General features: G+C 73.5%; 48 protein-coding genes and 2 tRNA genes (2 of these 50 cut by a window edge). 18 read left to right on the top strand and 32 right to left on the bottom strand.

What is annotated here, in order from left to right:
- From CRV15_RS14650 to CRV15_RS14620, 7 genes are all read right to left on the bottom strand, one after another.
- On the bottom strand, positions 1-931 hold the 5' portion of the coding sequence (locus CRV15_RS14650; RefSeq protein WP_003956845.1) for an ATP-grasp domain-containing protein. The gene continues 326 nt to the left of window position 1, outside the view; only the first 931 of its 1,257 coding nucleotides appear in the window; the start codon lies at positions 929-931; the stop codon falls past the left edge of the window.
- The gene (locus CRV15_RS14645; RefSeq protein ID WP_003961032.1) at positions 928-2,061 is read right to left on the bottom strand and encodes a pyridoxal-phosphate dependent enzyme; all 1,134 of its coding nucleotides are present in this window, start codon (positions 2,059-2,061) and stop codon (positions 928-930) included. The genes CRV15_RS14650 and CRV15_RS14645 overlap by 4 nt, the downstream gene beginning before the upstream one ends.
- 128 nt (positions 2,062-2,189) lie before the next feature.
- A complete protein-coding gene (locus tag CRV15_RS14640; RefSeq protein WP_003956843.1) occupies positions 2,190-2,906 on the bottom strand; it encodes a class I SAM-dependent methyltransferase in 717 nt (238 codons plus the stop codon).
- Between the two features lie 415 nt (positions 2,907-3,321).
- Positions 3,322-3,621, bottom strand: a complete 300-nt coding sequence (locus CRV15_RS14635) for a hypothetical protein (protein WP_009996743.1) — start codon at positions 3,619-3,621, stop codon at positions 3,322-3,324.
- 451 nt (positions 3,622-4,072) lie between these two features.
- Positions 4,073-6,070 (bottom strand): amidohydrolase, encoded by a 1,998-nt coding sequence (locus CRV15_RS14630; protein ID WP_003961035.1) that lies wholly within the window; start codon positions 6,068-6,070, stop codon positions 4,073-4,075.
- A 160-nt stretch (positions 6,071-6,230) separates the two neighbouring features.
- A complete protein-coding gene (locus CRV15_RS14625; protein ID WP_003961036.1) occupies positions 6,231-6,704 on the bottom strand; it encodes a recombinase family protein in 474 nt (157 codons plus the stop codon).
- Positions 6,705-7,287: 583 nt separating this feature from the next.
- Positions 7,288-8,511 carry a helix-turn-helix domain-containing protein gene (locus CRV15_RS14620; protein ID WP_009996744.1) on the bottom strand — a complete coding sequence of 408 codons (1,224 nt, stop codon included), beginning with the start codon at positions 8,509-8,511 and terminating at the stop codon, positions 7,288-7,290.
- Between the two features lie 211 nt (positions 8,512-8,722).
- Between CRV15_RS14620 and CRV15_RS14615 the strand changes: the two genes are divergently transcribed.
- Both CRV15_RS14615 and CRV15_RS14610 read left to right on the top strand, forming a co-directional pair.
- Entirely contained in the window at positions 8,723-9,259 is a 537-nt protein-coding gene (locus CRV15_RS14615; protein ID WP_009996746.1) for a GNAT family N-acetyltransferase, read from the top strand.
- A 1,153-nt stretch (positions 9,260-10,412) separates the two neighbouring features.
- Positions 10,413-11,285 (top strand): NAD(P)-dependent oxidoreductase, encoded by an 873-nt coding sequence (locus tag CRV15_RS14610; protein WP_003961038.1) that lies wholly within the window; start codon positions 10,413-10,415, stop codon positions 11,283-11,285.
- 14 nt (positions 11,286-11,299) lie between these two features.
- On the opposite strand, the gene CRV15_RS14605 is transcribed toward CRV15_RS14610, so the two are convergent.
- The 3 genes from CRV15_RS14605 to CRV15_RS14595 all read right to left on the bottom strand — a co-directional run bounded on the left by CRV15_RS14605 (position 11,300) and on the right by CRV15_RS14595 (position 15,187).
- On the bottom strand, positions 11,300-12,889 hold the full coding sequence (locus CRV15_RS14605; protein WP_009996749.1) for an alpha/beta hydrolase: 1,590 nt from the start codon (positions 12,887-12,889) through the stop codon (positions 11,300-11,302).
- 210 nt (positions 12,890-13,099) lie between these two features.
- Positions 13,100-13,573, bottom strand: a complete 474-nt coding sequence (locus CRV15_RS14600) for a DUF7144 family membrane protein (RefSeq protein WP_003956302.1) — start codon at positions 13,571-13,573, stop codon at positions 13,100-13,102.
- Between the two features lie 57 nt (positions 13,574-13,630).
- Positions 13,631-15,187, bottom strand: coding sequence for a hypothetical protein (locus CRV15_RS14595; RefSeq protein ID WP_003961040.1), 1,557 nt, complete (start codon positions 15,185-15,187; stop codon positions 13,631-13,633).
- Positions 15,188-15,354: 167 nt separating this feature from the next.
- Between CRV15_RS14595 and CRV15_RS14590 the strand changes: the two genes are divergently transcribed.
- Both CRV15_RS14590 and CRV15_RS14585 read left to right on the top strand, forming a co-directional pair.
- Positions 15,355-16,845, top strand: a complete 1,491-nt coding sequence (locus CRV15_RS14590) for a chloride channel protein (RefSeq protein ID WP_003961041.1) — start codon at positions 15,355-15,357, stop codon at positions 16,843-16,845.
- Between the two features lie 74 nt (positions 16,846-16,919).
- Positions 16,920-17,708 (top strand): phosphotransferase enzyme family protein, encoded by a 789-nt coding sequence (locus tag CRV15_RS14585; protein WP_003956299.1) that lies wholly within the window; start codon positions 16,920-16,922, stop codon positions 17,706-17,708.
- Between the two features lie 88 nt (positions 17,709-17,796).
- On the opposite strand, the gene CRV15_RS14580 is transcribed toward CRV15_RS14585, so the two are convergent.
- A complete protein-coding gene (locus CRV15_RS14580; RefSeq protein ID WP_003961042.1) occupies positions 17,797-18,330 on the bottom strand; it encodes an N-acetyltransferase in 534 nt (177 codons plus the stop codon).
- The gene (locus tag CRV15_RS14575; protein ID WP_003956296.1) at positions 18,327-19,757 is read right to left on the bottom strand and encodes an NsdA family TPR-like regulatory protein; all 1,431 of its coding nucleotides are present in this window, start codon (positions 19,755-19,757) and stop codon (positions 18,327-18,329) included. Before CRV15_RS14575 ends, CRV15_RS14580 begins: the two co-directional genes overlap by 4 nt.
- Here CRV15_RS14575 and CRV15_RS14570 point away from each other — a divergent pair.
- Positions 19,710-19,994 carry a DUF7848 domain-containing protein gene (locus tag CRV15_RS14570; protein ID WP_003956297.1) on the top strand — a complete coding sequence of 95 codons (285 nt, stop codon included), beginning with the start codon at positions 19,710-19,712 and terminating at the stop codon, positions 19,992-19,994. The genes CRV15_RS14575 and CRV15_RS14570 overlap by 48 nt on opposite strands.
- Before the next feature lie 371 nt (positions 19,995-20,365).
- Positions 20,366-20,503 carry a hypothetical protein gene (locus CRV15_RS35930; RefSeq protein WP_003956294.1) on the top strand — a complete coding sequence of 46 codons (138 nt, stop codon included), beginning with the start codon at positions 20,366-20,368 and terminating at the stop codon, positions 20,501-20,503.
- Positions 20,504-20,522: 19 nt separating this feature from the next.
- On the opposite strand, the gene CRV15_RS14565 is transcribed toward CRV15_RS35930, so the two are convergent.
- Positions 20,523-20,999, bottom strand: a complete 477-nt coding sequence (locus CRV15_RS14565) for an NUDIX hydrolase (protein ID WP_003956293.1) — start codon at positions 20,997-20,999, stop codon at positions 20,523-20,525.
- Positions 21,000-21,064: 65 nt separating this feature from the next.
- Positions 21,065-22,297: an NsdA family TPR-like regulatory protein gene (locus CRV15_RS14560; RefSeq protein ID WP_003961044.1), complete on the bottom strand. Its 1,233-nt coding sequence runs from the start codon at positions 22,295-22,297 to the stop codon at positions 21,065-21,067.
- Between the two features lie 824 nt (positions 22,298-23,121).
- On the opposite strand from CRV15_RS14560, the gene CRV15_RS14555 reads away from it, so the two are divergent.
- Positions 23,122-25,245, top strand: coding sequence for an NPCBM/NEW2 domain-containing protein (locus CRV15_RS14555; protein ID WP_009996758.1), 2,124 nt, complete (start codon positions 23,122-23,124; stop codon positions 25,243-25,245).
- A gap of 232 nt (positions 25,246-25,477) precedes the next feature.
- On the top strand, positions 25,478-26,605 hold the full coding sequence (locus tag CRV15_RS14550) for a magnesium and cobalt transport protein CorA (RefSeq protein ID WP_003961046.1): 1,128 nt from the start codon (positions 25,478-25,480) through the stop codon (positions 26,603-26,605).
- A gap of 20 nt (positions 26,606-26,625) precedes the next feature.
- Here the strand turns inward: CRV15_RS14550 and CRV15_RS14545 are convergent, their stop codons facing one another.
- A complete protein-coding gene (locus CRV15_RS14545) occupies positions 26,626-26,859 on the bottom strand; it encodes a hypothetical protein (protein ID WP_003956287.1) in 234 nt (77 codons plus the stop codon).
- A gap of 230 nt (positions 26,860-27,089) precedes the next feature.
- Here CRV15_RS14545 and CRV15_RS14540 point away from each other — a divergent pair, with 230 nt between their 5' ends.
- Positions 27,090-27,335 carry a hypothetical protein gene (locus tag CRV15_RS14540; protein WP_003956285.1) on the top strand — a complete coding sequence of 82 codons (246 nt, stop codon included), beginning with the start codon at positions 27,090-27,092 and terminating at the stop codon, positions 27,333-27,335.
- A 563-nt stretch (positions 27,336-27,898) separates the two neighbouring features.
- Here CRV15_RS14540 and CRV15_RS35925 read toward each other — a convergent pair.
- Entirely contained in the window at positions 27,899-28,300 is a 402-nt protein-coding gene (locus CRV15_RS35925) for a hypothetical protein (RefSeq protein ID WP_157849174.1), read from the bottom strand.
- 4 nt (positions 28,301-28,304) lie between these two features.
- On the opposite strand from CRV15_RS35925, the gene CRV15_RS37430 reads away from it, so the two are divergent.
- From CRV15_RS37430 to CRV15_RS14515, 5 genes are all read left to right on the top strand, one after another.
- Positions 28,305-28,433 carry a hypothetical protein gene (locus CRV15_RS37430; protein WP_257785469.1) on the top strand — a complete coding sequence of 43 codons (129 nt, stop codon included), beginning with the start codon at positions 28,305-28,307 and terminating at the stop codon, positions 28,431-28,433.
- A 59-nt stretch (positions 28,434-28,492) separates the two neighbouring features.
- Positions 28,493-29,284, top strand: coding sequence for a bestrophin-like domain (locus CRV15_RS14530; RefSeq protein ID WP_003961049.1), 792 nt, complete (start codon positions 28,493-28,495; stop codon positions 29,282-29,284).
- 203 nt (positions 29,285-29,487) lie between these two features.
- Complete coding sequence (locus tag CRV15_RS14525) at positions 29,488-30,660, top strand: LLM class flavin-dependent oxidoreductase (protein ID WP_003961050.1); 1,173 nt, start codon at positions 29,488-29,490, stop codon at positions 30,658-30,660.
- Between the two features lie 2 nt (positions 30,661-30,662).
- Complete coding sequence (locus CRV15_RS14520; RefSeq protein ID WP_009996760.1) at positions 30,663-31,340, top strand: FMN reductase; 678 nt, start codon at positions 30,663-30,665, stop codon at positions 31,338-31,340.
- A 246-nt stretch (positions 31,341-31,586) separates the two neighbouring features.
- Positions 31,587-34,880 (top strand): ATP-binding protein, encoded by a 3,294-nt coding sequence (locus tag CRV15_RS14515; protein WP_003961052.1) that lies wholly within the window; start codon positions 31,587-31,589, stop codon positions 34,878-34,880.
- Between the two features lie 86 nt (positions 34,881-34,966).
- On the opposite strand, the gene CRV15_RS14510 is transcribed toward CRV15_RS14515, so the two are convergent.
- Complete coding sequence (locus CRV15_RS14510) at positions 34,967-36,172, bottom strand: helix-turn-helix domain-containing protein (RefSeq protein ID WP_003956280.1); 1,206 nt, start codon at positions 36,170-36,172, stop codon at positions 34,967-34,969.
- Between the two features lie 406 nt (positions 36,173-36,578).
- Here CRV15_RS14510 and CRV15_RS37425 point away from each other — a divergent pair, with 406 nt between their 5' ends.
- Positions 36,579-36,710 carry a hypothetical protein gene (locus tag CRV15_RS37425; RefSeq protein ID WP_257785468.1) on the top strand — a complete coding sequence of 44 codons (132 nt, stop codon included), beginning with the start codon at positions 36,579-36,581 and terminating at the stop codon, positions 36,708-36,710.
- A 164-nt stretch (positions 36,711-36,874) separates the two neighbouring features.
- Here CRV15_RS37425 and CRV15_RS14500 read toward each other — a convergent pair whose 3' ends face one another.
- From CRV15_RS14500 to CRV15_RS14480, 5 genes are all read right to left on the bottom strand, one after another.
- Positions 36,875-37,975 carry a MerR family transcriptional regulator gene (locus tag CRV15_RS14500; protein ID WP_003956277.1) on the bottom strand — a complete coding sequence of 367 codons (1,101 nt, stop codon included), beginning with the start codon at positions 37,973-37,975 and terminating at the stop codon, positions 36,875-36,877.
- Between the two features lie 202 nt (positions 37,976-38,177).
- Positions 38,178-39,047, bottom strand: a complete 870-nt coding sequence (locus CRV15_RS14495; RefSeq protein ID WP_003956276.1) for an ABC transporter permease — start codon at positions 39,045-39,047, stop codon at positions 38,178-38,180.
- Positions 39,044-40,072 (bottom strand): daunorubicin resistance protein DrrA family ABC transporter ATP-binding protein, encoded by a 1,029-nt coding sequence (locus CRV15_RS14490; protein WP_003961054.1) that lies wholly within the window; start codon positions 40,070-40,072, stop codon positions 39,044-39,046. Before CRV15_RS14490 ends, CRV15_RS14495 begins: the two co-directional genes overlap by 4 nt.
- A 176-nt stretch (positions 40,073-40,248) precedes the next feature.
- Positions 40,249-40,818 (bottom strand): NADPH-dependent FMN reductase, encoded by a 570-nt coding sequence (locus tag CRV15_RS14485; RefSeq protein WP_003956274.1) that lies wholly within the window; start codon positions 40,816-40,818, stop codon positions 40,249-40,251.
- A gap of 382 nt (positions 40,819-41,200) precedes the next feature.
- On the bottom strand, positions 41,201-41,590 hold the full coding sequence (locus CRV15_RS14480; protein ID WP_003956273.1) for a hypothetical protein: 390 nt from the start codon (positions 41,588-41,590) through the stop codon (positions 41,201-41,203).
- Positions 41,591-41,874: 284 nt separating this feature from the next.
- Here CRV15_RS14480 and CRV15_RS14475 point away from each other — a divergent pair, with 284 nt between their 5' ends.
- Entirely contained in the window at positions 41,875-42,765 is an 891-nt protein-coding gene (locus CRV15_RS14475; protein ID WP_003956272.1) for a hypothetical protein, read from the top strand.
- On the opposite strand, the gene CRV15_RS14470 is transcribed toward CRV15_RS14475, so the two are convergent.
- From CRV15_RS14470 to CRV15_RS14440, 7 genes are all read right to left on the bottom strand, one after another.
- Entirely contained in the window at positions 42,711-43,559 is an 849-nt protein-coding gene (locus tag CRV15_RS14470; protein ID WP_003956271.1) for a TetR/AcrR family transcriptional regulator, read from the bottom strand. The genes CRV15_RS14475 and CRV15_RS14470 overlap by 55 nt on opposite strands.
- A gap of 115 nt (positions 43,560-43,674) precedes the next feature.
- Complete coding sequence (locus CRV15_RS14465) at positions 43,675-45,189, bottom strand: MFS transporter (protein WP_003956270.1); 1,515 nt, start codon at positions 45,187-45,189, stop codon at positions 43,675-43,677.
- 287 nt (positions 45,190-45,476) lie between these two features.
- Entirely contained in the window at positions 45,477-46,217 is a 741-nt protein-coding gene (locus CRV15_RS14460; RefSeq protein ID WP_029182973.1) for a response regulator transcription factor, read from the bottom strand.
- A 95-nt stretch (positions 46,218-46,312) separates the two neighbouring features.
- Positions 46,313-46,660, bottom strand: a complete 348-nt coding sequence (locus CRV15_RS14455; protein ID WP_003961056.1) for an antibiotic biosynthesis monooxygenase family protein — start codon at positions 46,658-46,660, stop codon at positions 46,313-46,315.
- 107 nt (positions 46,661-46,767) lie between these two features.
- On the bottom strand, positions 46,768-47,646 hold the full coding sequence (locus tag CRV15_RS14450) for a DUF2797 domain-containing protein (protein WP_003961057.1): 879 nt from the start codon (positions 47,644-47,646) through the stop codon (positions 46,768-46,770).
- 342 nt (positions 47,647-47,988) lie between these two features.
- Positions 47,989-48,061: transfer RNA gene (locus CRV15_RS14445), tRNA-Arg, on the bottom strand.
- A 282-nt stretch (positions 48,062-48,343) separates the two neighbouring features.
- Positions 48,344-48,437, bottom strand: a tRNA-Ser gene (locus CRV15_RS14440).
- Between the two features lie 293 nt (positions 48,438-48,730).
- Between CRV15_RS14440 and CRV15_RS14435 the strand changes: the two genes are divergently transcribed.
- Both CRV15_RS14435 and CRV15_RS14430 read left to right on the top strand, forming a co-directional pair.
- Positions 48,731-49,201 (top strand): SSI family serine proteinase inhibitor, encoded by a 471-nt coding sequence (locus CRV15_RS14435; RefSeq protein ID WP_003956263.1) that lies wholly within the window; start codon positions 48,731-48,733, stop codon positions 49,199-49,201.
- Positions 49,202-49,469: 268 nt separating this feature from the next.
- Positions 49,470-54,110 (top strand): PAS domain-containing protein, encoded by a 4,641-nt coding sequence (locus tag CRV15_RS14430; protein ID WP_063646030.1) that lies wholly within the window; start codon positions 49,470-49,472, stop codon positions 54,108-54,110.
- Positions 54,111-54,303: 193 nt separating this feature from the next.
- On the opposite strand, the gene CRV15_RS14425 is transcribed toward CRV15_RS14430, so the two are convergent.
- From CRV15_RS14425 to CRV15_RS14415, 3 genes are all read right to left on the bottom strand, one after another.
- On the bottom strand, positions 54,304-55,950 hold the full coding sequence (locus CRV15_RS14425) for a long-chain fatty acid--CoA ligase (protein ID WP_003956261.1): 1,647 nt from the start codon (positions 55,948-55,950) through the stop codon (positions 54,304-54,306).
- Between the two features lie 156 nt (positions 55,951-56,106).
- Positions 56,107-56,691, bottom strand: coding sequence for a SigE family RNA polymerase sigma factor (locus CRV15_RS14420; RefSeq protein WP_003961060.1), 585 nt, complete (start codon positions 56,689-56,691; stop codon positions 56,107-56,109).
- Between the two features lie 180 nt (positions 56,692-56,871).
- Positions 56,872-57,435 carry the 3' portion of a DUF1906 domain-containing protein gene (locus CRV15_RS14415; protein ID WP_003961061.1) on the bottom strand. The gene runs 363 nt beyond the window's last position, so only the last 564 of its 927 coding nucleotides appear in the window; its start codon lies beyond the right edge, outside the window — the gene reads right to left on this strand; its stop codon occupies positions 56,872-56,874.

Genomic DNA, 57,435 nt, shown 5'->3' with positions numbered 1-57,435 from the left:
GGCGGCCCAGGGTGATGTCCACCAGGGCCTCGTACACATTGACCCGCAGCGCGCGGCAGAGCGCCTCGCCGATCAGGGCGCCGCCGATGCGGCGGTTGATCTCGACCAGTTCGGGGCCCTCGGCGGTGAGCACGAACTCCACATGGGCGAAGCCCTGGTCGTGCCCGGCGGCGGCGAGGACGCGGCGGACCCACTGTTCGAGGCCGTCCCGGTCGGCGGGCGGCAGGGCGACGGGGAAGGCCGCGCCCTCCTCGCGTACGGCGGGGGAACGGGAGGTCAGCCGACTCGCGACGCCCAGCAGCCGGGTCTCGCCCTGCCAGCTCAGGGTCTCGGCGCTGTAGAGGGGGCCGGAGAGGAAGGGCTCGGCGAGGAGCCGCCCCTTCAGCGTCGCGCGGGCGGCCTCGTTCAGGGCGGGGCGCAGCGCCTCGGGGGTGCGGACGATCCACACGCCCCGGGAGGAGGTCCCGGCGGAGTCCTTGAGGACGGCGGGCAGCCCGATCGACGCCGTGATCCGCTCGGCGGCCTCCTCGGGGCTGCGGGGGTCCACGACGACGGCGGTGCGCGCGCTGACTCCCGCCCGGTGCAGGGCCTCGCGGACGCGGGCCTTGTCCCGCAGCAGCCGTACGGCGTCGGGGTCGGGGCCCGGCAGGACGAACTCGGCCGCCAGGGTCGCGACGGACGTCCCCCAGGTGTCGGTGGTGTTGACGATCCCGGCGAGCCGGGGCAGCCGGTTGAGCACCCGGCGGACGGCACAGGTGTCCGTGGTGTCGACGTCGATCACGTCGAGCAGGCCGGGGGGCATGGTCGCCAGCTCATGGCGGTAGACCTCGCGGTGGCCGGTGAGGAGGGCCAGCCGGTGCCCGGCGGCGCGCGCGGCCTCGGCGGTCCTGATCAGGCCGAAGGAGAGGGATTCGACGGAGGCGATGGTCACCGTGCGCTCCCCAGGGGCACGGTGGCACGGGCGCCCGGCGGGGCGGCGCGGCCCGCCCACTCCATCACCGACCACGGCGGCGCCAGCTCGGCGAGGTCCTCGATCCGCCGGGGCCGCAGCCCGCGCGGGTCCTGCGCCTCCGTGTGCCGGGCGAACACCCGTTCCGTGTAACGGTGTCCGGTGTCCGCGCCCAGCACCAGATGGGTGGTCCCGGCGGACGCGCGTTCCGCCTCCCAGCGGGCGACGAGGTGCGCGGCCCCGGTGGAGAGTCCGGCGAAGACGGCGTGTTCGCGCAGCAGTTGCACCGCCCCGGCCATCGCGTGCCGGAAGTCCAGCCAGTGCAGGGTGTCGTACAGCTCGTGCCGGACGTTCCCGAACGGGATCGAGGAGCCGATCCCGGCGATGATCGCGTCCGGGTCGCTGAACCCCTCGCTGCCGAAGGTGACACTGCCGAACGGCTGCACCCCCACCAGCCGCACCGGGCGGCCCGTCGCCCGCAGCGCCTGGGTCAGTCCGCCCGTCGACGAGCCGGTGCCGACGGAGCCGACGACGGTCAGCGCCCCGGCGGGCAGCGCCGCCCCGGCGAGCGCGGCGAACTCGCGGTAGCCCGCGTAGTGCACCCCGTCGTGGTACTGCCGCATCCAGTGGCAGTCCGGCCGCCGCCGCAGCAGCTCCCGCACGTGCCGCACCCGCCGTTCCTGGTCGAGGCGGAGGCTCTGGGACGGCGGCATCTGGTCGACGGTCGCGCCGAGGACTTCGAGCTGGGCCCGCATGGTGGCGTCGACGGTGGTCGAGGCGACGATGTGGCAGCGGAGGCCGTAGCGGTGGCAGGCCATGGCGAGAGCGAGCGCGTAGATGCCGCTGGAGCTGTCGACGAGCGTCTGACCGGGGACGATCCGCCCGCTCTCCAGCAGGGTGCGGACGGCGCCGAGGGCCGCGTACACCTTCATCGTCTCGAAGCGGGCGAGGACGACGGACCCGGAGAGCCGGATGAACGCCGGTGCCTTGAGGGCGTCGGTGATGTGCTCGTGGACGGGCACCTGGCCCGGGGCTGCGGGCGCCGGGGATCTCTCGGACTCGGGGTCCGGCGCCGGGGCGGCGAGCGGAGTGGTCTGGGCGGGGGCGGCCATGGGGGGACGGTTCTCCTCCGGTCGGGGACGGTACGCGGCGGGAGCGGGCGGAGCGGTACGGGCACGGGCTGTGGCGGAGGCGCGGGGTGCGGCGGGAGTACGGGGCACGGGCCGGGCGGCGGGCGCGTTCACCCCGCGCGGCCCCGGACGACGAGCCTGCGGGAGCGCTGGTCGTAGGGGCCGCCGTCGAAGTCGCCGAAGCACTCCACCTCCGTGAACCCGGCCGCCACGAACAGGTCGTGCAGCTCGGCGGCGCTGTAGAGGAAGGAGTGGATCGACGCGGTACGGGCGGTGTCGCCGCGCACCAGCGTCCAGTCGGTACGGAGCCTGCGCCAACTGTCGAGGACGGTGTCCCGCTGGACGACGTACGAGCCGTCCGGCAGGTCGACGGCCTGGGGCCGGCCGATCCAGCCCGCGAGGACCTCCTTGCCCATCACGTCCACCAGGAGGGTGCCGCCGGGGGCGAGGCTGCGGCGGGCGTTGCGCAGGACCCGCAGATTGTCGGCGGGGTCGGCGAAGTAGCCGAAGGAGGTGAAGACGTTGAGGATCACGTCGTAGGCACCGGGGGCGGTGTAGTCGAGCATGTCGGCCCGGATCAGCTCCACCTCGGCCCCGGCCCGTTCGCAGGCGGCGCGGGCCCGTTCCAGCATGGCGGGGCTGAGGTCGACCCCGGTGACGCGGTGGCCGCGCCGGGCCAGCGGGACGAGGAAGAGCCCCGGTCCGCAGCACAGGTCGAGCACCCGGGAGCCGCGCGGGAAGTCCAGCAGCCGGGCCGATGCGACCAGTCCGGCGACGGAGTCGGCGCGGGTCCCCGAGAACATGGCGGGCGCGAAGTCGACCCACAGTCCGTCGTCCGCGTACCAGGCGGCTGCCTCCGCGTCCTCCGCCGACGCGTCATCCGCCGACGCGTTCTTCGCGGACGCGGCAGCCGCCGACGCGTCATCCGTCGACGCGGCGTCCGCCGACCGTTCCTCCGCCGACGAATCCTCCGCCGACACGTCGTCCGTCGCCCCGGTGTCCGCCGACACGTCATCCGCCCGCGCGGCAGCCGCCGCCCTCGGATCGACCGCCTCCGCGTCGACCGCCCTCGGGGCACTCGCTCCGCTCACCGCACCGACCTCCTCGGCTCCGGGGGCGCTGTCCTCCCCACTCCCCAGTAGTCGGGGGACACCGGTGCCGAGTTCCCGGGCATACCCGACTCCTTCCGGAGGGTCCCCCCTCAGCCGGACCGGCGGACCGGGACCGGTCCGGCCGATCCGGTCAGTTGATGGAGACGCTCCGGCCCAACTCCGAGGTGGCCATCCCGCCCGGCGGGACGACCTCGATGACGCGCCCGGTGCAGTTCGGGCCGTCGTAGACGAGGGCGTAGCCGTCGGTCTGGTTGTTCACGACGAGCGGCCAGTACCGGCCCGAGTAACAGCCGCTGGGGTTCTCGATCTTCTCGCCGCTGACGATGAGCCATCCGTTCGCGGCGGTGGCCGGGGTCGCGAGGGCGAAGGTCATTGCGCAGGCGGCGGCCAGGGAGCCGAGGGCCGTGGTGATGCGTCGCGTACGTCGCACGCGTGTCTCCTTCTGTGTCGTGGGGCGGACGCCGGGCGGGCTGCCCGCCGTCCCTGCGTCACCGTGCCCGCGCCACGGGGCGGATCGGCGCCACCGGGGCGCCCGTCACTCCCACGGTCGTGCGGAGTCACACCCCCGTATCACCCGGCCGCCGCAGCCGTCGCGTCACCCGCCGCGCCCCGCGCCGCGTCACCCGTTCCCCCGCTCCGGCGTGCCCCCGGCCCCGGCTCCGCCCTCGATGACGGTGCGCCCGCACGAAGACACCGGGCGCTGAGGCAGCCGACACGAAGACACCGGGCGCGGGGACACCGGCCCTGACGCCCCGGGCGCGGGACGGGCACGGGACGGGCACGGGAGACGGGGGCACGGATGCCACCGCCGCCCCGGGCTCCCGGGACCGCCGCCCCGCACGGCGGCGCTCGGGCGTTCCGCACGGCCCGGACCCCGGCGCTCAGAGCCGCGCCGTGGTCCCCCGCCCCGCCGTACGCGGACAGCCGCAGGCCCGGTGCCGGTCCGCGTACGGTCCGGGCCCGGCGGACGCGGGAGACACAGCGGACGCAGCGGACACGGGAGAGGCGGGAGAGGCGGAGGACACGGGCGGCGCGGAGGACCCGAGGGAGGAGAGGACCGAGTCCGCGCGGACCGCCTTCCCCTCCTCCGTCTCCGCGTCGAACACCGTCCGCCCGCCGACGAGCGTCAGCCGGACCTGCGTATCGCCGATCTCGCGTACCGGAATCCGGGTCACGTCCCGGTCCAGCACGATCAGATCGGCCGCCCGGCCGGGGGTCAGCCGCCCCACCCGGTGGTCGATACGGAGCTGCCGGGCCGCGCCCTCGGTGTGCATGCGCAGCGCGGCGGCCCGCGCCAGCCCCTCCAGCCCGGGGTGGAGCGCGCCCTGCTCGGCCGCCGTGCCCTCGCGGTCGACGGCGGTGCGGATCTGGTTCCACACCGCGAGCGGGTCCACCGGCCAGTCCGAGCCCCCGGCCAGGACGGCGCCGTGCCGTTCCAGGCTCCGCGCCGGGTACAGCAGCCGGTGGCGCCGCTCGCCGAGGTACGGGAGGAGCGCGTCCACCGTCCACGCGTTCCGCACCGCCCACTGGAGCTGCATACAGGCGACGACCCCGAGCCGGGCGAAGCGCGGGAGGTCGTCCGGGTGGACGAGCTGGAGGTGGGCGACGGTGTGCCGGTTGCCGCGCGGGCCGTTGGCGCGCAGCGCCCGTTCGTACCCGTCGAGCGCGGTCCGCACGGCGCGGTCGCCGATGGCGTGCGCGTGGAGCTGGAAGCCGTGCCGGTCGAGCAGCACGGCGAGACGGCCGAACGCGGCGGCGTCGGCGAAGAGATCGCCCCGGCGGCCGGTGAGCCGTCCGTCCCCGTCGAGGTAGGGATCGATCAGGGCGGCGCTCTGGGTGGGGTGTTCGATCACCCCGTCCAGGAAGACCTTCGCGGTGCGGACGGACACCTTGGGGATGTCGCCGAACTCCTTGCGGGCGTCCCGCAGCCAGCTCAGCGCCTCGGGCGGGTCCGCGACCTCCTCGGGATCAAGCCGCAGGGCGGTCGCGATCCGCTGGGGGAGCCGGCCGGAGGAGGCGAGGGCGGCGTAGACGCCCAGCTCCCAGTCGGTGCAGGCGGCGTCGAGGAAGGAGGTGACGCCCTGCGCGGCGGCGCGGGCGAACATCCGGGCGCAGGCGGTGTGCAGCCGGTCCCCCTCGGGGCCGGGGATCTGCCGGGTCACCGCGTACAGCGCGTCGTCCTTGAGCAGCCCGGTGGGGCTGCCGTCGGGGTCGCGGACGATCGTTCCGCCCGGCGGGTCGGGGGTGCCCCGGGTGATGCCCGCGAGGTCGAGCGCGCGCTGGTTGACCCAGGCGACATGGCCGTCCGCGCCGAGGAGGGCGACGGGGCGGCGGGTGGGCAGGGCGGCGAGCAGCCGGTGGTGGGGCACGGTCCCGGCGGGCAGCAGTCCGACGGGGTTCCAATCGACGAATTCCAGCCAGCCGTCGGGCTCTCCGCCGCCGCGTTCGTCCTTCTCCGTGAGATGGCCGCGCAGGGTGTCGAGCAGTTCGTCGACGGTGAACGAGCGGTGTTCCAGGCTGAGTTTGAGCGAGCGCACGGCCGCGCCGACGGGGTGGGCGTGGCCGTCGACGATGCCGCTCATCACGGTGGCCCCGGCGGCGTCGACGACCTCGGTATCCCGGCCCGCGTGGCGGCGGACGACGGCGGACGGGCCGGTCGCGAGCACGTTCCCGTCCCGTCCGACGGCGATGGCCTCGCGGGGCGGGGCGCCGGGCTCCCCGGTCAGCACCCGGGCGTTGTGGACGACGAGCGCGGCGGCCCCCCACTTCCGCCGGGGTCCGGGCGCCCCCGACGAGGGGATCGCGGCGGTGGCACCGAGGGCGCCGAGGGCTCCGGTGGTGAACAGCAGACGACGGCGGCCGATGTCGGGAGAAGTCATGGCCGCATCCTGAGTGGTTGATTCCCGTACCACCAACGCTTTAGCGGAACGGGGTTCCCCCGGAGGCCGGGGACGCGAACGGCCGTCGGCGGGCGGGGACGCGCAGGCCGTAGCGCCGGGCGGGGCCGTCAGCGGGCCGAGCTGCCGACGGGCGGGGCCGTCAGCGGGCTCCCGTGCGGCCGTCGTCCACCACTTGGAGGAAGCCGCCCGAGGACTCGACCCTCCGGGCGACCTCGTTGTACTCCTGCGGCAGCGGCGAGATCATCGACCGCCACGGCGTCAGGACCGCGCCCGCGCGGTGCTCGCGGACATGGGCGAGGGCCTGGCTCAGCCCGGTGCGGACGTCCGGGGGGCCGAGGCCGTCGCGGTCCTCGATGACCTCCGTGACGGTCCAGCCCAGGGAGTCGGTGTACTCGGTACAGGCGCGGCGAGGGGCGGTCAGATCGGCGCCCGGGGCGCCGCAGAGGTAGACGACGACCCGGAATCGCTCGGTCCGGGTGGCGGGCCGGGTCGGTCCGTCGTACCCGGCGGAAGGACGGCCGGCGGCGGCGTCCGCGAGGTTCCGCCGGCGGCGGCGGTCGCTGTCCGTGCGGACGGTCGACGACGGCGCAGAGGTTCTCTCAGTACGGGACATGACCTCATCGTGACGATTCAGTCACCACGAGTGAAGCGATGGGGCGTAGGTACCGGGCATATGACGGACGTCCGACTCCTACGCTCCGTAGGAGTCGGACGATCATCGACGGGGCCGGGGGCGGGGGGACCGCTGTCCGGAGCGGGGCGCGAGGGGCCACCGTCCGGGCCGGGGGGCGGGCCGTCCGGGCCTGGCGGTCTCCCCGGAGCGGGGTCTCCGAGCCGGGCCTCCGGAAGTGGGGCCCCGGAAGTTGGAGCCTCCGGAAGTGGGGGCTCCGGAAGTGGGGGCTCCGGAAGTGGGGGCTCCGGAAGTGGGGGCTCTCCCGAGCGGGCGGCGGGCCGCGACGGTGGCCCTGAGGCCCGGTGACCGTCGGCGTCGGCGCACCGGGGAGGGCCGCCGCATGGCCGGTCGGCCGCCCGGCCGGTCAGGCACACGGACAGCGGGCCATCAGGGCGAAGGGGCGGGCGGGCGGCCGGGGCGACGGGCCGAGGGCCGCCGAGCGACGGTCGACGGACCGCCGGTCGCCGGATCAGGCGGCCGGTCGGGGGCCGTCAGGGCGTCAGGGCGTCAGGGCATCAGGGCATCAGGCGATCAGAGGCACGCCGATCAGCTCGCTCAGATGCCGGACCCGGGCCGTCGACACCTTGGCGAGCCGGGCCGCGATGACCCCCGGCAGGGCCTGGTGACGGACCCAGTCGGGCGCGTCCAGGGCCACTTCCGTCAGCGTCCGCTCCGCCGCGTCGTACAGCCCCGCGCCGCACTGCGCGAGCGCGACGTCCAGCCGGTAGCGGTTCCGCGCCACCTTGGACATGCTCGTCGGGAGCGTTCTCATGTCCGGGTGGTCGGCGAGCTTCAGCGCCCGCCCGTAGTTCTTCAGCGCCACATGGATGCCGACCGCCTCCGTCTTCGCCGCCGTCGGCCCGAAGGTCGTCCCGTACAGCTTCTCGTCGCCGCCGAGCCGCGCCGCCGCCGCGTGCGCCTGGGAGATGTAGTCGTCGGCCGCGCCGCCGTCCTCCCGGCGGGCCGCCGCGACCGCCGCCGAGACCATCAGCCGCCCGTACGCGAGGAGCTGGGGCCGGGACGCCCGGCTGAAGCTGGGCTCGATCGCGAGGGCCGCCCGTTCGGCGACGGAGACCGCACGGGTCAGCTTGGCCCCCCGCAGATGGACCCAGGAGAGGGTGGAGTCGAGGAGGGCGCCCATCACGGGGTCCCCCGCCTCCTTCGCCAGCAGCTTCGCCGAGGTGATGGCGGACAGCGCGAGGTCGCGCTGCCCGAAGCCGTTGGCGCAGGAGGCGGCGACACGGTAGGTGCTCGCCAGGATCAGCCCCAGCTCACGGCGTTCGGCCCCGGCGGCGCTGGCGTACCGGACCTGCCCCTCCAGGAGCACCTTCCCGGCGAGGGCGCTCGTCCGCGCGGTGTCGCTGGCCCAGTACGCGGCCCACGCGAGATCCCGGGCGCGGGCCAGGGACCGGACGTCGCTGGGGTCGTCGATGCCCTCCCACTCGCCGAGCGCGCTCTCGTGCACCGCGTCGGAGAGCTGGCGCAGCGCGGCGCGGTCGGACTGCCCCATGCCGCGCCGGGGCGCCTGCTGCCCGAGCAGCACGGCCACATCGGTGTTGAGGGCGGCGGCCAGCTTCAGCAGGGAGCCGATGGACAGCTCCCCCCGGTCCTGCTCGGCCTTCTGGATCGTCGCGTACGAGAGTCCGGACGCCTCGGACAGGCCCTGTTGGGTCAGGTCGGCGCCCCTGAGGTGCTTGATCCGCTCACCGTTGGTCAGGTTGGCCCACAGATTGCTGCTCACGTTCACCTCGGCGGCTTGTCTCGGGGGGCCCGGGGCGGGGTCACGGGGCCGGGACCCGTGGCCCGCCCCGGGCCGGTCTCGGGCGCGGACTGCTTCCCGATGGTAGGGCGCGCGCCGGGCGCTCCCGGCAGGCAAGTACCCCTGGACGGCGCCCTGTTGACGCCATCGGCCTCCTGGCCCGCGCCCCCGGAGCGGCGGCCCCGCATACTTCACCCCCATGAAGGATCTTGAGACGGAACGGCTGCTCCTCCACCCCCTCGACCCCGCCGAGGCGGAACGGCTGCTCACCGCCGGTCAGGACGGGGACCCCGGGCGGGCGGCCCACTGGTCGCCGGGGTATCCCACGGACGGCGACCTGGTGGCCGCGCGGAAGTTCCTGCGGGCGTGCGACGAGGACATCCCCGGGGAGTCACCGGGCGGCGACCCCCGGCCGTACGGCCCGTACCGCCCGTACGAGGTGCGGCTGCGGGACGGCGGCCGGGCGATCGGCGGGGTGGGTTTCCACGGCCCGCCGGACGAGGCCGGGAGCGTGACCATCGGCTATAGCTTGATCCCGGCGGAGCGGGGCCGGGGGTACGCGACCGAGGCCCTGCGCGGACTGCTCGCGCACGCGCGGGAGTCGGGCGTCCGGCGGGTCGAGGGGGACGCCGGTCACGACAACGCCGCCTCGCAGCGGGTCATGCGGGCGGCGGGGATGGAACGCATCGGGGAGGACGAGGAGGTGGCGTACTACGCGACCCGCTGGGAGGTGTAGCCCCGCGCGGCGGGGCGCTTCCCGCGCGGCGGCGGCCCGGCGGCGGGCTCCCCCGTGCGGCGCCGGTGGCCCGCTCCCCGGGGCGGCGGCCCGGCGGCGTGAACCTCGCGCGACGCTTGGGGGCGCCCCGGGCGTCGGGGCCGACGGGGCGGCGCCCACCGTACGTGCCCCGCGCCCGGCGACACGTTCCCCTGCGCGGAGCCTGTCGGGACGGCGCCCCGCGACACCCGGCGGGCGCTCCCCGGGGCGGCGGTGTCAACGTGCGCCGCCCCGGTCGGCGGGTCCGGCGGCACCGGTGGTGCGGCACCCCGTACAGGCGCCCGTACGGCGCCCGGTGGCCCGTTCCCCGGGGCGGCGGGCCCGGCGGACAGTGGCCCCGGACGGCAGCCCGGCGGACCGGCACCCCGTACGGCGGGCCCGGCGGTGCGGCGTCCCGCGCGGCACCCGGCGGGGCTCTCCCCCGTACACAGCCCGGCGGCGCACTCTCCTGTGCGACACCCGGCGGGCGGTGCCGACAGCCCGGTGCCCCGCGCGGCACCCGACGGCGCGACCCCGTACGGCGGTCCGGCGCGCAACGGGCCCGACGGCACGACGCCCCGCGAGCGGTGCCAACGGCGCGACGGCCCGTACGGCGGGTCCGGCGGCGCGCCGCCCCGCCGTGCCGCCCCGCGCGGCGGTCCGGCGGGGCGGTGCCGTGACATCGGCCGCAGGGCGGGATGATGACGGTCCGTCCGCTCGGCGCCGGGGCCGAGGGGCTTTCGCGGCGGGCGCGTCCGCCGGGGCGGCACGTCGGGCGTCACGGCGGACTCACCGGCGTGGACACCTACCGCGGCGGGCGTTCGCCGGGCCGCGCGCCCGTCTACGTGGACACCCACCGAGGCGGCGGCCCCCCGAACCGGAGCCCGGCCCGGGGCCCGGCACCGGCTCACGGTCGGACCTGGCGGGCCGCCCCGGCCTCCGTCCCGCACCATCCGCCATCCGCCATCCGCCATCCACAGCCTGTGGACAACTTCCCCCACCACTCCACCGCCCCCACTAGAACGATCGCTCCACTTTCCGTGCTACAGTCGGCGCCACGCCCTGGATAGAGCGTTCGTTCTAGTGACGCGACCCGGGTGAACGACGTGTCCACCGCACCCTGTTGGAGGATCTGATGTCCCGCCCCGCGCCCCTCACCCTCATCGGACTCGGCCCCATGGGCCAGGCCATGGGCAACGCCCTGCTCGACCGGGGCCATGGGCTCACCGTCTGGAACCGCACCGCCTCCCGGGCCGACGCCCTGGTCGAACGGGGCGCGGTGCGCGCGCCGGACGTCGCCGCGGCGGTGGCCGCGAACGAGCTGGTCGTGCTGAGCCTGACCGACTACGACGCGATGTACGCGCTGCTCGGGCCCGCCGCCGACGCGCTCGCCGGAAAGGTCGTCGTCAACCTCAGCTCCGACACCCCGGAGAAGACCCGCGCGGGCGCCCGCTGGATCGCGGAGCACGGCGGCACTCTGATCGCGGGCGGCGTCACCGTACCGCCGTCGGGCATCGGTTCGCCCGAGTCGTCCGCGTTCTACAGCGGTCCGTCGGCGGCGTTCGAGCGCCACCGGGAAACGCTCCGGACGCTGACCCGCACCGACTACCGGGGCGAGGACCCGGGTCTCGCGGCGCTGATGTACCAGATCGGGATGGTGATGTTCTGGAACGCGATGCTCGGCTACTGGCAGGCGGTGGCCCTGGCCGACGCCAACGGCCTCAAGGCGGCGGACATCCTGCCGCACGCCTCGGACACCGTGGCCTCGCTCCCGGGGTTCCTCCGCTTCTACGCCGACCGCATCGACACGGGGCACCACGGGGGCGATGTGGACCGGCTGGCCATGGGCACCGCGAGCGTCGAGCACATCCTGCACACCATGGCCGACTCCGGGGTCGACACCGCGCTCCCCGAGGCGGTCGTGGCGTTCTTCCGGCGGGGCATGGCGGCGGGCTACGCGGAGAACAGCTTCTCCAGCATGGTGGAGCTGCTGAAGAAGCCGTCCTGAGCGCCGCCGCCCGTTCAGCCGTCGGCGCCCCGCGCGGGGCCGGGAGCCGGGCAGCGGATGTCCGTCTCCGGGCGCTCCCCCGTGGTCAGGAAACGGGTGACCGCGGCGTCGGAGCAGGCGTCCCCCACACCCAGGTAGACCCCGTGCCCGCCCCGGTCGACGGAGACCATCCGGGCGCGCCGCCCCAGGGCCTCCCGCATCCGCACCGCGCCGAAGTGCGGCGTCGCCGGGTCCCGCAGGCTCTGCACCAGCAGCAGGTTGGAGGGCCCGTCGTCGGTGATCCGGGTGGGCTCCTCGGCCGGGGCGTCCTTCCAGAACGCACACGGAAGGAGGTTCGCGGGCATCCCCGCCGTGAGCGGGTACCGGGCCCGGTCGGCGGCCACGGCCCGTTCGTACTCCGGAATCCGGCCGGGCCAGCGGACGTCGTTGCAGACGACGGCGACCATCACGGCGACGTCCTCGTCCGGGACCGGGGCCGTCAGCTCCGCCGGGAGCACGGGCCTGGCCCGCGGGTCCTGGACCTCCTGGAGCAGCCGGGCCAGCCCGGCGAAGCCCGCCTCGCTGTAGAGGGCGAGGTGCAGGGCCTGGCGCAGAGTGTTGCCGGTGAGCGGGACACCGGGGGTCGCGGACGGGCGCGGCGCGCGGTCGAGCCGGGCGGCGAGCGACAGGAACAACGGCCGTACGTCCTCGGGGCGTTCGGCGAGCCGCAGCCCCCCACCCGGGCGCCCGTGCCCGGGTCCGTCCCCGCGACCGGGTCCGTCCCCGTGCCCGGGTTCGTTCTCGCGGGCCGGGTCGGCGGCCCAGCGCGCGAAGTCCGGGAAGCGTTCCTCAACCGCCTGGGAGGTGTTGGCCATCCAGGCCCGGGAGACCAGCGCGGGATCGGGGTCGCCGACGCTGTCGAGGACCCAGCGGTCGGTGCGGTGCGGATACTTCTGCGCGTACACCGCGCCCACGTACGCGCCGTAGGAGATGCCCCAGGCGGACAGCTTCTCCGCGCCGAGCGCCTGCCGGAACCGTTCGATGTCCCGTACCTGGTCGGCCGTGGAGAGGCTCCGCAGCAGCGCGCCGCCGTTGCGCCCGCACGCCTCGGCCGTCCGGCGGGCGCGGGCGGTGCTCTCCCCGATCCGCCCGGCCCCGTCCGGCCAGGGCCGCAGCGCGGTCAGCATCCGGTCCTGGGGCCCGAGACCGCAGCTCGCCCGGGTGCTCCGGCCCACCCCCCGGGGGTCCATGGCCACCAGGTCGTACCGTCCGCCGGTGCGCTGCCGCAGCGCCTCGCCCTTCTCCGCCAGCCGTTTGATCCCGGAGCCCCCGGGGCCGCCCGCGATGACGAGCAGCGTTCCGCGCCGTTCGGCGGCGGGGCGCCCGCCGGGCACCCGGGACACGCCGACGGTGACGGCCGGACCGCCGGGGTCCGTGTGGTCGAGCGGCACCGTGAGGTCCGCGCACTCCTGGTCCGCCGGTCCGCCGGTGCGCGCGCAGCCCGTCCACTCCAGTGCCGGGGCGCCGGAACGGGACGGACTGCGGTCGTCCGGCGGCGGCAGCGAGGCGTCGAGACCCGTGAGGACGGCCGCCAGCGCGACCGCCGTGAGATGTGAAGTCGCCATGTCCCCAGCCTGGTCGGGGACGGCGGCCCGGCCCATCCGGGAGGCCGGTGGGCCGGGGGTGGGGACAGCACCCCGGGGTTCCCCTGGGGGCCGGGGCGCGGGCGTGTGGACCGGCGGCCCACCGGGGGCCTCCGGTCCACACGGCTTCCGGCGTCTCCGGGACCCCGCGGGGTCCGCGGGAGTCCGCGGCGGTCCGGGGGCTCGGGACTCCTAGAAGTCCAGATCCCCGGTGTGGTAGACCGCCAGCGCCCAGATGATGAAGATGTCGATGGCGATCATGATCAGTGACCAGACCGGCAGATACGGCAGGAAGAGGAACTGCGCGATCAGGCTGACCGACGCGAGGAAGAGACCCGAGTACCGGGCCCACTCCATGTTCTTCAGGATTCCGTAACCCACGATCACCAGCAGGATGCCGATGATCAGATGAATCCAGCCCCAGCCGGTGAGGTTGATCCGGTAGACGTAGTTGCCGACCCGGCCGTAGACGTCGTTCTCGGCGATCGCGGCGATGCCCTGGAGGATCCCCAGGACCCCGCTGCAGAGCATCAGGACGCCCGCGAAGATCACGCCGCCCACGGCCCATTGGCTGTTCCCGTCCCCGTGCCGGCCGGTGCCGTGCGGCCCGGTGCCGTGGGAGGGCTTGGGGGGCGGGGTCCCGGCCGACGGTGCTGCGTGGCTCATGGGACCTCCTTTCCTTGTCCCCGTCGCCCGACGCGGACGGGGATTCGAGCCTCAGCCTCAGCTCTGCGGGGTAGGGCCGCCATCCGGATACGCCCGTTCGGGTGAATCCCCGGGTCGGGCGGGAGGCTCCCCGGGGGCCTGACCAGCTCCGCCACCAGCTCCTCCACCGACCCCGCCACCGGTTCCTCCGCCGGTCTCTCCACCGACTCCTCCATCGGGCCTCCCGGCGGCAGGCCCGGCAGGCCCGGCGGGCGCTCCGGTGGCGGGCCCCCCGGCCGCGGGCTCGGCGGGCTCGGCGGCGAGGAAGTCGACCACCGCGAGGACGAAGAGGAAGACCAGCGCGATCCCGACCACCACCCAGGCGGTGGGGTGGCTCCACAGGAGATACGCGAGGACGGCGGCGGCGAGCAGGACCCACACCACCCACCGGCGGTGACGGCGCAGCCACGGACCGACCGGCCCGGTCCGCAGCCCCAGCCGGTCGGCCGCGGAGCGCAGCGCGTCGATACCGGTGTGCCAGATGTGACGGACGAGGACCGCGTGGCGGCCGGGCCCGGAGAGCCAGGCGGCCAGCGCGACGACGATCCCGAGGGCGATCACCATCCGTACCGCCTCCCGGAGGAAACGGGTCAGCGCGTCGTACACGGCGGCGGCGGCGGGCTGGGAGACCCCGGCGGGCAGCCGGTCCAGATAGACCGCGCGGAACGCGGTCAGCGCGAGGCCCAGCACGGCGAGGGCGAAGGCGGCCCCGAGCGCGGCGGCCACCAGCGCCCGGCGGCGGCGCACCGCCAGCAGCACGCCGGCGGCGATGAGCAGCACCGCGAGGACGGGCAGCCAGACCCCGGCGATCTGGAGCAGCCGGAACCAGGTCTTCAGCTTCCCGATGTCGTCGGAGCGCGCCACGACGAAGTCGGTGTGGACCTCGGGGATCTTCCCGGCGACCGTCAGCCCGTCGGCGACGAGCCGCTGTTTGACCTCGTCGACGACGGGGGCGAGATCGATCTCGACCGTGTTCCCGGTGAGCTGGACCGCGCCGCCGCCGCTGCCGGTGAGGGCCTTGTCGACGGCGTCGTGGGCCCGGCGGTTGGCCTCGGTCCACAGGGTCTTGAACCGGCTGGACGAGACCACCTCCAGGGACTTGTCGTGGACGAAGCTCCGTACCGCGTTCTCCAGCGCGCCGCCGAGCCGGCCGAGCGCGCGGGCGAGCAGGGGGCGGTCGGCGGGGGCCACGCCCTCCAGCAGGGAGGTGAGGTCGATGTGGTCCATCACGGCGGCGGTGACCCGGTTCGCGGCGGCGGCCTGCACATCGGGGTCGGAGGCGAGCGGGGCGACGGTGGCGACATAGCGGTCCGTGTCGCCGACCTCGTCGGCGGTCCAGGCGGCGACGGCGCCGAGCGGGGCGAGGACACAGCCGACGACGATCAGGAGGGCGGACCAGAAGGCCCGTACCCGGTGGTGGCGCGGGCGGGCCCCGCCGGGCGACCGGCTCTCCAGGGCCGCCACCCGCTCACGGAGCAGCGCGAGTTCGTCCGCCGCGTCGCCGGAGCCCGGGCCGGAGCCCGGGCCGGAGCCGGGACGGGGGGCGGGTCCGGGTCCGGGGGCGTCCGAGGCCATGCGCTTCCTCCCGTGGGTCCAGGGATCTCCAGCGAAAGGGGCGCGGGCGCGGGCGGCGAGCCGCAGTGCACCGAACGGGTGGCCGGGCGCGGACGGCCGGGCCCGGGGGCTCACCCGTACGGGCCGCTCCGGGGGCAGCGGGCGCGGGGCGGCCGTTGCATGAACCCATGGGTACGAACGGACCGGGCGCCCCGGGCGGCGAACCGGCCGCCGACGCGGGCGGACCGGGCGGGGCCGGGACCGACGGGACCACCGGGGCCGCCGGGGCCTACGGCAGGGCGGCCGGGAGCGGGGCAGCGGGCAGCGGAACCGGGAGCGCGGCCGGGGCGGCGGGCAGCGGAACCGAGGTGCCCGGGACGCCCGCGCTCCGGGACGTCCTCCGCAGCCCCGCCTATCTGCGGCTGCTCGGGCTCTCCGTCCTCGTCGGCGTCCCGATCGCGCTGGCGTGCTTCCTCTTCGTCAGCCTCCAGCACGCGTTCCAGCACGGCGTCTGGGAGACCCTGCCGCACGCCCTCGGCCACGACCGGGCGCCCTGGTGGTGGCCGCTGCCCGCGCTGCTGCTCGCGGGGCTGCTGCTGGCCCCGATCGTCACCCGGGTCCCGGGCGGCGGCGGCCACACCCCCGTCCACGGCCTCGGCGGCGCCCCGCTCGGCCCCCGGGAGCTGCCCGGCGTGGTCGTCGCCGCGCTCGCCACACTGCCGCTCGGGGTGGTGCTCGGCCCCGAGGCCCCGCTGATGGCGCTCGGCAGCGGCCTCGCGCTGCTCTTCGTCCGGGAGTCCCGGCGGGCGGCCCAGCCCCGGGCGGCGATGGTGCTGGCGACGAGCGGTTCCACGGCCGCCATCTCCACGATCCTCGGCGGGCCGCTGGTCGCCGCCGTGATGATGGTGGAGGCCGCCGGGCTCGCCGGGCCGCACCTCCTCGTCCTGCTGCTGCCGTGTCTGCTGGCGAGCGGCGTCGGCGCGCTGGTCTTCACCGGCTTCGGCTCCTGGACGGGTTTCTCGATCGGCGCGCTCGAACTGCCCACCGTTCCACCGGATATGACCCCGGACGCGGGGGACTTCCTCTGGGGGGTGCCCGCCGCCGTCCTGATCGGCGTCGTCGTCACGGCGGCGCACCGGCTGGGATACGTCAGCGAGGCGTGGACCGCGCGGAACACCGCCGTCCGCACGGTGCTCGCGGCCTGCGCGGTGGGGGCACTGCTGACCCTGTACGCGCTGCTCACCGGCCGTTCGCCGGAGGAGGCCGCGCTCTCGGGCCAGATCACCATCGGTGTGATCGCGGCGGACCCCGGCGCCTGGCCGGTCGCCGCGCTGCTGACGCTCGTCGTCTGCAAGGGCCTCGCCTGGGGCATCTGTCTGGGCGCGCTGCGCGGCGGGCCGATCTTCCCGGCGGTGCTGCTGGGCACGGCGCTCGGGATCGCCTGCGCGGGGCTCCCGGGTTTCGGGGCGACCCCGGCGCTGGCGGTGGGGATGACCACGGCGACGGCGGTGGTGACCCGGCTGCCGGTGACGAGTTCCGTGCTGGCGGCGCTGCTGCTGGGGCCGGACGCGGCGAACCAGATGCCGCTGATCGCGGTGTGCGCGGTGGTCGGCTTCGTGGTGGCGCAACTGCTGGAACGGCGGGAGGACGCGAAGGGCGGACAGGGCGCGGGCCATTAATCCTTGGCGCGCGGGCCGGGCGCCCCGGCATCCTGTTCCCCGTCCCCCCTGCCCGTGAGCCACGAGGAGCACCGATGTGCGACGACACCCCGCAGCGGATGGCGGGCGGTGTGAACGATGTGCTCCGGGTGGGCGGTACGGTGCGGCGCCCCACCGGCCCGTGGTCGCCCCTCGTCCACGGCCTGCTGAGGCACCTCCGGGAACAGGGCTTCACCGGGGCGCCCGCCGTGCACGGCACTCTCGACGAGGGCCGCACGGAGATCCTGGACTTCCTCCCCGGCGAGGCCGGCACGGACCCGCGCACCCCCGCCGTCACCTCGGCGGACGCCCTCCGGACCGCCGCGGAGCTGCTGCGGGCGTACCACGACAGCACGGTCTCCCTCGCCGGGACCGCACCGTCCGAGGGCTGGATGCTGCCCGCGCGCGAGCCCGCCGAGGTGATCTGCCACGGCGACTTCGCCCCGTACAACTGCGTCCTGACCGGCGACCGCGTCACCGGAGTCATCGACTTCGACACCGCCCACCCGGCGCCCCGCCTGTGGGACATCGCGTACGCGGTCTACCGCTGGGCCCCGCTGACGGCCCCCGGCAGCCCCGACGCCCACGGCACCCCGGACCGACAGGCCGCACGGGCCCGCGCCTTCTGCGACCACTACGGCCTCGCACCGTCCGCCCGCGCGCGCCTGCTCGACACGGTCGTGACCCGTCTGCACGCTCTGGTCGACTTCATGCGCACCCAAGCAGCCGCGGGCCACCCGTCCTTCACCCGCCACCTCGCGGAGGGGCATCACCTCCAGTACCTGGGGGACGCCGAGTACGTGACCGCGCGGCGGGCGGTGTTCGAACGGCATCTGCTCGACTGAGGACGGGGGCGGCGTCGCGGTGACGTGTCGGCCGGCGACGGGCAGCGGTCCGTGCTTCACGGCCGGGCCCTGCGTGCCTTCCGCAGAGTCAGCCGTCCCTCAGGGGGAGTTCAGCCAGCATGACCGCACACACAGGAGCGTCCGGAAAGGGCTGTCGCTCACCGACCTTTCGGAAACCCCATGACTCGTAGAGCGCTTGCACACGAGGGTGTTCGGTATCGACCAGAAGGACCACGAGGTCTTCCGTCCGCTCGCCCAGCAGTGACCTCACCACCAGCTCGGAGGTACCGGTCTTCCGCCAAGCCGTGCGGACCGCCAGTTCCGAGAAGGAGAAAGTCCGGCTCTTCACCGGAGCGGTCACCAGATGCTCCCGCCAGGTCTCACGGTAAGGCGCTGCCGGGGCCCCGTAGGCGAACGCAACCGGCTCGTCGGCGTCGAAGGCGATCACACAGTCGAAGTCCGGGTGCCCACCCCAGTGGTCGACGAACCAGGGGAAGCGCTGAGGGAATTCTTCCCCCATCGCTTCCGCGTAGGCATCATGGTGCACATCGATCAGAGCCTGCCGGATCTGCGGGAGATCTGTACGTGTAAAGCGTCGACAGGCCAGAGACGGGCGAGTCATGCCCGGCTCCATTCGGATCGATACCGGTCCCGCCATTCCTGAGCGATATACGAGCCTGGCGCAAGATCGGCCAGACCCCGGTGGAAGTCTCCGAGGAGGGACCGCAGCCGACCAGGAAAGGGGACGCCCCGCAGCAGCTCGAAGACCTCGGACGTGGTGGCACACGCCTGATCGATGTCTCCCTGATGAAGCTGAGCCAGGGCAAGTCGCATCGTGGCCATGGCTCGGTTTCTGCGGAAATTCGATGGAATCGCGACCAGGGCGTGGTGTGAGGCCGCCTCGGCTTCAGCGAAGTCCCCCAGCTCTGCTCGCACACAGGAGTCGAGGGCCGCGAGTTCGCCCCGCCCATAGAAAGCCACCCAGCTCGGCCTTGGCCTGTCGCCCGCTTTGTCCAAGGCTTCCTGTGCGTATCCCATGGAGCGCAGGGCCTCATGACGACCCCCCGTGTGAGAATGGCCGATCGCGGTTCGGGCGTGCGCGAGAGACATCAGAAAAGGGTCCCGCTTGGCGCTGAGTGTCGACTGTGCGGCAAGAGCCGCGTCGACAGCTTTGGCGTAGTCGCCCTGCTGTCGGGCCAGGATGGAACAGAGATTCCAGACACACAGTTCCGCGACCGCGTCCTGAGCCATACCGGTGAGATAGAGCGCCTGGTGGAGAAGGTTCGAGGCCCTTTCGGACTGTCTGGAGTCCAGCGCGCTCCAGGCAGCGCTACCGGTGTAATCGGCCGCAACCGAGAAGAGCCTGCGCCGAGTACGCTGAGTGGCTGAACGCTTCTGTAGCTCCAATGCCTCGGCCGCACCGGCCAGCGCGGCCCGTTCCAAGCTCTCATGGCCGCCTTTCGTGTCGTCGAGTTCGGCCAAGGAGTCAAGACCGTTGCGGAGGCGGATCACGTCGGAGGTTCCCACAGAAGGCGGGGCCCCGGCACAGAGGGCCGCGACAGGCACAGCGGCCGTACCCGTGACGGTGGAAACAAAGGTCCTTCGTTTCACGGTCGACTCCCGGGCGCTGGTGGGATGTCTTCGAACCGGGGCCTCGAAGCCCAGTTCCTCAACGGTACAGCCGAACACCGCTTCCAACGCTTCGCGTTGACGGCGGTGCGGCCACCGCGTGCTCCCTGTGACCCAGGTGCGGACCGTCCGGTCGCCGACCGTCCCCTCGTGCCCTCGCGCACGAAGCACCTCGTTCACGGCCTCGGCCACGCCGCTCTGCGTGTACCCCTTCTCCGCCAAAGCACCGATGAAGGCAAGGTTGCTCACCCGCCCAAAGTAGCCACACGATCCCCGAACGTAACCAAATCCGGGGGATTTTCCGGTACCCACTGCCCAGACCGAGGCCGAATTTTCCTCACCACAGGGCCCTGACCTCCGTTGACTGGGCACATGTCCACCACCCCGAGCGGAGCCACGGTGACGCAGATCAACGTGCAGCCTGCGGGCATCGGCAGAAGCCCCCTCACCCCTGTGGAGGGGGCACCCACCACCCGGATGATCCAGTGCACCGAGTGCGAGGCGCGATCGCCGCTCGGACCGCCGCTCGCGGACTTCGCCCACTGGGCTCTCGGCCATGTACGAGCGTCCGGTCATCGCGGCTTCCAGCAGGTCACGACCGAGCTGCTGCACGCGGCGCCCACCGATGACGGCCCTGCGGGGACCGGCGCCTCATGAGAGGTCTCGCCGTCCGCCCCCGGTTGTACGTCACGCCGGAGTGCCGGATGGACGCCTGCGAACTCTGCGGCGGCCTCGGGGAGATCCCCTTGCCACCACCCGGTCCGACCGACGGGGAATCTCCGCTGCCGCACTGCGCATGCGCCTGCCATCGCCCTGAGCACGGCTGACGAAGCTCTTCACCAGCCCCCGCCCACCCCGCATGGGCGGGAAGGGCCCGCCCCCGTTCCCGGAAGTCCCCCGGCCCGGCCGGGGACGGGCCCGACACGCCGCCCGGGTGCCCCCGCACCGGCACCCGGGCGGCTTCATCCGGCTCGGCCCTGCCCCGCCGGGACAGGGCCGAGCCCCTGCTTCACCGACCGAGGATTCACGTGAAACATCTCGCGCCCACGCTCCTCTTCGGGGTCACGCTCTTCTACGGGTACCTGTGCGTCGACCCATTCCTGTCCTCGCTGAGCCGCCCTCCGGCCGCAGCGACGGACGTGTCGACGCCCGCGGACGCGTTCTGAGCGAGGGGCGGCACACCGGCTACCGCGTCGCGGGCATCTCTCCGGAGCGCCAGTCGTCCACCCGACGCCGGACAGCGGCGACCATGGGAAGCGCGTCCACCTCCCCGGGCTCGAACCAACGGACATCGGTGGACTCCTCGGACACGGCCGGCTCCCCGGCCCGTCCGGCCGCAGGGCGCGCCAGGAAGCAGATGGAGAACTCCTGCCGTACCTCGCCGTCGTCGTAGGCGAAGACATGACGGGGGTTGCTGTACGTGCCGACGATGCCGATGATCTCGATGTCGATCCCGGTCTCCTCGCGCGTCTCCCGGACCGCGCAGTCCGGCAGCGACTCCCCGATCTCCATGACACCACCGGGAAGCGCCCACATCCCGTTGTCGCGCCGCCGCTGGAGCAAGATCCTCCCGGAGCCGTCGACGACGACGGCGGAGGCGGCGGGGACCAGGCTGTTCGCGGCGGGGGCGGCCGGGTCGTCCTCGTAGTCACGCCTGCCCATGGTCTTCCCCTTCCCCTGTCGGATTACCGACGTCTTCCCTGTCGGATTACCGGCGTCGACAACGCTCAGCCGTACTGACCGAGCGCGTCGACCACGTCCCGCGCCTCCCGGGCTCCGCCCCGCATCAGCAGGGCGGCCGTGGTGTGCAGTTCGTTCCAGGCGTGCGGGCGGCCGACCGCGTCGGCGTCAGGGATGGTCGCGAGGGCCACCGACGCGGCCTGCGCGGCTTCCCCTGCCCCCGCCAGGGCGTGCGCGAGGCAGGAACGGAACCATGACCTGTCGCGCCGGTACTCGTCCGGCAGTGCGCCGAGCCCCGCCGTGAGGTGGTCCACGGCCTCGTGCCACTCCCGGAGGTGCATCGCCGCCATGCCGTGTTGCAGGGTGAACCACGTCTCGTCGTAGAAGTACATCCAGACCGGTTCGTCCTCGGGGTGCCCGGACGCACGGCTGATCAGCGTCTGCGCTTCGTCGAGCAGCCGCCGGGCGGCACCGGCGTCACCGTTGAGGGCGTGCCCGCGTGCGGCCATCTGCACGGCCATGCCCTGGACGCCGAGGGATGTCCCGGGCGCCGACCACCGGGCGGCTTCGGCCAGACGCACGCACCGCGTTCCCCGTCCGGCGCCCCACGCCATGTGGGCCTTCATACTCAGCGTCGTGGCGGCCATGTTGGCGTCCCCCGCCTCCAACGCCCATTCGTGGGAACGGTCGTACCAGGCCAGCGCGGCGGCGGTGTCCCCCTGGTCCGAGGACATCCATGCGAGGAACTGCGCGTGTTCGGAGGCGAGTCGGACGACCCGGTCCGCCAGGGCGCCGCGCGCACCACCGTGGAGATCCATCACGGTCCTGAGCTGTCGGCGCATCACGTCCATGAGGGGGCGCGAGCCGATGAAGTCCTCGGCTCTGCGGTGTTCGGCCAGCAGGCGGTCGAGCCAGTCGAGGGACGCGGCGTCCACCCGGTGGGAAGCGTCCACCGCACTCGTGAGACGCGCCAGGAGGTCCACGTCCGGTGCCGTATCGGGCAGGGAGAGCGCCGGTACCGGGCCGGCGGCCCGTGCCCTGTCGGCGCTGTGCAGATCCCGCGGAATCCTGAGCCCTGCGACGATCCGGCGCCGCACCTCCGACGACGTCACCCGGCGCCGCCCGCGCTCGATGTCCGACACATCGGGCTGCACCAGACCGACGCGCTCGCCCAGCTTGGTCTGGCTCAGCCCGGTGAGCTTCCGGTAGGCGCGGAACACGGCACCCCAGTCGTCCGCCGCGACCGCTGCCGCCAATTCGGGGTGGGACCACACGTCCATGCGCACCTCCTATATCCGAATATAGGGCGCTGCCATAGGGCGTTGGGATGGGCTCGATCAATCTTCCACGGAAGGGTCGCCGCCAAGGAATCCCCATGTCCGTGCGACCGGACCGGGGGCGTGGCCAACCTGACGGAAGCAGGCTGACGTGACCCACGGTATCGCCCACATCTTCGAAGGGTGGCGGTATCTCCGCCGCCGCGCCACGGGCGGGACGGTGACCACCCCGTGAATCTGGACTTCCCGGAGGGGAACGAACCACCGGTCCGGTCGGCGCTGGACTGGCCGCCGTGCCGGTGCGGGCGCCCGGTGTGCCCTGACGGACGGCGCGCCGCAGGCGACGGCCGTCAGCCGACGGACACGGACGGCGGCGAAAACTCCGGATGAGACGGTGACCGGCTCATCCCCAACGCCCCCGTGGCCGCAGCCACGAGGGCCGGGGAACGCCCCGCACCGACGTTCCCCGGCCCCGGCCGTTCCCCTCCTCCCGGGCCTCCCAGGGCGGCCGGGGCCCTTCTCCCTTGCCAAGGATTCACGTGAAACATCTCGCGCCCACGCTCCTCTTCGGGGTCACGCTCTTCTACGGATACCTGTGCGTCGACCCGTTCCTGTCCGCGCTGAGCCACCCCCGGTGACAGCGGCAGATACCTGCCACCGGGCCCACCGGGAGGGCCCCGTTTATTGACATGTTCAGGGCTCGGCGTTGGGATGGCGTCCGCCCCACGCACCCCGGTCGCGCCCCGCCCCGCACACCCCCGTACGCCCCGTACACCCGTCTCCACACATCCGTCCCCGTCGTCCCCACCGACCCGTCGGAGCCGTCCATGACCGTCCGGCACCGCCCCCACCGCCTCGCCCCGGCCGCCCTCGCGGCCACCGCCGTCCTCCTCGGCCTCGTCGCCGCCCCGGCCCACGCGGACCCGCCGCCACCCCCAGCCGCCGCAGGCGTCACCGCGCTCGCGCCCACACCCCCCATGGGCTTCAACAACTGGAACTCCACCCACTGCCGCCCCGAGTTCAACGAGACGATGATCAAGGGCGTCGCCGACACCCTCGTCGCCAAGGGGCTGCGGGACGCCGGATACCGCTACGTGAATCTCGACGACTGCTGGGCGCTCCCCCAGCGCAACGCCGCGGGCGACCTCGTCCCCGACCCGGTGCGCTTCCCCAGCGGCATCAAGGCACTGGCCGACTATGTCCACGCCAAAGGGCTGAAGTTCGGCATCTACTCCAGCGCGGGCACCCGGACCTGCGATGTCCAGGGCTTCCCCGGCGGCCTCGGGAACGAACGCAGGGACGCGGCCCTGTGGGCCTCCTGGGGCGTGGACTATCTCAAGTACGACAACTGCCACAACAACGGCGTCGACGCCCGGCAGCGCTACCGCGCCATGGCCGAGGCGCTGCGGGCCACCGGCCGCGAGATCCTGCTCAGCGTCTGCGAGTGGGGCGAGAACGCCCCCTGGGAGTGGGCGGGCGAGTACGGCAGCGCCTGGCGCACCACCGGGGACATCGCCGACACCTGGGACAGCATGCTGGGCATCGCCCGCCGCAACCAGGAGCTGGCCCCGTACGCCCGGCCCGGCGCCTGGAACGACCCCGACATGCTCGAAGTGGGCAACGGCGGGATGACCGACACCGAGTACCGCACCCACTTCAGCCTCTGGTCGCAGATGGCCGCCCCGCTCCTCATCGGCAGCGATCTGCGCACCGCGACCCCCGCGACCCTGGAGATCCTGACCAATCGCGAGGTCATCGCGGTGAACCAGGACCCGCTGGGCCGCCAGGGCACCGTGGTCTCGCGCTCCGGCGGGCTGGTCGTCATGACCAAACCCCTCGCCGACGGCGGCCGTTCGGTGACCCTGACCAACGAGACCGCCGCCGCCCGGACCGTCACCACGACCGCCGAGGCGATCGGACTCGGCGGCTCCGCCTCGTACACCCTCAGGGACCTGTGGACACGGCAGAACCGCACCACCGCCGACACGATCGCCGCGACCGTGCCCGCGCACGGCACCGTGATGTACCGGGTGACACCCGGTGAGCCGGTGCCGCCGCCGCACGGCCTGAGCCGGGTGGGCGATCTGCGGCGGCTGTCGGCGGACAGCAACTGGGGCCCCGTGGAACGCGACCGCAGCAACGGCGAACAGGCCCCGGGCGACGGCCGCCCCCTCACCGTCGGCGGCACCGCCTACGCCCGCGGTCTGGGGGTGCACGCGCCGAGCACCATCGGCTACCACCTCGGCGGCGCCTGCCGCTCCCTCACCGTGGACGTGGGTGTGGACGACGAGATGACGGCGGGCGGCTCGGTGGTCTTCCGCGTACTGCGGGACGGCGCGGTGGCCGCCGACAGCGGGCTGCGCACCGCGAGCGACCCGCCGCTGCGGCTCACCGCCGACCTCACCGGCGCCCGCGAGCTGCGGCTCGTGGTGACCGACGGCGGCGACGGCTTCCGCTGGGACCACGCCGACTGGGCCGAGCCCACCCTCGCCTGCGGCCGGGGCCCGGCGGCCGGTACCCAGGTGCTCAGCACTCTGCCCTGGTCGTCGGCGGCGGGCGGCTGGGGTCCGGTGGAACGCGACCGCAGCAACGGCGAACAGGCGGCGGGCGACGGCCGCCTCCTCACCGTCGGCGGCACCGTGACCGCCGACGGCCTCGGCACGCACGCGCCCAGCGCCATCACGTACTACCTCGGTGGCGACTGCACCCGGCTCACCACCGGCGTCGGTGTGGACGACGAGACGGGGCCGGGCGGCTCGGTGGTCTTCCAGGTCCTCCGCGACGGGGCCGTGGCCGCCGACAGCGGACGCCTCACCGGCGCCGACCCCGCCAGGACACTGACGGCGGACCTCAGCGGCGCGCTCGAACTCCGCCTCGTCGTCACGGACGCCGGGGACGGCACGACGTACGACCACGCCGACTGGCTCGCTCCCCGGCTCGACTGCCGCTGACCCCGGTACGTACGGGGCCCGGGACCGTGCCCGGCACCCGCGGACTCCGGCCCCGGGGCCCGGGGCCGGCCCCCGTCGGCCTCCGGCACCGACCGCCACGCACCGACTGCCACGCACCGGACTTCCCGCCATCGGGCTCCCCGGCACCGGGCGAAGACGGGACGGTCCCGCATGAGGGTGCGGTTCCCGGGGCATACCCCCCGGGAACCGTAAGGAGCCACCGCCCGTGCCGATGATCCGCCGACTGCGCCGAGCGATGCGCCGCGCCTATCGCCGCCCCACCGTCGACCTGAGCCACCCCGCCCGCTCGCCCCTCGGCAGCTCCGTCGTCAACTGCGTCGTCTACGAGGACGGGGTGCGCCGCCCCTGCACGGGCGACGCCCACGACGCCCTGCGCGAGGTCCGCAAGCAGGGGCGCGGCTTCGTGTGGATCGGGCTGCACGAGCCCACCCACGCCGAGTTCGCCGTCTTCGCCGCGCTCTTCGGGCTGCACCCGCTCGCCGTGGAGGACGCCGTCCAGGCGCATCAGCGCCCCAAGGTCCAGCGGTACGAGCTGACGGAGCCCGCCGAATACCCCCTGGAGGGGGGCCGCGCGGGCGCGGGCGTGCTCTTCACCGTCCTCAAGACCTGCCGTTACGTCGGTCATGAACGCGGCACGAGCGAGATCGTCGACACCGGGGAGCTGATGGTCTTCACCGGGCCCGACTTCGTGATCACCGTGCGGCACGGGCGGCACGGCTCCCTCGGCCCGCTGCGGGAGGCGCTGGAGGAGCGCCCGGAACGGCTGGCGAAGGGGCCCGCCGCCGTGCTGCACGCCATCGCCGACCACGTCGTGGACGACTATCTCGCCGTCGCCGACGCCGTCCAGGACGATGTGGACGACGCCGAGAACGCCGTCTTCGGCGGGCATCCGCGCCAGGCCGACGTCGGACAGATCCACCTCCTCAAAAGGGAGTTGCTGGAGCTGCGGCGCGCGGTGGGCCCGCTGGAGCGCCCGATCCGCGCGCTGGCCTCCTCCCCACTGCCGTCCGTGGGCCCGCAGATACGCCCGTACTTCCGCGACGTCGCCGACCATGTGGCCCGGGTGAACGACCAGATCGGTACGTACGACTCGCTGCTCGACTCGATCCTCCAGGCCCATCTGGCGCAGGTGACGGTCGCCCAGAACGAGGACATGCGCAAGATCACCGCCTGGGCCGCCATCGTCGCCGTGCCGACGATGGTCTGCGGGGTGTACGGGATGAACTTCGACCATATGCCGGAGCTGCGCTGGACCTATGGCTATCCGCTGGTCATCGGGGTGATGGTGACGGCGTGCGCACTGATCCACCGGAGTTTCCGGCGCAATGGCTGGCTCTGACGGCGGGCCGGTCCGGGGGCCTAGAGATACGTGACGGCGAGTCCGAGGGTCAGCAGGGCGAGCAGACAGCCGTACAGCGCGAGGGTGAGGGAGCGGGCCTCGTCCGACGGGTCGCTGCGGCCCGCGCTGGACAGCCTGCGGGCCGAGACGGCGAGCAGTCCGAGAGCGGCGGCGCTGAGGGCGACGACCGCGGAGAACGGCAGCTCCGCGAGGAAGGGTTCGATCACTTCGAGTACTTCGAGCACGTCGGTCACCTCGCGAACGTCTCACGGGAGTTCGGGGCGCGCACCCCGGCGTACTCCGTCCCGTGTACGGACGGCGGACCGGGTACAGGCGTTCCGGGTACGGACGGCGGACCTGGGGCGGACGTCCCGGGTACGGGCGCGGGGGCGGCGGGCGTCCCGAGGACAGGACCGTTGTCGCCAGAGCCCGGACGGCCGCGTACGGTGATGATCACCGAGGGGAGCACGGGGACGGAGGGGTCATGACCGGCTGCCGTGTCCAGTACTCCCCGCCCGCCGACCAGTCCCACCGGGCCATGGGCGGCCCGCTGCGGACCCGTTTCGACTCGGCGATGCAGCGGCTCGCCGCCGATCCGTACGGCCAGGACTCCATCCCGATCCGGGGCGACCGGGACCGTCGTGAGGCCACGGTGGCGGGGGTGGCCGTGCGGTACTACGTCAGTGCGACGGTGCTCACGGTGTCGGTGGTACGCGTGGTGTTTGTCTGAACCGGGCGGGGGAACATTCTTCATCCGGTCAACTGTTCGCATTCCACGGCGAGTCGAGCATTCTTACCGTACGGTAAGAGGGTGGCACGCTGTCCGTTCCGCTCGACGGGGTGGCGTCGTTGGTTACGGTGCAACGCACAGAATCCCACCCCACAAGCGTCTTATTCACCTGTTCGGGTGAATGCGCCCCCATCTGCTCCGAGAGCGGCCTACCGTGCACATGTGGCGGGATTTGAGCAGTTGAGCGTACTGGGCATCGTCGCGGTCCTGAGCTCACCGGGGATGGGACTGGCCGGTTCCGGGGCAGGGGCGCCGGAGCGCCCGGCCGTGTCCCCGGTGGTGTCGGCGGCACCGCTGCCGGGGCCCTCGTCCACCCCGACGGGCGCGATATCCGAGCGGGGGGCACGGCGGGCGGGAGAACCGTTCCGGCTCGCGGCGGAGGCCGGGGTGTCGGTGCCCGGGGTCCTCTGTGTCTGCGGTTCGGTCGCGATCGACGGACCGCCCCTCTCCGTGACGGTGTCCGCGCAGGCGATCCTCCTCGGACACCCACGGCACGACCCACATCATCCGCACCACCCGCACCCGGGGCACCCCGGGCACTGCCCGCCGCCCAGGCCGCGCACCTGCCCCACCCCGACACCGACGCCCACGCCGACGCCCACTCCCTCGCCGACCCCCACACCCACCCCGACACCGACCCCGTCGCCCACTCCCTCCCCGACGCCCACGCCCTCGCCCACCCCGTCGCCGACGCCTTCGCCGACCCCCGCTCCGACGCCGAGCACACCGCCGCGGCCCGTCCCGACGCCCTCCGCGCAGCCGCCCGCGCCCGCCGCCTCCGTGCGGTCCGCGCCCCCCGCGCGTCCGGCGCCGTCCGCCGCACCGCGCCCCGCGGCGACCCGTACGGCGAAGAAGCCGGCACCGCCGCCGCCTCCCCCGCCGTCGCCCTCCCCCCAGCGGTTCACCGCCGTGAACGAGCAGCGGCCCCTGGTGGAACCGCCCTCGGGGGGCAACATCCCCATGGTCTTCCGGGTCCTCGTCACCACCGCGCCCGCCGTCGTGGCCGCCGTCATGCTGCGGCCCCGCCGCCGCTCCTGACCCGTTCGTCACCCGCCCCGCCGCTCTTGTCCACCTCCGGTACACCCAGGGAGATCGCCATGTCCGAATGGCTGGTCCTGACCATCGCGATGGCCGCCGCCGGTGCGGTCGTCGTCGCCGTCGTCCTGCTCAGCCATCGCAGACGCGCCGCCGCCGCGGGCGACGACCCCAAGGGGCCCGAGGAGATCGAGGAGGTCGAGACGCCCGACGTCCTCGAATACATGACGATGATGGTCGGCGTCGTCTACGCGATCGTCCTCGGCCTGGCCATCGCCGGTGTCTGGGAGGCCCGCGGCTCCGCCCAGGCCGATGTGCAGCGCGAGGCCCAGGCGCTCCACGAGATCTCCCAGCGGGCCACCGTGCTGCCGCGCGACGCCCGCGAGGAGCTGCGCGAGGACATCGACGCCTATGTCTCCCATGTGGTGCGCACCGAGTGGAAGCACATGATCGAGCAGGAGGAGCTGACCCAGCGCGGGGACGAGCTGCTCGCCGAGATCCGCGAGGACATCGCCCTGCGCACCCCCACGAACGAGCTGGAGGCCCAGACCTACCAGCCGATGCTGGAACGGGTGTCCGTGGTGAGCGACGCCCGGACCACCCGCGCGGAGAACGCGGCCTCGACCCTGCCCGGGGTGGTCTGGTTCGGGCTGATCATCGGCGCCTTGGTCACCGTGGGGTTGATCTTCACCATGCGGATGGGCAGAAGCGGCCGTGAGCTGCTGCTCGCGGGGCTCTTCAGCGCGCTGATCGCGTTCCTGCTCTTCATGGTGTGGGACTTCGACGCGCCCTTCGGCCGCTCGGGGACCGATACGGCCGAGGTCTTCGAGCAGCTCTTCCCCGGAGCCGTCTGACCCCGACCCCCGGCTCGGGGGCGTCCGGCTCCCGCCCCGGCCCGGCCCCGGCCCTGCTCGGGCCGCCCGGGCCCCTTGATCCACCCCCGCTCCCCCCGTTCCGCCCCCTGACCTGCGCTTTCAGGGGGCGGAATAGTCATGCCGCCCTTCAGGTTGTAGAGTTTGGTTCAAGTTTCAACTACAGCTTCCGAGAGGTGAGCCTCATGCAGTTCGGCATCTTCACCGTCGGTGACGTCACCACCGATCCGACCACCGGGCGTACGCCGAGCGAGCACGAGCGGATCAAGGCGACTCTGGCCATCGCGCAGAAGGCGGAGGAGGTCGGTCTGGACGTGTTCGCGACCGGCGAGCACCACAACCCGCCGTTCGTGCCCTCGTCCCCGACCACCCTGCTGGGTCATGTCGCGGCCCGGACCGAGAACCTGATCCTGTCCACCTCCACCACGCTGATCACCACCAATGACCCGGTGAAGATCGCGGAGGACTACGCCTATCTCCAGCACCTGGCGGACGGCCGGGTCGACCTGATGATGGGCCGGGGCAACACCGGGCCGGTCTACCCCTGGTTCGGCCAGGACATCCGGCAGGGCATCCCGCTGGCGATCGAGAACTACGCGCTGCTGCGCAGGCTGTGGCGCGAGGACGTGGTGGACTGGGAGGGCAAGTTCCGTACGCCGCTCCAGGGCTTCACCGCGACCCCGCGTCCGCTGGACGGCGTCCCGCCGTTCGTCTGGCACGGCTCGATCCGTTCCCCGGAGATCGCGGAACAGGCCGCCTACTACGGTGACGGCTTCTTCCACAACAACATCTTCTGGCCCATGAGCCACACCCAGAAGATGGTCGAGCTGTACCGGAAGCGGTACGCGCACTACGGTCACGGCACCCCCGAGCAGGCCATCGTCGGCCTGGGCGGCCAGGTGTTCATGCGGAGGAACGCGCAGGACGCGATCCGGGAGTTCCGTCCGTACTTCGACAACGCGCCGGTCTACGGACACGGGCCCTCGCTGGAGGACTTCAGCGAGCAGACCCCGCTGACCGTGGGGACGCCGGAGCAGGTCATCGAGCGGACGCTGACGTTCCGTGAGGCTGTCGGCGACTACCAGCGCCAGCTCTTCCTGGTCGACCACGCGGGTCTGCCGCTGAAGACGGTGCTGGAGCAGATCGACCTGCTGGGCGAGGAGGTCGTCCCGGTGCTGCGCAAGGAGTTCGAGAGCCTGCGGCCCGCGGGGGTCCCGGCGAGCGCTCCGCTGCACCCGGCGGTCGCCGCGCGCAACGCCGCCCGCAGCGGCGCGAGTACGGCCGGTGCGGCCGACACCACGAGCACCACGAGCACGGCCGGCACCGCGGCCACCACGAGCACCGCGAAGGAGGCATGAGCATGAGCACGTTCACGAACCCGGACACGATCACCGGTGGCGCGGGCGGCGTGAGCGCGGGCGGCACCGGGGGCGGGGGCACGTTCACGCTGGTGGCGGTCTCCGCCGGGCTGAGCGTCCCCTCGTCCACCCGGCTGCTGGCCGACCGGCTGGCCGAGGCCGTGCGCGGCCCGCTCGCCGAGCGCGGCACCGAGGTCGAGGTGAAGGTCGTGGAGTTGCGGGAACTGGCGGTGCCCATCGCCAACCACCTGGTGACGGGCTTCCCCCCGCCGCAGCTCGACGAGGCGATCCGGGCGGTCACCGAGGCCGACGGGCTGATCGCGGTCACCCCGGTGTTCACCGCCTCGTACAGCGGGTTGTTCAAGTCCTTCTTCGATCTGATCGACCCGGACGCGCTCAGCGGAAAGCCGGTGCTCATCGGGGCGACCGGCGGCACCGCCCGGCACTCGCTGGTGCTGGAGCACGCGCTCCGTCCGCTCTTCGCCTATCTGCGGGCGGTGGTCGTCCCGACGGCCGTGTACGCGGCGTCGGAGGACTGGGGCGGCTCGGGCGATCCGCTCACCGACACCCTGCCGGTGCGGATCGAACGGGCGGGCGCGCAGCTCGCGCGGCTGATGGAGACGGGGACGGCGGAGCGCCGGGCGTCCGACGGGGTGCCCGTGCTGTCCTTCCCCGTCTGACCGGTCCTACCGGTCCTACAGGGCCGACCGGGCCCTTGGGCGGAGCCCCGGCACCGTGCGGTGCCGGGGCTCCGCCGCAGCGGTACGCGGGGAGCGCGTGATACCGCGTGATAGGTGCGACCACTCGGCGGGGCGGGCGTCGGCGCAGCTCACCCGGGTGGGGCCCGAGGAAGGGCGGCCGGGCCCCGGTTTCAGCGGGGCCTTCCCCCGGGCCTACTGTCAGTGCCGCCTTCTAGGGTGCTCGGCATGAACCCTGCACTCATCGGGCGCGATCACCCCTCGGGCGTCCTCCGGACGGAGGTCGGCCGGGTCCTGACGAGCCACGGGGGGCTGGTGCTCGTCACGGGCGAGGCGGGTATCGGCAAGACGACGCTGGTCACCGGCGCGGCGGACGAGGCCAGACGCGGCGGGGCGCTGGTGCTCGGCGCCTCCTGCTGGGACTCGGACAGCGCGCCCGGCCACTGGCCGTGGGTGCAGGTGATCCGGGGACTGCGGCGCGCGATCGGCGAACGGGAGTGGGCGGAGACGGACCGGGCCTCGGGCGGACGGCTCGCGGTCCTGCTGGGCGAGGGCCCGGCGGGGCCCGCGCCGGGCGGCCCCGGCGGCCCTGGCGGACCCGTGCACTCCGGACCCGTGCAGTCCAGGCCCGCGCACTCCGGGTCCGCGCACTCCGGGCCCGGTCACGGTGCCCCCGGGCAGGGTGTCCCCGGCCGGGAGGGGGCGGCGCCCCGGGACGGCGCCGAGAGCTTCGCGTTCTATGACGCCGTGACGACGGCCCTGGTCACCGCCTCGCAGCAACGGCCCCTGGTGATCTTCCTCGACGATCTGCACTGGGCCGACCCGGCCTCGCTCAAGCTGCTGGAATTCGCCGCCCAGCACGCCTGGTTCGAGCGGCTGCTGCTGATCGGGACCTATCGGGACGTGGAGGTGGAGACGGCCGACCACCCGCTGCGCCCGCTGATCCTGGCACTGACGGCGCGCGCCGGGTCCACCCTCACCCTGACCGGCCTCGGCCGGGACGAGGTGGGCGCGCTGATCGCGCTGACCGGGGGTGTCGAGCCCGACCCCGACCTGGTGGACGAGGTGTACCGGCACACCGGCGGCAACCCCTTCTTCGTGGAGCAGACCGTCCGCATATGGCGCGGCGGCAGCCCGGTGACCACGGTGGCCCCGGGGGTGCGGGAGGCCGTGCGGCGGCGGCTGGCGCTGCTGCCGCCCGGGGTCGGCCCGCTCCTGGAGACGGCGTCGGTGCTGGGCCGCGCGTTCCACCGGCAGGTGCTCGCGGCGGCGGCCGGTACACCCGTCCCGCACGCGGAGCGCCTGCTCGAAGGGGCGGTGGCGGCCCGGCTGGTCACCGTCGGCGAGGGCGGGACCTTCTCGTTCGTGCACGACCTGGTCCGGGAGACGCTGTACGGGTCCCTGGACGAGGGGCGGCGCCGGGCCCTGCACGCGGCCGTGGTGCGCGCCCTGGACGACGTCCCGGCGCTGCGCGAGCGGATCTTCCCCGCCGATCTGGCCCGCCACGCCCACCTGGCCGGGGAGGAGCTGGAACGGGGGCGCCGGGTCGATCTGCTGATCGCCGCCGCGCGGGACGCGGCCGGGCGGCTCGCGGGCGAGGAGGCGCAGAGCCACTTCCGGCGGGCCATGGAGGCCGCCGGGGACGACCGGCACCGCGCCGTGCTGATCTGCCTCGACCTCGCGGGCACCCTCTGGCACGTGGGCGACAACGACGGCTCGTGGCAGGCGTTCGAGCAGGCCCTGGAGCTGGCCCGGCAGACCCGTGACCCGGCGCTGCTCGCGCAGGTGGCGATCCGGCTGCACCAGCACGACCGCGGCGCGACGCAGACGGACCGGAGCGTCGCGCTGCTGCGGGACGCGTACCGCAGCCTGATCAGCGGCAGCGGCGAGGACATCAGCGGGCTGAGCCCCCAGCGGATGGCGCTGGACCTGGCGGAGCGGACCACGGAGCTGGCGCGCGACGGCCACGACGACGAGACGCTGGCGTTCTCGCTCTGGGCGCACCACGACGCCATCTGGGGGCTGGGCACGGCGGCGGAGCGCATGGACCTCACCGCCGAGATCGTCGCCGTGGCCCGGCGCACCGGCAATCTCCTGCTGGAGCTGCACTGCACCAGCATGCGCTGGGTCACCCTGCTGGAGCTGGGGGACCCGCGCTACACCGAGCAGTTGCGCTCCTTCGCGGCGCAGGCCGGGCAGGTGGGGCTGCGCAGCCATGAGCTGTCCGTCCTCATCGACACCGCGCTGGTGGCCGCGTTCCAGGGCCGGTTCGACGAGGCGTCCGAGCTGCTGCGGCGGGCGACGGACGGGGAGGTCCGGGGGGAGATCCCGGATGTGCCGTACTCGTTCGTCCACGCCCACATGCTGTGGACGCTGGCGCTGCTGCGGGGCCGGTACGACGAGGCCCACGCGATGCTGGAGCGCCTTGAGGAGCTGGCGCACCCCTTCCCGGCGCTGCTGATCGCGGTGACGGCGGTCGAGAGCGGCGATCTCGACCTGGCCCTGGACCAGGCGCGGGAGCTGCCGGACTCCCTGCCCCGGGTCTTCGAGCCGCTGGCGCTGCGGCTGCGCGCCCAGCTCGCGGCGGCCTCGGGGGACCGGGAGCTGATCGACGCGTCACTCGCCGCGCTGGCCCCGTACGCCGGGCAGTGGGTCGTCTCGATGTACGGCTGCGACATCGGCGGGCCCGTCGATCTCTGGCTGGGGCTGCTGCACCGGGCGCGGGGCGACCGGGAGGCGGCGGTGGCCGCGCTGAAGGCGGCCGACACCTCGGCCCGGCGGCTGCGCTCCCGGCCCTGGTCGGTGCGGGTCCGCGCCGAACTGCTCGCCGTGCTCGGCCCGGAGGCGGATGCCGCCCTGGCGGCGGAGGTGCGGGAGGAGGCGGAGCGGCTGGGCATGTCCCGGCTCCTGGACCGCCGCGCGCCCGCGCCCCCCGTTCCTCCCCCGCCCGCCCCTGTGCGGCCGGAGCCGTCCGAGCGGCCCGCCTTCCACCGCGAGGGGGCGGTGTGGTCGCTCTCCTTCGACGGGCGGGCCGTCCATATGCCCGACGCGAAAGGGCTGCGGGATCTGCGCACCCTGCTCGCCCGCCCCGGTGACGAGCTGTCCGCCGTGTCCCTGCTCGACCCCGGGGGCGGCGCCGCCGTGGTGGCCGCCCGGAGTCTCGGCGGCGATCCGGTCCTCGACGACGAGGCCCGCGCCCAGTACCGCCGCCGGCTGGAACACCTGGACGAGGAGCTGGACCGCGCCGCCGAACGGGGCGACGAGCGCCGTGTCACCGAGTTCACCCGCGAACGGGCCGCGCTGCTGGACGAGTTGCGCACGGCGGCGGGCCTCGGTGGCCGCCCCCGCCGCCTGGGCGACGAGACCGAACGCGCCCGCAAGACGGTCACCGCCCGTATCCGCGACACCTTCCGCAAACTCGACCGCCTCCACCCCGAACTCGCCGCCCACCTCCGCACCTCGGTCACCACGGGCACCCACTGCGCCTACCGACCGCGCACCCCGATCGCCTGGCGACTCTGACCGGGCCCGACACCTGCCCCGGGCCGGGCGCAAGGAGCCCTGGCCGATTCCCCGCACCCGGCCAGGGCCCCGCCCGGTGACCGGGGTCAGAGCGCCATCCCCGCCATCCTGGCCAGTCGGTTCAGCTCCGGATTGCCCCGCCGGTGCAACGAGGACAGCACCCGGAACACCTCCCGGCCCATGGGATGAATCCGGGCCAGCTGCGGGGCCACATCCCATGCCGAGGCCAGGCTCCGCAGCGCTCCGTCCCGGTCCCCCATGTCGAGCTGTGCCCGCGCCATACTGATGTGGGTCGGCGCCACCCGGGTCGGCGGCAGGCCATCCAGCGCGGCGGGGAGCACGTCCACCAACCCCAGGGCTTCCTGGGGCCTCCCAAGGTCCACATAGGTGGCCAGTTGGTGCAGGACGGTGTTCTGTGGTCCCGCCGTCAGTCCGAGTACTTGGCGGTCCCGGTTGCCGAGCCCGTCGGCGGCAGCAACGGCAGACCGAATATGCCGGTCGGCCTCCCGCCTGGCCTCCTTCTTGTCGGGCAGCCGCCCGGCAAGCGTCATCCCCCTCAGGTTCAGGATGCAGATGGCCAAGTCCTGATCCGTTCCAGCGAGATCTCGCTGTGCTTCCGCGATCGCACGGTCGACGACACCGAGCCCCCGCTCGACATCTCCGAAGTTCAGATAGGTCCCGGCCCGGTCCCGCGCGGCAACCGCAGCCGCCATAGGGGTGGGCTTCTGTTCAACAGCCCACCGCTGCCGGGTAACTGCCAGCTCAGCCATGTCCATCCAACGGTGCCGCGCCGCCAGCCAGTACACAGTGCTGTACACCTGGGAGAGATCCGCCCATGCCTGGGTGGTGTTGGCTGTGTAGGCGTAGCCGGTGGCATCCCTGAGCAACGTAGGCAATGCTCGCAGCAGACGCGAGACGTCGACCTTCTTCCGATACCGCTGCACCGTAGCCAGATTGGCTTTGAGTCGAGGCCCCGTCGGCGCACCGTCCGTCGGCAGGTCGTAGTCGCGAAGAGCAGCCCGCAGCTCCACGAGGTCCTGCTCTTCCCGCTTCGCGACAGTAGCTTTCCCCTGCACCTCCGCCATGCTGAGTCCCATCGCTTTGCCCACGGCCGCCGCCGCAGCCGGGGTCAGCGCGCGATCCCCAATTTCGATCTTGGAAAGCAATGAGAGGGAGATGTTTGCCTTTCTCGCCAACTGCGCCTGTGTCAGCGCACGTGCTTTCCGGAGCACCGCCAGGTTCTCACCGGGCGCAAGCTCCGTCGTGTTCGTGGAGTCATCAGCAGCACTCATGGGCTCTGTCTTCCTCACGGATTCATCGCTGCCCCCATGGTTACAGGAATGACAGGTATTCGCACGGGGGTCCGTGTCGTCCCTGCGCAAGTTGTCCTGTGTGTCAAAGCCGTTGACTGACCAACAGGACCGATCGGCGCAATGGGGCGCCGGAGCCGCCCGGTCACCGGGACGGAACGGTCACTCGGACGAAAGAGTGGACAGTTGATCGAGCGTCGACGCGGTCTGCACCGGATCAAAGATTTCAACCCATTCGATTTCGGGCCGTGCCGCTGCCCAAAATCCGATTGTCCGGACAAGCCGGCTGCTGCTCCCCACGAGGAACGCACCACCTCGGCATCAGGACGCCTCCGTTCGGAAATCCGGGCAGACAACGAACGGCGCCGGAAATTTGGGACATGGGGCCGTGACGAAGCCTGAAAAGAGCGCGCGCAGAAGGCTCCGGCTGCCCCTCTGGCTGCCGTGGTCCTGCCTGCTGACGACGTTCTGCCTGTCCTCCTCGGGGCTGTTCGGCACAGGAGTGCCCGAGCGGATCTGACACTCCCGGCAGCCGCCCGCCGTACAGCCCCATCGGGTGTGACCTGCACCTTCGTACCCCGGGTGCGGCGGCGTGGCGGCATCCCGGCCCGACACCTGCCCTGGGCCGGGCGACAGGGGCCCTGGCCGATCCCCCGCACCCGGCCAGGGCCCCGCCCGGTGGGATCAGGACGCGGGGTCCAGTTCGCGGAGGAGGGAGACGTCCGCGACGACGCAGGCGATGTTGTCGGGGGCGCCGGAGGCGTGGGCGAGGGAGATCAGGGTGTCCACGGCCGTGTCGGGGTCGGGGGACTCGGTGAGGGTGTGGCGGATGGTCTCGTCCGGGACCACCGTGAACAGGCCGTCCGAGCAGAGGAGATAGCGGTCGCCGGGGCGGGCCTCGTGCAGCCGGAGGTCCGGGCGGGCGGAGTCCGTGCCGCCGTCCAGGGCGCGCAGCAGCAGCGTGCGCTGGGGGTGCCCGGCCGCCTCCGCCTCCGTCAGGGTTCCCGCGTCGATCATCGACTGGACCACGGTGTGGTCATGGGTGATCCGGAAGAACCCGCCGTCGCGCAGCAGATAGGCACGGGAGTCCCCGATATGGACGAGCGCGAGCCGGGACCCCGTCCACACCATGGCGGTCAGGGTGGTGCCGGAGCCGTCGAGGCCGCCGATCTCGGCGTTGGCGCGGTCGACGGCGTCCTCCAGGGCGTTGAGCAGGTCACCGGCGCGCAGGGAGCCCGGGGCCGTGCTTCCGGGCGCCCGGTCAAGGTCCTTCAGCGCGGCGACGGCCGCCGCCCCCGCCCGGTCCCCCTCGGTGCCGTAGCCGTCGGCGACGGCGAGCAGCCGGTGTCCGGCACAGGCGGTGTCCTGGTCCCGCTCGCGCACCAGCCCCCGGTCGGTGCGGGCGGCATGGCGGATCATCAGGGTGGTCACAGTGGTCTCCTCGTCCGGTCGGGACAGCTCATCGACGAGGAAGAGCGCCAGGTCACGACGGGCGGCGGTCTCCGCCTCCACCCGTGACCAGTAGGCCCGTACGGCCTTCGCCGCGGCGGCGGGCTCCGTCCCGTACAGCTCGCAGATCTCATGGACGCCCGCGAGCGGCATCCCGATCCGCCGCAGCCACACCACCAGCCGGGCCCGTTCCACCTGGGACTCGTCGTAGAAGCGGTAGCCGGTGAACGGGTCGACGCGCGCCGGGCGCAGCAGCCCGAGTTCGTCGTAGTGGCGCAGGGCCTTCGCCGAGAGCCGGGTCACCCGGGCGAACGCCCCGATCGTCAGCCGCGGCATGGTCCTCCTCCTCGTGCCGGGCACGGCGCCCGACGGACTCGATGCTGTTCCCTCCCCGAGGGGGAAGGTCAACCGGCCGGCCGGAACGAGAACAGCCGGAACAAGAACAGAGGGACAGGAGGCGGGACGGCGGGCCGCCCGCGTCGGCCCGGGCGACCCGTTGTCCCACCGTCCTGACGTCCCGCACCCCCGTGACGTGACGTCACTTCCGGTTGTACAGACGCATCGTCAGCGCGCCGAACACCACCAGGAAGAACGCGGACCACCCCAGCGTCCAGGCGATGTCCGCCGCGGGCCACTCGCCCGCCATCAGCTCCCGCACCGCCGTGGCGACATGGGTGACCGGGCTGTTGTTGACGAACGCCTGGAGCCAGCCGGGCATGGTCTTCGGGTCGACGAAGACATTGCTGAGGAAGGTCAGCGGGAAGATCACCATCATGCTCACCCCCATCACCGACTTCTCGGTCCGCAGCAGCAGGCCGAACATCGTCCAGATCCAGGAGAAGGAGAACGAGAACACCACCAGGAGCCCGACCCCGAGCAGCAGGCCCACCGGACCGCCGCCCGGACGGTAGCCGATGATCATGCCGACGGTCAGCATCACCACGGAGGCCAGCAGATACCGGACCACATCGCCGAGGAGATAGCCCACCATCGGGGCGGGCCGCCAGATCGGCAGGGTGCGGAAGCGGTCGAAGACACCCTTCTCGATATCGGTGTTGACCGATATGCCCGTGTACATCGTGATCATCACAATGCTCATGGTCAGGATGCCGGGCAGCAGGAACTGGATGTACTCCGTGGTCGATCCGGCCAGCGCCCCTCCGAAGAGGTAGGTGTACATCACCACCAGCATGATCGGGAAGGCCGTCACATCGAAGAGCTGCTCCGGCACATGCTTGATCTTCAGCATGGCGCGCCAGCCGAAGGTGACGGACGCGGAGAGCGCGCTCGGCGCGGGCGGCTGTTCCCTCCCCACGAGCAGCGCGGACAGCTCGCCCGTCCGGGGAGCGTTCCGGGCGGGGTCGTCGGTCTCCTGGACGGGCTGCGCCATGGTCGTCGCGGTGCTCATACAGCCGCTCCCTTCTTCTCGTGCGTCTCGGTGGTGGTGGTCCCGGCCGTGGTGGAGACGGCCGCCGCACCGCTGTCGGTCAGGGCGAGGAAGACCTCGTCCAGGCTGGGCTGCCCCAGCGAGAAGTTGTCGACGGTGATGCCCGCGCGGGCCAGCTCCGCCAGCGCCCTCCCGGCCTGCTCGGCCGCCCCGTGCCGCCCGTCGTGCGCACCGATCCGGGCGGTCAGCGCGACCGGGTCGGCGTCCTGCTGCACCTCGGTGCCGAGCACGGCGGCCAGCACCCGCCGGGCCTCGGGCCGCTGCCCGGCGTCCCGCAGCCGCAACTGGACGGTGCCCGGGCCGACGGACGCCTTCAGCTCGCCCTTGGTCCCCTCGGCGATCACCCGGCCGTGGTCGATCACGGCGATCCGGGAGGCCAGTTGATCGGCCTCGTCGAGATACTGCGTCGTCAGCAGCACCGTGGTGCCGTGGGCGACGACCGTGCGGACGATGTCCCAGACCTGGTTGCGGCTGCGCGGGTCGAGCCCCGTGGTCGGCTCGTCCAGGAAGAGCAGATCGGGAGTGCTGAGGATGGACGCCGCGATGTCGATCCGGCGCCGCATCCCGCCCGAGTAGTTCTTGACCTGGCGGCCCTCCGCGTCGGTCAGCCCGAACGCCTCCAGCATCGCCGCCGCCCGCTCCCGGGCGACCCGCGAGGAGTACCCGAGCAGCCGGGCGAGGAGAACGAGATTCTCGGTGCCGGTGAGGTCCTCGTCGACCGAGGCGTACTGGCCGGTGAGGCTAACCCTGCGGCGCACGGCGTCGGCCTCCGTCAGCACATCCCTGCCGAAGATCCGCGCCTCGCCGCCGTCCGGCCGCAGCAGGGTGGCGAGCATCTTCACCGTGGTGGTCTTCCCGGCGCCGTTCGGACCGAGGACTCCGTAGACCGTGCCGGCGGGCACGGAGAGATCGACGCCGTCGACGGCCCGCTTCTCACCGAAGACCTTCACCAGGCCCTTCGTCTCGATGGCGAGTTCTGTACTCATGGGCAACCTGTTCCTTCACACGATTTTTCGATTCCAGGGGTTCCAGGGGTGACCGGCGCCAGGCCGGGACTCGTCGGACGCGCGCTCCCGCGTCCTCCCGCGTCCTTCCGCGTCCTTCCGCGCCCTCCAGGGAGTTCTGCGTCCTCCAGGGAGTACGGACCGCGCGGCCCATCGCCTCAGGCGACATAGGGCCGGGCCGCTCGCGCCTCCCGGAGCGCCAGCCCCCACCAGAGGAGCTGCCGGAGCATCCGCTGCACCGCCCGCTCGCCGTCCGCCCACCCCTCCTCCAGGAGGTCCAGACCGACACCGTTACGCAGCGTCACAGTGTGCAACTCGGTGAAGACCGTCCGTAGCTGCTCGACCGCGTACAACCCCCGGGAGCCATAGCCGTAGCTGACGAAGCCGACCGGTTTGGCATGCCACTCGTCGTAGGCGTAGTCGATGGCCTGCTTCAGCACCGCGGGGAACGAGCGGTTGTACTCGGGGGTGACGACCACATACGCCTCGGCGTCCCCGACCCGTTCCGCGAACTCCCGCATCGGGCCGGTGGGCCGGTCGGGATAGCGGGCCGGGAAGTCGAAGTCGAGCAGATCGACGATCGACAGCTCCAGCCCGGTACGCTCACCGGCCCGCTCCGCGAACCACCGGCCCGCGCGCTCGGCGACCCGGCCCTCCCGGGTGCTCCCGACGACCACCGCGACCCGCAGCGGCGGCACCGCCCCGCCCTCGGACTCCTCCCCCAGCACGCCAGCCCTCCCCTTCCCCTCGTCCGCCCTCGGACCCCGACCCGGGCCCGGCGCATCCGCCCGGCCCCGAGCCCCGGTGCGTCTCCCCGTCGGCCCTCACCCAGGAGGCGCGAGACACCTCCGCGCGGTCGCTGGATCGGATCTCGCGACCGCGCGGTGTGCCGCGAGATCTGCCGCGAGACATCCGCGAGACGCCGCACGCCGCGGAAAGCGACGTGCGGCGTTCAGCACGAGACGTTCGGGTGGGAGACGTTCAGTGCGAGACGTTCAGCGTGCGGCGTCTCCCGCCCGGCAGGCGGGGCGGGTCATCGGTGCGCGGAGACGCCGGTCATCCGTGGAACCGGTCATCCGTGGAGTCGGTCATGCGTACGTGCAGAACCGGTCATTCATGCGTGTAGAACACGTAGAAGGACACGACCAGCATCGCCGCCGCGAACATCAGCCCCATGCCCGCAGAGCGCAGGATGCTCGTCCCGGTCAGGCTGTGCAGAAAGCCGATCGCGATGCCGCACAGCGAGGCGTACGCGAAGGCGCGCAGCTCGCGCGGCATGCTGTGCTGAATCCGGCCGAGCCCGTACGCGAGAGCCGCGAGGATCAGCCCGGCGACCACGCCGAACAGGACGTCTCCCCAGCCCACCACCGTCCCGGTGCGGTGGAGGAAACCGGCGTAGAAGCCGAAGACGGCGCCCAGCGCCAGGGGGATCGCCCAGCTCGCGGTCCCGGTCCGGTGGCGGGTGACGGGCGCCGCGGCGCGGGTGGCGTGTGTGGCCATGTCCGTGCTCCTTCCCTCGGCCCTCCCCGGGCTGCCCCTCGGGCCGCCCCATCGCCCCGTCTCCCCCTCGACCCTCCCCGGGCTTCCTCCCAGGGCACACCCGGGCGCCCGCGGCGGCAACTCGAACACGGAACCGGACGGGCTCCTCAAACACGGCACGCCGGCGCCGGACGGGTTCCGGAAACGCGGCACAGCGGCGCCGGACGGGCTCCTCAGGCGCGGCGCGCCGCCGGTCGGCCGAGCAGCGGTCGCGCCCCGGCCGCGCTTGCGCCTTTCCTGGAGAGGTGCCCAGACTGCGCAGACTGCTGCCCGCGGTGTCGGCGGCCCTGATCGCGCTCCTCGCCCTCCTGACGCCCCTGAGCGTGCTCGCCGTCTGGGCGGAGCGCGAGATCGGCGACACCGACGGCTATGTCACCGCGATGGCCCCGCTCGCCTCCGACCCCGCCGTCCGCGGCGCGGTCGCCGAGCGGATCACCGAGGAGGTGGCGGGCCCGGACGGACTCGGTCCGCTCTCCGACGAGGTACGGGGGCTGGTGCACGACGCCGTGCTGTCGTTCGCCGGTACGGACGCCTACCGCACCGCGTGGAACACCGTGAACCGGGCCGCGCACACCGCCGTCGAACAGGCCCTGACCAGCGACGAGGGCGACACCGCGAGCATCGATCTGGCCCCCGTCAGCGAGCAGGTCAAGCGTCAGCTGAGCATGGAGGGCGTGCCCTTCGCCGATCAGATCCCGGTGATGGGGGCACGGATCACGGTGGTCGAGTCCGACAGCCCGGCGGCGGTGCGGCTGAGTTTCGGCGCCCTGGAGTCCGCGGGGCTGTGGCTGCCGCTCATGACCCTGCTGCCCGCCGGGGCCGCCCTGCTGCTCGCCCCCGACGGGCGGCGCGCCCTGATCGGGCTGGGCCTGGCGCTGACCGCGGGCGGGGTGCTGCTGCGGATCGCGGTGACCGTCGGCCGGATGCTGACGCTGGACGATCTGCCGCCCGACGTGGACCGCGCGGCGGCCGACGCGGTCTTCGACGCCCTGACATCGACCCCGCGCACGGCCTCGTGGTGGCTGATGGGCGTGGGGCTCACGGTGGCCGTGTACGCGTGGGGGCCGGGACGGCGGCCGGATCAGGCCCGGGCGGCCATCGCCTCGATGCCCGCGACCAGCAGTTCCAGCGCGTAGTCGAAGTCCCGGTCGCGCATCTCCGCGACCGTGTCACCGCCCCGCGCCTCCATGATCTCCACGGAGGAACGGGCGTACTGCCGCAACTGCGGCTCCTCGGCGATCGTCCCCATCGCCTCCTGGAAGTACGCGTCCTGGCTCATGCCCGCGGACGCGCAGCGCGCGATGAAGTGGCCCTCGATGGTGCCGAACCCGTACACGAACTGGAAGACCGCCGAGACCCCGCCCATCTGCCCGTGCACCGGCAGCCCGGTGTCCCGCATCATCTGCTGCACGGCGAGCGAGAAGGCCATCGAGTGGGGACCGATGTTGAGGTAGGTGCCGACCAGCGGCGAGACCCAGGGGTGGCGCACCAGCAGCGCGCGGTACTCCCGGGCCAGGGCGCGCAGCCGCTCCCGCCACGCGCCGGAGGTGTCCGCGGCGGGAGCGGCGGGAGCGGCCGGAGCGCTCCCGGCCGCCGGGGAGTCGCCCGCGCCCGGCGTGGTCCCGTCCGGCGTGGTCCCGTCCGGCAGCCGCAGCGTGCCGAAGGCGGCGTCCAGGGCGAGTTCCAGCAGGTCGTCCTTGGTGTCGATGTACCAGTAGATCGACATGGCGGTGACGTCCAGCTCCGCCGCGAGCCGCCGCATCGAGAACTTGGCGAGACCTTCGGCGTCCAGGAGCCGCACCGCCGCGTCGACGATCCGGCCGCGGTCGAGTCCGGCGGGCTGGCTCCCCCTGCGGCCACGGCTCGTCCGGTGCTCCGTCCATACGCTGGTCCGCGCGGGACCCTTCGCACGGTCGGCCGCACTCACCATCGCGCCACTCTCCTCGCTGGGATGTCCATCTGCCGGACCGGGTGGAGGAACCGGACCTCCGCCCCGATGCTAAGCCGTGTCCCCCGCCGTTCTGGCCCAGGGCTCGTCCGCGGAGTCAGGCCCCGGCGTCCGGCTCCACCCGCTGCCCCTGCTCGGCCCGCCGCAGCAGCACCGCCGCCAGCAGCCCGCCCGCGAGCACCGCGACGGCCCCGACGAGCTGGCTGGTCTCCAGCCCCTGGGCGAAACCGTCCGAGACCGCCTTCGCCTCCGCCGGTCCGTCCGCCGCCGCGAGGGCCGCCGGAAGCGACGCCGCGCCCACGACACCGGGCACCAGCGCGGCGAACCGGGAGTTCAGCACCGCGCCGAGCACGGCGACGCCGAGACCGTTGCCGAACTCGGCCAGCGTGCCGTTGATCCCGGCGCCCACACCCGCCTTCTCCCGGGGGATCGCACCCATGATCGCGTTCGCCATGGCGGGGGCCGCCAGCGCGATGCCCGCGCCCATCACGACCAGGCCGAGGAACATCCCGCTGTAGCCGTCCCGCCCCAGCACCGCGATCGCGGCCAGACCCGCGGAGACAGCCGTCATGCCGGCCCCTATGGCCACCGGTGTGCCCAGCTTCGGCAGCAGCCGCGGCCCGACACCGGTGAGGTTCAGGGCGACGATGGTCAGCGCGAGCGGCGCGGTCCGCAGACCGGCGTCCAGCGGGTCGTACCCGAGGACGAACTGGAGGTGCTGGGTCAGCAGGAAGAGCGAACCGCTCATCCCGAAGGCGACGAGGATCGCGCCCGCGACCGCGCCGACGAACGTACGGTTCCGGAAGAAGTGCATATCCAGCATGGGATACGGAATCCTCAGCTCCCACAGCGCGAAACCGGCCAGCACCACCGCGCCGACTCCGGCGGCCGTCAGCACATGACCGGAGGTCCAGCCGTGCTCGGGGCCGGAGATGATCGCGTACACCACGGCGGTCATGCCGATCGTGGAGAGCAGCGCCCCGAGCAGATCGGGCTTCTCACCCTGCGGATTCTTGGACTCCGGTACGAGGGTGACCACGGCGGCGAGGCCGATCACCACCACGGGGATGTTGATGAGGAAGATCGCGCCCCACCAGAAGTGGTCCAGCATCGCGCCGCCGATGAGCGGCCCGGCGGCGAAGCCGAGCGAGTTGACCGTCGACCAGAGGGCGATGGCCTTGACCCGTTCGGCGTCGTCGAAGATCTGCACGACCACGGCGAGCGTGGTGGTCATGAGCAGCGCCCCGCCGACACCCATGCCCGCGCGGGCGGCGATCAGTTGCCCGGAGGACTGGGCGAGTCCGGCGGCGAGGGAGCCGATGCCGAACAGCGCCAAGCCCGCGACCAGCAGCTTCTTCCGGCCGTAGCGGTCGGCGGCGTTGCCCGCCGTGAGCAGCAGACCGGACTGGACCAGCGCATAGGCGTTGATCATCCACTGGACGTCGGTGGCGGAGGCGTTCAGTTCACGGTTGAGGGAGGGGATCGCGACGCTGAGGATCGTGTTGTCGAGCAGCACGGTGAGCTGGGCGAGGCAGATGACGCCGAGGATCAGCCAGCGCTGCGGATGGCGGCCGGTGGGGGTGGGTTGCTTCTCGGTGGTCGTCGCCGTCATGCCCAGCTCCTGTCAGGTCTGGCACGTGCGTCCATGGCGGGGTACGTGCGTCGCGGTGCGGCCAGGTGGTGCCCGAGAGCGCTCTTGTACAGCGTAGAAGAGCGAACGCTGTACACCGTACAAGAAATCACCGTACGCTGTATAGCGACTTGTCGCCCACCTGGGCGCACCACGGGACCGCCCGGGCGCACCACGGGACCACCGGCGCGGACGCCTCCGCCGAGGAGTGCCACCGGCGTGCAGGCGAAAGGCCCGGTCGGGGCGGTGGCTCCCGCCCCGGCCGGGCGCTATTCGCCCGGCTTGATCAGATAGCCCGCGCCGCGCCGGGTGTGGATCATCGGTGCGCGGCCCGCGTCGATCTTCTTCCGGAGGTACGAGACATACAGCTCGACGACGTTGGCCTGGCCGCCGAAGTCGTACGACCAGACCCGGTCGAGGATCTGCGCCTTGCTGAGCACCCGGCGCGGATTGCGCATCAGATAGCGCAGCAGCTCGAACTCGGTGGCCGTCAGATGGATGGCCTGGCCGCCCCTGCTGACCTCGCGGCTGTCCTCGTCCAGCGTCAGATCCCCCACCGCCAGGAGGGATTCGCCGCGAGCGGCGGACGCGGCCCCGGAGCGCCGGATCAGTCCGCGCAGCCGGGCCACGACCTCCTCCAGGGAGAAGGGTTTGGTGACGTAGTCGTCGCCGCCCGCGGTGAGTCCGGCGATACGGTCCTCGACGGCGTCCCGCGCGGTGAGGAAGAGGACGGGCACCTCGGGCCGTTCGCGCCGCAGCCGGGCGAGCAGGGTCAGCCCGTCCATGTCGGGGAGCGCCACATCGAGCACCACCGCGTCCGGCTGGAACTCCCGCGCCTCGGACACCGCCCCGGCACCGTCCCCGGCGCTGCGCACCTGCCAGCCCTCGTATCTCAGGGCCATCGACAGCAGCTCGCTCAGCGCCGTCTCGTCATCGACGACGAGGACCCGGACAGGGGTGCCGTCCGGCCTGAACATCTCCGTGCGCCTCCGGGGCGATGTCGTGGTCATGGCGGCCACCTTGCGCCGCCGCCCTGAAAGCGGCCTTTCCCCCGTCTGTGAATTTCCTGAGAAACACCGGCGGCAGGCCCTCCCCCTCCGCCGTCTCACTCCCGCTCGAAGGAGTAACTCCGTTCGACGCGGGCGATGTGGACGCTGTAGCGGAGGTCCCAGCCCTCCCGTCCGCGCCGCTGCGCTTCCTGGTGCTCCAGGTCGCGCCGCCAGGCGGCGATGGACTCCTCGTCGCGGAAGTATCCGACGGTGATGCCGACCCCGTCGGGGTCACGCGCGTGCTCATAGCCGAGGAACCCGGGTACCTCCTGGACGAGTTCGGCCATGCGCGCGGCGGTGTCGGCGTACCCGGGGGCCTCCTCGGGCTGTACGGAGGTGAAGACGACCGTGTAATAGGGGGGTTCGTGGGCGGGGACGGGGCGAATGACACGTTCCTGGCTCATGGGGCCAGGGTGAGCGGTGGGGCGCAGAGGTGTCCAAGGATCTGCCCGGCACCGGGCAGGGGCTCCGGGCCGCCGCGGCACGCGGCTGCCGGGAGAGTCCCTCTGCTTCAGAAGAGCCCTTCCTGATGGCTGCCGGGGGAGACGGTGCCCAGAGCGGTGGTCGGTACGGACAGACCGGCGCCCGGTCCGGCGCCGACGAGGGACCAGCCGGACATCAGCCGGGTGTCGAGGACGACGATCTCGGCGTCGGCCGTCCGCAGATGCAGATCGGGGCCGACGGCGGCGAGCAGGGTCCCCGCGACGGCACCGCCGTCGACGAGCCCGGTGACGACACAGGTGGCCCGGGGCAGCCCGGCGAGCCCGAAGACATCCATGTGATCGACGGGCGCGCACTCCAGCGGCTCCAGGGTCTCGGGCCATCCGTCGAGCGCACGGGCCCGCCGGTGCAGCTCCACGACCTCGGCGGACCGCTCGCCCGCCGTACCGGGCAGCTCCGCGCGGACGGCCCGCTTCTCGGCGTACGGAACGCGCTCCGGAATCCCGAGGGCCGTGCCGATGACCTCCTCGGCCCGGCGGGCGGCCATCAGGGGCCCGCGCCCCAGCCAGCAGAAGACGACGGCGCCCTGTTCGAGCAGGCGCGCCGGACCGCGCTCCTCGGCGGTGATCCCGACCTTGGCCATGCCGGGGCCGAACCAGGCGAGATAGACCCGGTAGGTACGGGGGTCGTCGGCGAGGGTGTCGGCCGCGACGGAGTGCGCGCGGTCCAGCCGGGCGCAGTCCGGACACCGAGGACCGGTGACCCGCCCGGACACGGCTGCGCCCACCGGGCACGGATTCCCCCGCGCCCCGACGCACCGCCGCTCACCCTCGGCCCGGAAGCCCAGCTCCCGGCCCACCGCGAGCGGACTGACCCGCCCGCCTTCCCACCGCAGAACGGCCAACCGCGTCCCCTGCGGCCATCCGATCCCGGAGCACCGCCATGCCATACGCACCTCCGGACGCACCGCCGATCCCCACCGCCGAAAGCGGCGACAGTACCCGAGCCCTCCCCTTCGGGTTCCCCTGGCGGCGCTTGAACCACCGACTTCCAGCCGTTCACACTCCCGGAGCCCATGCCCGTCCCCCCAGGAAAACGTATGGACCCCCAGGTCACACCCGTGTCCGATTCCCTGCGCTTCCCCTGCCCGGCGAGCCGCCCGACCCGGGGTCCGCCCCGGCCCGCCCCGCCCGCACCCCTCGCGGACACACCCCGTACGGCCGAGCCGGAGGACAGACAGCCGGACAAAACACCAGAGGCCCCGGATTTCTCCGGGGCCTCTGGCCTGCTGTGCACTCGGCAGGATTCGAACCTGCAACCTTCTGATCCGTAGTCAGATGCTCTATCCGTTAAGCTACGAGTGCTTGCGCTTCCCGGGGTTTTCGTCCCGGTCGGCGTTGCGGGAACAACATTACATGACCTGCGCCGTCACGCGAAATCCATTCCCCACACCCCTTCTGACCTGCGGAAACGCGCAATCGACGCGATCATTGACAGGGTGGGGGCGACCCAGCGGGACAGCGGGAGAAGCGAGAAGTGAGCGCGGTCACAGAGGCCGCCGCAGGGGCTGTCACAGAGACCCGGCAGAGGCACCGCGGAGACACACGAAAGCCCCGGCCGGATGGCCGGGGCTTTCGTGATCTCGCTGGCGGAGGCGGAGGGATTTGAACCCTCGATGGGCTTTAAAACCCAAACCGCATTAGCAGTGCGGCGCCATAGACCGGACTAGGCGACGCCTCCAGCACACCACGCGGGTGCGAGGTGTGTGCAGATGATGACACAGCCAGGTGCGGTGTCACCAATCGTTGCCCACGGTACTAGGCACGCGGGTCGCAGGGCAAAGGCCGGACCAGGGGCGACACGCCCGGGATAAGCGGGGGGAGGGTGAATCGCGGGGGTGCGGGGTTTCCCGGGGAACGGAAGGTGGAAAGGAGGCGCAACGGACCGGGGCGCGGGGCGTTGGACGTGTGGGGCGGACGGCGTACGGAGGTCCGCCCGGTTCGTGTTTCCCTCGCGCGTCAGGAGGCGCCCCCATGCCGCTTCGCACCCCCCGCACCCTCATCACCGTCCTCGTCGCCGCCGCCGCGGCCTCCGCGCCGACCGCCGTCGCACCCCCGGCCGGGGCGGCACCCGTACCACCGCCGCTGACGGTGGGCGGCGGGCCCGGGACCGGACAGGACCGGCTGACCGTCGTGGTCTCCGAGAGCGGAAACGCCCGCGCCGACGGCCGCTACGAACTGACCTGCGGCCCGGTCGGCGGCACCCACCCGGACCGGGACGGGGCCTGCGCCCGGCTGGACACGCTGGCGCAGGCGGGCGAGGACCCGTTCGTTCCCGTGCCCGAGGGGCAGATGTGCACCCAGCAGGCCGGCGGACCGGCCACCGCCCGGGTGACGGGCGCCTGGCGGGGACGGCCCGTGGACGCCGTCTTCAGCCGGACCGACGGCTGCGAGATCTCCCGCTGGCACAACGCGGAACCCCTGCTGCCGCAGGCCCGTTCCTAGTCCGGCGGACGCCGGACGACCGGGCCCGGCGACCGCTCCGGCGCCCCGGGAGACACGCCGGGGACAGGTCTGAGCTGCATGGCTGCGCGGCCGGTGCGCGGCCCGTGGTCACCGCGTGTCCACACAACCCCGCGACGAGCTCCCCCCGATCCGCCGCCCCGGCGGCAACCACTGCCCGTAGAATCCCCTTCAGTGACAGCCGGGGGCCCGAGGGGCAAGATGGGGCCCGCTGTCCGCACACGCAGTAAGCCAGGGAGGAACCGTCGTTGTGAGCAGCCGGCCATCCCGAGGCGCTGCTCGCCTCGCAGCCATACTCGACGCCCTCCCCGACGGGCTCGTGCTCGTCAATTGCAACGGCACGGTCGTCAACGCCAACACCATCGCGCTCGAACTCTTCGAGGCACCCGGCACCGCCCTCGTGGGGCGCGGGCTGCTGGATCTGCTGCCCACGTTCGACTCGCGGCTGATCCCGGGCTCCATGCGGCGGCCCGAGGCGACCGACGAGCGCGGGCGCACCAAGCCGACCCGGATGGTGGCGCGCCGCACCGACGGCAACGAGTTCCCCGTCGAGGTGACCAGCGCCGGTCTGGAGGACGGCCGGGACGCCTACGCCTCCCGCCAGGGCTACACCGGCGACGAGCTGCTGATGCTCGTTGTCCGCGATCTCTCCGGGACCCTGGACACCGAGGCCGAGCTGGCGCGTTCCCAGCGGCAGACCGAGATGATCCTGCGGGCCGCCGCCGAGGGCGTCGTCGGCACGGACACCGAGGGCCGTGTGGTCCTCGTCAACCCGGCCGCCGCCCAGATCCTCGGCTTCCGCGCCAGCGACCTCGGCGGCCAGGAGCTGCACCCGCTGATCCTGCACTCGCGCGAGGACGGCAAGCCCTTCCCGTACGCCGAGTCCCCGCTCGCGGACACCCTGCGCTCCGGGCGCAAGCACCGGGTCCGCGGCCAGGTGCTGTGGGCGAAGGACGGCTCCCGGGTGCCGGTCGACCTGACCACCGCCCCGGTACGGGACGGGGACCAGCTCGTCGGCGCGGTGATGACCTTCACCGACCGGCGGCCCGCGGAGGCGCTGGCCGAGCGGCACGCCGCCGAGCTGGCCGGGACCACCGAACGTCTCACCGCCGAACTGACCGCGACGACGGAGCGCTTCACCACCGAGCTGGCGGAGAACGAGGAACGGTTCACCGCCGAACTCGCGGACAAGTCCGAGCGGTACACCACCGAGATCGAACGCCGTGACGAGCGGTACGAGGAACTCGCCGCCCGGCACGGGCAGCTCACCGCCGTACTCGACGGCTCCCTGCGCGGTCCGCTGCTGGAGCTGCGCCGGGAGCTGGGGACGCTCGCCGACGACCCGGCGGGCCAGCTGTGGCCCGAGGCCAACCAGATCCTGCACCACCTCGCCGCCGGGTACGCCCGGATGACCACCCTCATCGACAATGTCCTCGGCTTCCAGCGGCTCGACACCGGCGGGGAACGGCTGGACAAGACGAAGGTCATGCTGGACGCGGTGGTCGCGGCCGGGGTGGAGGGCGCGATCGAGCTGATCGGGCCCGGACGGGTCCAGTTCGCCGTGCACGCCCCGGCGATCGAGGCCGAGGTGGACACGGTCCGGCTGGCGACGGCCCTCGCGCATCTGGCCGCGGACGTGGCCGGGGTGGACTCGACCGGCAAGACCCGGCTGCTGCCCGACGGCGGCTACGCGGACTCCACCGTCGTGATCGCGGCGGCCCAGCGCGGCGATGTCGTCCGGATCGAGGTACGCGGACCGTTCAGCGGGGGCGACCCGGTGCACGAGCCGATCGTCCGCGGCATCGTCACGGCGCACGGCGGTGTGCTCCAGACGCATGAGATGCCGGGGATGAGCGGCAGCGCCTACGTCCTGGAAGTACCGCTCGGGGACGGCGCGGGAGGCATCGCGCAGGAGCCCCCGGCCGTCGGCGGCGCCGGGTCCGGCGCACCGGACGGCACCGGCGCGCCCGGGCCGTCGAACGCCCTGCCCGCCGCTCCCGAGACCATGCCGGAGCTGCTGCCGGAGAGCCTGGCCGAGACCGGGGAGCCGGTGGAGCCCGCCGGGTCCGCGGACGACGCGGGGCTTCCGGCGCTGCCCCGGGGCGCCGGGACGGCGCCTCTGGACGCCGCCGACCGGCCCGGGGACCCCATGGACCCCATGGAGGCCGTGGAGGCGGCGGGCAGCGGACGGCGCCGGGGGCGGCGCAGCTCGACGGACGCCTTCCTGGAGAGCCCGGTGTCGGCGGAGGGTTCCGCCTCGGGCGAGGACGCCTCGCAGCCCACCGGGCGGCGCCGGGCCGCCGCCCCCGCGGCTCCCGCGACCGGACCCGCCGAGCCGCCGCACGCGCCGCTGCCCGGCCAGGGGTCCGTTCCGCCCCGGACCGCGGTTCCGGGTGACGGCACCGCCGCGGCGGACGACACCCCGCACGACGGCGGCGAGCCGGACGGACCCGCCGCCGCTGCCGCCACCGCGCCCGGGGGCACCGGCCGTCGGCGCGGGCGGCCGAGCCCGGCGGAGGGGGACGCGGTCCCCGCGCCGGAGAGCGCGCGGCCCGGCGCCGAGGGACAGCCCGTACCGGCCGGGGTGGACGACCGGCCCGGACCGGCCGTTCCGCAGGGCGCCGAAGGCACGGCGGACAACGCGGACAACGCGAACGACACGGACGACACGGCCACGGCGGCGGAGGGCGCTGCCCCCCGGTCGGCGCCGGGGCAGCCTGTGCCGCCGCAGGCCCCGGAGCCGGGGCGGCCCGTGCCGCCCGGCGGTGTGCCCCCGCAGACCGCGCGGTCCGTGGCCGTGCCGCCCCGGGGCACCCCCCCGCAGCAGGGCGGCGGGGTGAGCCTGCCGCAGCAGAGCACCGGGGCACCGCAGGACCGGGCGCCCCGGCCCGTCCCTCCGCAGGGCATGCCTCCGCAGCCGGTCCCGCCGCACGGCGCGGTGCCGCAGCACGGTCCGGTGCCTCCGCAGGGCCTTCCGCACGGGCTTCCCCAGGGGCTTTCGCCGCACGGCGCGGTGCCCGAGCTGTCGGCGGCCGTTCCCGGTGGTCTCGGCGGGCCCGGTGGCCCGGCCGGTCCCCAGGGCGGTGCCGCCGACGCGCGGCCCGCGGGACGGCGGGCCCGGCGGGCGCTGGCGCCCTCGCCGGTCAGCCCCGACCAGCCGGACCACTCCGACCACTCCGACCAGGCGGGCGCCCCGGCGGCCGGGCCGGACGGCCCCCGTCCGGCGTTCGCGCTGCCTCCCGCCGAGGCCGATCGGGTCGGGCGCGTCCCCGGCGGGGCCGGTTCCGACCCGCACGACCGGCACGACCCCGTACGGGTCGCCCCCGGTGCCGACCACACCCCGCCGGAGCACCATCCGCTGCCCACCGGCCGCCGCCGGGCCCGCCCCGCCGGGCCGCAGGACGACACCGACGGCACGGGTTCCGTCGCCGTACCCGCCGCTGCCCCGGACGGAAACGCCCCGGCACGGCCCGCCGCGCCCGGGGCCACCGGCACCGACACCGGCTCGGTCTCCCTGCCGCTGCCCGACCTCGAAGCGCCGCACCCCGGCGCCGCCCCGCCCGCCCTGCGGCAGCCGCTGCCCGCGGAAGCGCCCCGGCTGCCCCGGCAGGGCACGGGGGGACGGCCCGAGCCGCTGCCCGCCGACGCCTCGCAGGGACGGGCGTTCAGCGTGCGCACCCTCGGACAGGGAGTGCAGCCCGCCCAGCAGCAGCCGCAGCAGTCGGCGGGCACGCCCCGCGCGGCGGGCGGAGCCCAGCCCCTGCCGCCCCTTCCGGCGCAGCGCCCCGGGCCCGCCGCCGAGCAGCCCGCCGGGCAGGGCTCGGGACGGCGGCGCAAGCTGGCCGCCCCGCCGGGCGAGGAGAGCGATTCCCCAGCCGACACCGGTGCCCAGCCGCAGGTCCCTGCCCTGACGGGCCCCCGGACCCCGTCGGCGGCCAAGGCGCCGCAGACCCGGCAGGCACCGCTCAAGCCGCAGTCGCCGCACGCGCCGTCGGCCCCGCAGCCGCAGGCCCCCGGGTCCCGGCTGCCCCTGGACCGTGCGGAGGGCCGCGCGTACGCGATCGGGGCACCCGACGAGGGTGCCGAGGGACCGGAGCCGCTGGACGGTCCGGGCGGCGCCGTCGAGGTGACGAACCGGCCGCAGCCGCAGCCCGTGGACGACGAACTCCCCCCGGAGCCCCTGGACAACCCGCGCAGGCTGCTGGTCTGGCCCGCGCCCGATGTCTCGACCCAGCAGGCGCTGAGCGACCGCGGCTACCGTCCGGTCGTCGTGCACTCGCGCGAGGAGGTCGACGCCCAGATCGCGGCGTTCCCCGCCGCCCTCTTCGTCGACCCGCTGACCGGTCCCATCACCCGTACCGCCCTTCAGTCGCTGCGGCAGGCCGCCGTCGCGGCGGAGGTACCGGTGCTGGTGACCGCCGGGCTGGGGCAGGCGACCCGGGAGGCGGCCTACGGCGCCGACCCCGCCGTCCTGCTGAAGGCGCTGGCGCCGCGCGACAGCGAGCAGCACCCCTCCCGGGTGCTGCTGATCGAGGAGCACGAGGAGATCGCGCTCGCGCTCACCGAGGCGCTGGAGCGGCGCGGTATGCAGGTGGCGCGGGCGGGCGCGGACACGGACGCCGTGGCGCTCGCCGCGCAGACCCGGCCGAACCTGGTGGTGATGGACCTGATGCAGGTGCGCCGCCGCCGGGCCGGGATCATCGACTGGCTGCGGGCGAACGGGCAGTTGAACCGTACGCCGCTGGTCGTCTACACCTCGGCCGGTCTCAACCGCGCCGAGCTGCCCCGGCTCTCCTCGGGCGAGACGGTGCTGTTCCTCGCCGAGCGCTCCACGAGCGCCGAGGTGCAGTCCCGGATCGTGGATCTGCTGGCGAAGATCGGCACCAACTGAACGGGGCGGTCGGCCGCCGAGCCGACCGCTGACGGCTGACGGCTGACGGGCGGATGTGCCCACTGGGCCGACGGGCGCCCGGCTGCTTCTGAGGACAGTCGCCCGGCTGTTTCACGTGAAACAGCCGGGCGGCCCCACGGTGACCGGAGCCCGGTGGCTGGGCCCCGGGGCCGCCCGAGGCGGCCCCACCGGCTCAGAGCCGGGTCACGTCCAGCTCACCGTCCGCGTACTGCTTTCTGATCAGCTTCTTGTCGAACTTCCCCACGCTGGTCTTCGGCACCGCCGATATCGATGTCCAGCGCTCGGGCAACTGCCACTTGGCGATCGTCCCGGCGAGGAAGGTCCGCAGCGCCGGGTAGTCCACACCCGTGCCCTCCTTGAGGACGACCGCGGCCAGCGGGCGCTCACCCCACTTCTCGTCCGGCACCGCGACGACCGCCGCCTCGGCCACGTCCGGGTGGGCCATCAACGCGTTCTCCAGCTCCACACTGGAGATCCACTCGCCGCCGGACTTGATGACGTCCTTGGCCCGGTCCGTGAGGGTCAAATAGCCGTCGGCGCTGATCACGCCGACGTCCCCGGTGCGCAGCCAGCCGTCCGGGCTGAACTTGTCCTCGGGCCGCAGCTCCTCGCCCCCGTCACCGCCGTAGTACGCGCCGGCCACCCAGGGGCCGCGGACCTCCAGCTCACCGGCGGACGTCCCGTCCCAGGGCAGGATGTCCCCGTCGGGCCCGACGAGCCGGGCCTCCACGCCCGCCGGGAAGCGGCCCTGAGTGATCCGGTACGGCCACTCCTCCTCCGCGCCGAGCCCGGCGGGCGGATGGGCCATGGTGCCGAGCGGTGAGGTCTCGGTCATGCCCCAGGCCTGACAGAGCCGCACCCCGAGCTTGTCGTACGCCTCCATCAGCGAGGGCGGACAGGCGGCACCGCCGATGGTCACGATCTCAAGGGAGGACAGATCACGCGGGTTGGCGGTGACCTCGGCGAGCAGCCCCTGCCAGATGGTGGGGACGGCAGCGGCGTAGGTGGGCCGCTCCTTCTCGATCATCTCGGCGATCGGGCCGGGCTGGAGGAAGCGGTCGGGCATGAGGAGGTTGATCCCCGTCATGAAGGTGCCGTGGGCCAGCCCCCAGGCGTTCACATGGAACTGCGGCACGACGACGAGCGCGATGTCCTCGTCGTCGAGGCCCATCGACTCCCCCATGTTCACCTGCATGGAGTGCAGATAGATCGAACGGTGGGAGTAGACCACGCCCTTGGGGTCCCCGGTGGTGCCGGAGGTGTAGCACATGGCGGCGGCGGAGCGCTCGTCCAGCTCGGGCCAGTCGTAGCGGGCCGGACGTCCGGCGATCAGCTCCTCGTACTCGTGCACCTGGGCCTCGGTGTCGGAGAGGAGTGCGCGGTCGCCGGGGCCCGAGACCACGATGTGTTCGATCGTCGGCAGATGGGGCAGCAGCGGTGCCAGCAGCGGGAGCAGGGACCCGTTGACGATGACCACCCGGTCGGTGGCGTGGTTGACGATCCATACGAGCTGCTCGGCGGGCAGCCGCAGATTGAGGGTGTGCAGGACCGCGCCCATGGACGGGATCGCGAAGTACGCCTCGACATGCTCGGCGTTGTTCCACATCAGGGTCGCGACCCGCTGATCACCGTCGATGCCCAGCTCGTCATGGAGGGCGTGGGCCAGCCGCGCGGCGCGGTCACCGATCTCGGCGAAGCTGCGGCGGTGCGGCTCCGCCTCGCCGGTCCAGGTGGTGACCCGCGACTTTCCGTGGATGGTCCGGCCGTGCTCAAGAATCCTGCTCACGAGCAGCGGTACGTCCTGCATGGTGCTCTGCACGGCGTCCTCCTGATAGGCGCTGGCGCTACGGTGTGGTCGGGGTGTGCAGATTCTGCGCGCATACCACTCGGTATGTCACTACCCCCGGGCCGAGCTGTTCAGCACTCCCCCAGCACCTTGCGCACCCTCCACCACGGGCCCACCGGGCCCGCCGGTTCAACGGACCGGTGCCAGCTCCGGGTCCTCGCGGAGCTTGCCGAGCGCCCGCGAGACCGCGCTCTTGACCGTGCCGACCGAGACCCCCAGCACCTCGGCCGTCTGCGCCTCGCTCAGATCCTCGTAGTACCGCAGGACGACCATCGCCCGCTGCCGGTCCGGCAGCCTCATCACCGCCCGCCACATCGCGTCGTGCAGAACCTGCTGCTCCGCCGGGTCGGGCGCGGGCACGTTCTCCGGCTCGGGCAGCTCGTCGCAGGCGAACTCGTCCACCTTGCGCTTGCGCCACTGCGAGGTGCGGGTGTTGAGCAGGGCCCGGCGCACATAGCCGTCGAGCGCCCGGTGGTCCTCGATCCGCTCCCACGCGACATAGGTCTTGGTGAGCGCGGTCTGCAACAGGTCTTCGGCGTCGCACGGATTCGCGGTGAGCGAGCGCGCGGTCCGCATCAGTACGGGCCCCCGTGCCCGTACGTACGACGAGAACGACGAGTAGCGGGCGTGAGGCGCGTACCGTGCGTCGGCCCCGTACGGCGGAAGCGGAGGCAGCGCGGCCCGCGAAGCACTTGTGCAGACTGGCGTGGTCATGAACCCACGCTAAAAGCGCTGCCGGGCCCGCGGATCGGCCGGAGGGCTGGAAGCGTTGTCCGCCTCAGGTTGTACAGGCGGCGCGGGCCCGACCTCCTGTGGGTGGAGGTGACCCTCAGAGATGAGGACGCCGGTCAGGGGCCCGCCACCGGGGTGGCCGCCGGGCCGGGGCCGGGCTCCTCAGCGGCGGATCCGGGCCACCGGGGCGTCCGCGAGACTCCGCCCCACCGTCAGCCGGTGCCCGCCGTACTCCTCGGTGACCTCGCCCTCGTACTGATGGATACGCCGTTTGACCCGCCAGGCGTACGGGTGCAGGGCCCGCTCCTCGTACAGCGAGGGGCGGTGGTTCCAGCGTGCGAACCACATGGCCGACGGCAGATCCCCGGTCCCGGCCCGGCGCGCGTGCTCCATGTGGAGGACGCCCGCGTCGGCGTGGCTGCGCAGCCCGGGGACATAGCCATGGCGGCGTACCTCCCGGTTCCAGGCCCTGATGTAGTCGAGGGTGGTCCGGACGCAGGACGGGTCGTCCAGGTCGTACGACTTGAGGCTGACATAGAGCGCGCTGCCCCGGGTCATCCCGAGCGCGTGCGCCGCGCGGACCGCCTCGCTCCCCTCCTCCTGCCCCTGGGCGACGGGGGCCCTGCCGATCACTCCCTCCCGGACGACCGCGCCCTCCCGCCCCGCCGCCGCGACCGGGGGCCCGTCCGCCAGGGGCTTCGCGCAGGGCGGCTGAGCCCCGGTGAA

The sequence above is a fragment of the Streptomyces clavuligerus genome (genome assembly GCF_005519465.1).
In the GTDB taxonomy this organism is placed as follows: domain Bacteria; phylum Actinomycetota; class Actinomycetes; order Streptomycetales; family Streptomycetaceae; genus Streptomyces; species Streptomyces clavuligerus.
The sequence above is the reverse complement of the archived record's forward strand: the minus strand, read 5'-3'. Positions and strand labels throughout refer to the sequence as shown.

What these genes read in the sequence shown, in the direction of transcription:
- CRV15_RS14645 (WP_003961032.1), bottom strand. Translation starts at nt 2,061, where the DNA reads ATGGCCGCCCCCGCCCAGACCACTCCGCTCGCCGCCCCGGCGCCGGAC.
- CRV15_RS14630 (WP_003961035.1), bottom strand. Translation starts at nt 6,070, where the DNA reads ATGACTTCTCCCGACATCGGCCGCCGTCGTCTGCTGTTCACCACCGGA.
- CRV15_RS14625 (WP_003961036.1), bottom strand. Translation starts at nt 6,704, where the DNA reads ATGTCCCGTACTGAGAGAACCTCTGCGCCGTCGTCGACCGTCCGCACG.
- CRV15_RS14615 (WP_009996746.1), top strand. Translation starts at nt 8,723, where the DNA reads ATGAAGGATCTTGAGACGGAACGGCTGCTCCTCCACCCCCTCGACCCC.
- CRV15_RS14610 (WP_003961038.1), top strand. Translation starts at nt 10,413, where the DNA reads ATGTCCCGCCCCGCGCCCCTCACCCTCATCGGACTCGGCCCCATGGGC.
- CRV15_RS14605 (WP_009996749.1), bottom strand. Translation starts at nt 12,889, where the DNA reads ATGGCGACTTCACATCTCACGGCGGTCGCGCTGGCGGCCGTCCTCACG.
- CRV15_RS14600 (WP_003956302.1), bottom strand. Translation starts at nt 13,573, where the DNA reads ATGAGCCACGCAGCACCGTCGGCCGGGACCCCGCCCCCCAAGCCCTCC.
- CRV15_RS14595 (WP_003961040.1), bottom strand. Translation starts at nt 15,187, where the DNA reads ATGGCCTCGGACGCCCCCGGACCCGGACCCGCCCCCCGTCCCGGCTCC.
- CRV15_RS14590 (WP_003961041.1), top strand. Translation starts at nt 15,355, where the DNA reads ATGGGTACGAACGGACCGGGCGCCCCGGGCGGCGAACCGGCCGCCGAC.
- CRV15_RS14585 (WP_003956299.1), top strand. Translation starts at nt 16,920, where the DNA reads ATGTGCGACGACACCCCGCAGCGGATGGCGGGCGGTGTGAACGATGTG.
- CRV15_RS14580 (WP_003961042.1), bottom strand. Translation starts at nt 18,330, where the DNA reads ATGACTCGCCCGTCTCTGGCCTGTCGACGCTTTACACGTACAGATCTC.
- CRV15_RS14570 (WP_003956297.1), top strand. Translation starts at nt 19,710, where the DNA reads ATGTCCACCACCCCGAGCGGAGCCACGGTGACGCAGATCAACGTGCAG.
- CRV15_RS14565 (WP_003956293.1), bottom strand. Translation starts at nt 20,999, where the DNA reads ATGGGCAGGCGTGACTACGAGGACGACCCGGCCGCCCCCGCCGCGAAC.
- CRV15_RS14560 (WP_003961044.1), bottom strand. Translation starts at nt 22,297, where the DNA reads ATGGACGTGTGGTCCCACCCCGAATTGGCGGCAGCGGTCGCGGCGGAC.
- CRV15_RS14555 (WP_009996758.1), top strand. Translation starts at nt 23,122, where the DNA reads ATGACCGTCCGGCACCGCCCCCACCGCCTCGCCCCGGCCGCCCTCGCG.
- CRV15_RS14550 (WP_003961046.1), top strand. Translation starts at nt 25,478, where the DNA reads ATGATCCGCCGACTGCGCCGAGCGATGCGCCGCGCCTATCGCCGCCCC.
- CRV15_RS14540 (WP_003956285.1), top strand. Translation starts at nt 27,090, where the DNA reads ATGACCGGCTGCCGTGTCCAGTACTCCCCGCCCGCCGACCAGTCCCAC.
- CRV15_RS14530 (WP_003961049.1), top strand. Translation starts at nt 28,493, where the DNA reads ATGTCCGAATGGCTGGTCCTGACCATCGCGATGGCCGCCGCCGGTGCG.
- CRV15_RS14525 (WP_003961050.1), top strand. Translation starts at nt 29,488, where the DNA reads ATGCAGTTCGGCATCTTCACCGTCGGTGACGTCACCACCGATCCGACC.
- CRV15_RS14520 (WP_009996760.1), top strand. Translation starts at nt 30,663, where the DNA reads ATGAGCACGTTCACGAACCCGGACACGATCACCGGTGGCGCGGGCGGC.
- CRV15_RS14515 (WP_003961052.1), top strand. Translation starts at nt 31,587, where the DNA reads ATGAACCCTGCACTCATCGGGCGCGATCACCCCTCGGGCGTCCTCCGG.
- CRV15_RS14510 (WP_003956280.1), bottom strand. Translation starts at nt 36,172, where the DNA reads ATGAGTGCTGCTGATGACTCCACGAACACGACGGAGCTTGCGCCCGGT.
- CRV15_RS14500 (WP_003956277.1), bottom strand. Translation starts at nt 37,975, where the DNA reads ATGCCGCGGCTGACGATCGGGGCGTTCGCCCGGGTGACCCGGCTCTCG.
- CRV15_RS14495 (WP_003956276.1), bottom strand. Translation starts at nt 39,047, where the DNA reads ATGAGCACCGCGACGACCATGGCGCAGCCCGTCCAGGAGACCGACGAC.
- CRV15_RS14490 (WP_003961054.1), bottom strand. Translation starts at nt 40,072, where the DNA reads ATGAGTACAGAACTCGCCATCGAGACGAAGGGCCTGGTGAAGGTCTTC.
- CRV15_RS14480 (WP_003956273.1), bottom strand. Translation starts at nt 41,590, where the DNA reads ATGGCCACACACGCCACCCGCGCCGCGGCGCCCGTCACCCGCCACCGG.
- CRV15_RS14470 (WP_003956271.1), bottom strand. Translation starts at nt 43,559, where the DNA reads ATGGTGAGTGCGGCCGACCGTGCGAAGGGTCCCGCGCGGACCAGCGTA.
- CRV15_RS14465 (WP_003956270.1), bottom strand. Translation starts at nt 45,189, where the DNA reads ATGACGGCGACGACCACCGAGAAGCAACCCACCCCCACCGGCCGCCAT.
- CRV15_RS14460 (WP_029182973.1), bottom strand. Translation starts at nt 46,217, where the DNA reads ATGACCACGACATCGCCCCGGAGGCGCACGGAGATGTTCAGGCCGGAC.
- CRV15_RS14455 (WP_003961056.1), bottom strand. Translation starts at nt 46,660, where the DNA reads ATGAGCCAGGAACGTGTCATTCGCCCCGTCCCCGCCCACGAACCCCCC.
- CRV15_RS14450 (WP_003961057.1), bottom strand. Translation starts at nt 47,646, where the DNA reads ATGGCATGGCGGTGCTCCGGGATCGGATGGCCGCAGGGGACGCGGTTG.
- CRV15_RS14435 (WP_003956263.1), top strand. Translation starts at nt 48,731, where the DNA reads ATGCCGCTTCGCACCCCCCGCACCCTCATCACCGTCCTCGTCGCCGCC.
- CRV15_RS14420 (WP_003961060.1), bottom strand. Translation starts at nt 56,691, where the DNA reads ATGACCACGCCAGTCTGCACAAGTGCTTCGCGGGCCGCGCTGCCTCCG.